This is a genomic window from Proteus sp. G2300, from assembly GCF_009915965.1.
GTDB lineage: Bacteria > Pseudomonadota > Gammaproteobacteria > Enterobacterales > Enterobacteriaceae > Proteus > Proteus vulgaris.
Genome location: NZ_JAABNK010000005.1, coordinates 230,687 through 288,357 on the forward strand (window position 1 = coordinate 230,687; position 57,671 = coordinate 288,357).

The window sequence follows — 57,671 nt, forward strand, 5'->3', positions numbered from 1 at the left end:
ATCATCATGCTGGCGGTCCACATGCAGAAGTGAATGCGTTGAAAATGGCCGGTGATAAGGCAAAAGGGGCAACAGCCTATGTTACACTTGAGCCTTGTAGTCATTTCGGTAAAACACCACCTTGCGCTGATGCTTTGATTAATGCGGGTATAAAGCGCGTTGTTGCTGCGATGCAAGATCCTAATCCTCAAGTTGCAGGACGAGGATTACACAAATTATTATCAGCCGGAATTGATGTTTCACACGGTGTTTTAATGCAAGAAGCTGAAAAACTTAACATCGGTTTTTTTAAACGAATGAGAACGGGCTTCCCTTATATCCAGCTAAAATTAGGTACATCTTTAGATGGTAAAACGGCATTAGCATCAGGTGAAAGTCAATGGATAACCTCTAAAGCATCTCGTCGAGATGTACAAAATTTCCGGGCTCAAGCTAGCGCTATTCTAACGACAAGTGCAACCGTAGTTGCTGATAATCCTTCTATGAATGTACGTTGGGATGAGCTTTCAGATGAAATCAAAGCGATTTATCCAGAAGAAACGCTACGCCAACCTATTCGTATTGTCGCCGATAGTCAAAATAGAGTGACTGAAAACCATAAAATCACTCAAATTGAAGGCGAATGTTGGTTAGCACGCACGCGATCTCATCCAAATGATTGGCAAGGCAATGTTTCAGAAATTCTATTACCAACGAATGGTAAAAATAGTGGCGTAGATTTAGTATTACTAATGATGCAATTAGGGCGCCGCAATATTAACACCGTATGGGTTGAAAGTGGGGCGCATTTTGCAGGAGCCTTATTGGAAGCTGGGCTTGTTGATGAACTTATTATTTATATCGCACCTAAAATTTTAGGGAGTGATGCGCGAGATTTATTTGTACTTTCTCCTCTTTCCTCATTATCTGAAGCGCCTGAATTTAAAGTAGATTCTCTTCAACAAATTGGCTCTGATATCAGAGTTTGTTTAAAACCTCGTTATTAATAGACGCAAATAAGTGTGTCTACGGCGCTATTTGTAGTAAAATGGCGCCGTGTGTGTTATTTCCTGTCGTTACGACATCGTTATCAGCCAACTAAATACCTTGATTTATCAAGGATTTTTGGCACCCTTGCTGTGTAATAATAAAACAGAGCGCAGTAAGGGAAAGAATATGATAAAATCCGCGCCCCGCGGATAGGAGAAAAAGGTAACCTATGAACGTAATCAAAGGTGTTGTCGCGGCGCCAAATGCACGCGTAGCAATTGCAATTGCCCGTTTTAATAACTTCATCAATGACAGCCTACTTGAAGGCGCGGTTGATGCATTAGAACGTATTGGACAAGTTTCCTCTGAAAATATTACCGTCGTTTGGGTTCCAGGTGCTTACGAGCTACCGTTAACAGTTAAAGCTTTAGCTGAAAGCGACAAATACGATGCAGTTATCGCGTTAGGTACTGTTATCCGTGGTGGAACCGCACATTTTGAATACGTTGCTGGCGAATGTAGCTCTGGTTTATCTCAAGTTGCAATGCAAAGTGAGATCCCTGTGACTTTTGGTGTTTTAACCACTGAAAATATTGAGCAGGCTATTGAACGCGCTGGAACCAAAGCGGGCAACAAAGGTGCTGAAGCTGCAATGACAGCACTTGAAATGATCAATGTACTTAAAGCCATAAAAGGCTAATCATCTGTTTTAACTAAAGGGGAATTTTGTGAAACCTGCTGCTCGTCGTCGTGCTCGTGAGTGTGCTGTTCAGGCTATCTACTCATGGCAATTATCCGGAAATGACATCGCGGATGTGGAATTGGAGTTTTTATCCGAGCAGGATACCCAAGGTGTAGATATTGCTTATTTTCGTGAGCTTTTAGTGGGTGTTGCCATTAATGCAACACGTTTAGATAAGGCAATGGCGCCTTATTTATCCCGCCAACTTGAAGAACTTGGTCAAGTTGAAAAAGCAATTTTACGTTTAGCAATGTTTGAACTAAGCTTCCGCGAAGATGTTCCTTACAAAGTTGCGATTAACGAAGCGATTGAACTGGCTAAGGTATTTGGTGCTGACGATAGCCATAAGTTTGTTAATGGCGTGCTTGATAAAGCAGCACCAACAGTACGACGTAAAAAATAACGTTTTTTCACGTTTCCTCTATGGTAAATAATTCAAGGCCGGTATTTCCGGCCTTTTGTTTAATAAAACGAGTTTAGTAGGCACAGCTAAATAGGAAATTGATAATGCCTTGTGGTGAATTCTCCCTTATCAAACAATATTTCACGTCACAGCCTGTAAAACGAAAAGACGTAAGTACAGGTATTGGTGATGATTGCGCAATATTGACAGTACCTGAAAAGCAGCAAGTGGCGATTAGCACCGACACTTTAGTCAGTGGCATTCACTTCCTTCCTTCTATCTCACCTGAAGATTTAGCGTATAAAGCATTGGCTGTAAATATTAGTGATTTAGCCGCTGTGGGGGCTGATCCTTCTTGGGCATCTCTGGCATTAACATTACCTGATACAAACAGTGAATGGCTTGAGGCTTTTAGTCGTTCTTTCTTTGCATTAGCAGATTATTATGCAATCCAGTTAATTGGCGGTGATACGACTCGTGGACCTTTAAGTTTAACAATCACAATACAAGGACTAGTTCCTCAAGGAACGGCATTATTGCGTTCTGGTGCAAAAATAGGTGATTGGATCTACGTTACGGGCTTTTTAGGGGATAGTGCCGCAGGGCTTGCCGTATTACAAAATAGATTACAGCCAACAGAAAAAGAACATAGTGATTATTTTGTTGCAAGGCATTTACGCCCTCAGCCTCGTTTATTGCAAGGCCAAGCATTGCGTCATTTAGCGACATCTGCAATTGATATTTCTGATGGGTTGATTTCGGATTTGAATCATATTCTCACAGCTAGTGGCTGTGGTGCGCGTTTAAATTTAGACTCATTACCTTATTCACCTGCGATGAAAGCCGAAGTCAGTGAAGAACAAGCGGAGATTTGGGCATTAAGTGGTGGTGAGGATTATGAATTATGTTTTACAGTACCAGAGATCAATCGAGGTGCGTTAGAGATCGCATTGGCGCATACAGGGGCTGACTTTCATTGTATAGGGCAAATTATGCCGATTGCTGAAGGGATCCGTTACTTACGTGATGGTAAAGATGTACACCCTAATCTTAAAGGGTTTGATCACTTTAGTGATGCTAATGAGTAACCTTACTTTAATCAAAAGGCGCTTTATTCGCGCCTTTAAGAATATTGGTAATATCTAACTTTATGTTTAAATAGATTATTAATAATCTTCTATCTTAGCTTTTCTTCACAAATTCAGATTTTAATTTCATTGAGCCAAAGCCATCAATTTTACAATCAATGTTATGGTCGCCTTCGACTAAACGGATACCTTTTACTTTAGTACCAATTTTTAGCATGGTTGAACTGCCCTTGACTTTCAGATCTTTGATCACGGTGACGGAGTCGCCATCTGCCAATAAGTTACCGTTGGCATCTTTAACTACTAACTCATCATTATCAACCACAGATTCAGCATCGTTCCACTCATGAGCACACTCAGGGCAAACATACATTGCACCATCTTCATAGGTGTATTCTGAATTGCACTTAGGACAAGAAGGTAATGACATAATAATACTCTCAAATTTTATCAAAATGGGAAGTGATTAATCGTCACAATGAGGATAACACTTGCCCCATAAATTAAAGGACACATTATCGTTTAAGAGTGAAAATTCTAAGCAATTCCCTTAATGGTATTGCCTCTGATAATGCGAAAGGGCGATAGTATAATAGATTTGATGTAAATTTGCATCTTTCACAGGTTGTGACATAAAGAATTAGGAAAAGTTGGTTAGATATAGCGAGTTAAATAGAAAATAATGATAAATAAAAGTAGTTTTAAATATTATCTAACTTAATGATATTAAGGTTATAAATTTATAAATATAACTAAAAATAAATGCTCTCATCTTAAAAGAGAGCATCATCAATAATAGTATTAATCTTCTTGTCGTGATTTTACAAAATTACTCACTGAGCCACGCTCTATCAGTTTAGGTGTAAGCACCAAAACATTGTCATCAGCATCGATATTTTCCATACGATGCAATAATTGGCTGACAGCGAGTTTACCCAATTCGTCTTTGGGTTGGTGAATGGTTGAAAGAGGGGGGATCATATAAGAGGCTAGATCGATATCGTCATAACCTATGATGGAAATATCATACGGTACGCGCAAGCCTTTTTGATAAATAGCTTGGTAAGCACCAACAGCCATTGCATCATTACAGGTAAAAACTGCTTGTGGTCGTACAGGAAGTGAGAGCAGTTTTTGCATTGAACTAAATCCACCTGCGAACTCAAAATCGCTTGTTAATACAAACTCTTCTCGAATGGTTAATCCTGCTTTTTGCATGGCATTGTAATAGCCTTGCAAACGATGTTTTGCCGGGAGTTTATCTTGAGGGCCTGCAATACAGGCAATTTCGGTAAAGCCTTTTTCAACCAGATAATTGGTGGCAATTTCTCCCCCGAGTAAGGAGTTGTCTTGAATAATATCTCCGCCGTATTCAAACGGAGACCAATCCATCATCACCATAGGTAAACGAGGATAACGATTTAGTACTTCATGAGAGGGTGCTCGGGCTTCTGTTGACATCAATAATAAACCGTCAACACGTTTTTGCAGTAACGTTTCAAGGCTACTATCCATGCGCTCATAATCCCCTTCCGTGTTGCATAAAATTAAGCTATAGCCTTTTTCGTAGCAACTACGTTCAACACCGCGTACAACCTCGGCATAAAAGGGATTACTACTGGCTGTTACTAACATACCAATAGTATGAGTACAGTTCATTTTTAAACTACGTGCTAACGCTGAAGGGGCGTAATTCAAGGTTTCAATAGCTTCATTCACCTTTTTACGGATGCCTTCGCTAACATAACGATTGTTATTGATAACGTGAGAAACCGTTGATGTCGAAACGCCCGCCAAACGGGCGACATCTTTCATTGTTGCCAAAGTTTTATGCTCGCTCTGCTAAAAATGATTCAATTTCATGACGCCAAGGAACGGAAGATTGTGCACCATGACGTGTAACTGCAATGGCAGCCGCTGCATGGGCAAAACGAATAGCCTCAACAGAAGGTTTGCCTTCTAATATTGCTGTGACAAATGCACCATTAAATGTATCACCTGCGGCAATGGTATCAACAGCTTCGACACGAAATCCTGGAATTATCATGCCTTTCTCTTGCTCACTAAACCATACACCACGACGACCTAAAGTGATAAGCACTTGTTTGATACCTTTGCGATGTAAAATATTGGCCGCTTTTGCGGCACCGGCTTCATCATGTACAGAAACACCTGTTAATATTTCAGCTTCTGTTTCATTTGGAGTGATAACATCAATAAAACTCAGAAATTCGTCGGATAATGGTTGTGCGGGAGCTGGATTTAAAATGACTTTAGTTTGATGTGATTTTGCCCGTTTTGCAGCCTCAAAAACAGTCTCTAATGGTGACTCCAATTGCATTAACAAAGCATCAGCGTGTTCAATAACGTGATGATATTGCTGAAAATGTACTGGCGTTAGTGCGCCATTGGCACCAGCGACTATGCTAATTACGTTTTCACCTTGATCATTTACAAGGATCATGGCTACGCCTGTCGGTGTTTGCGGAATAATACTAATTGCATCGATATGAATATTGTCTGTTTTAAGTTGTGAGATTATCTCACTACCAATCGCATCATCACCGACACAGGCAATAAAGGTAATATCGGCACCACTACGACCACAAGCAACGGCTTGATTCGCACCTTTGCCACCAAAGGCTATTTTGTATTGATGACCAATAATGGTTTCACCTGGTTTGGGGAATTGTGAAATGTTCATAATGTGGTCAACATTGATGCTGCCTAGCACAGCAAGGCGAGGTGTTGTCATAGCCTTTAATCCTTGTAAAACGTGTTGTGATCATTAAAGCCACCACGGAGCATTATCACTCCGTGGTATTTATTGTTGTTATTTTTTAATAACTAACTCAAGTTCGACAGGGATTGTTGGATCCACTTTTTCGCCTTTGAGAATTTTATCAGCTGTTTGGATGCCGATAATACCAATTTGATCTGGGCGCTGAGCAATGGTTGCACCTAACATGCCACGGTTTACTGCTTTGATACCATCATCTGTGCCATCAAAACCTACAACTAATACATCAGTACGACCTGCGGTTTGTAACGCACGTAATGCGCCTAATGCCATTTCATCATTTTGTGCAAAAACAGCTTGAACAGCAGGATAAGCTGTTAATAGGTTTTGCATCACGTTAAGGCCTTTTGTACGGTCAAAATCAGCGGGTTGGCTTGCAAGTACATTCAATTTATGAGCATCAACAGCTTGTTTAAAGCCTTCACCACGTTCACGAGATGCAGAGGTTCCTGTGATCCCTTCTAATTGGATCACTTTGGCATCATTAGCCACTTTCTCTGCAATGTAATCACCCGCCATTTTTCCTCCAAGACGGTTATCAGAAGCGACGTGGCTGACGACTTCACCTTTGTTTGCAACACGGTCTAAGGTGATCACTGGGATCTTAGCTTTATTCGCTAAAATAACCGCATTCCCCACCGCATCTGAGTCTGTCGGGTTGATTAACATTAATCGTGTGCCTTTTACGGTTAAATCTTGCACATTAGCAAGCTCTTTAGCTGGGTTATCCATGGAATCGAGCACAACTAAGTCATAACCTAAACGATTGGCTTCTTTCTGTGCACTGTCTTTCATGGTGACAAAGAAAGGATTATTAAGCGTAGAGATAACAAGCGCGATAGATTCTTTGGCCAATGCATTGGCGCTAATTGTGGCGCTTAATGCAACAACAGAAAGTAGTGTCGCCATTTTTTTGAGTTTCATAATATAAGTTCCTGTCGGGGTTCGGATTAAGAGAATAGAGAGTTATTTTTTGTTATCTACCAAAACAGCAAGTAAGATGACCACCGCTTTTACTATCATTTGATAATTTGATGATATTCCTAATAAATTCAGTGCATTATTTAAGAAACCTAAAATAAGTGCACCAATTAGCGTGCCGATAATACGACCTTTACCACCAGCAAGACTGGTGCCCCCCAGAACAACGGCAGCAATGGCATCCAATTCATAACCATTACCAGCCATCGGTTGTGCTGATGAAAGGCGAGCAACTTCAATCACGCTAGCAAGAGCGGCTAATAAACCACAAAGTGCATAAACAATGATTTTGATTTTATCGACACTAATACCGGATAAACGTGTTGCTGATTCATTTCCCCCAAGCGCATAAATATAACGACCTAAACGGGTATGATGTAATAAATACCACGCGCTCAAAAAGACAATCATCATGAGCCAGATTGGGGTTGGAATACCAAACGGACGACCAATACCAAACCAGCTAAAGAGATCAGCATTATCGCTAAAGCCAGTATTAATAGGGCTACCGTCGGTATAAACACGGGTAACACCGCGCAGTAATAGCATCATGACTAAGGTGGCGATAAAAGCTTGAACTTTACCTTTTGCCACGATAATCCCGGTGACACCACCAATGGCAGCGCCGAGTGCTAATGCACCGACAACAGCAACAAGGGCATTGACATCAGCGCCAACCATAGAGGCCGCGACAGCTCCCGTTAACGCAAGTAATGATCCTACCGATAAGTCGATACCAGAGGTTAAAATAACAAGAGTCATGCCAACCGCCATAATGGCGTTAACCGATGTTTGTTGGAGAATGTTGAAGATATTATTTAAGGTAAAAAAGTTAGGACTGAGTGTGGAAACGACAACAATCAGAAGTAACAGTGCAATCAGAGATTTCTGTTCTAATAACCATGCTTTTGAGAACCAACGTTTTGACGCTGGAATTGAATTCGTGCTCATATCAAACTCCTATTTTAGCGTCATATTGTTTACCAACAGCGGCTGCCATTAGCATTTCTTGTGTGACATTGTGAGCTGAAAACTCACCGCTAATACGACCTTCATGCATCACCAAAATACGGTCACTCATTCCCATTACCTCAGGCATTTCAGAAGAAATTAAGATAATGCTTAATCCTTCTTGTTTAAATTTATTGATTAGCTGATAAATTTCTTTTTTAGCGCCTACGTCTACACCTCGAGTGGGTTCATCAAGAATAAGCACTTTGGGGCGAGTCATTAGGCCTCTTGCGATAGCGACTTTTTGCTGATTCCCCCCGGATAAAAAGCCAATGGTTTGATCCATTGAAGGGGTTTTTATATTGAATAACTTAATAAAATCGCCGACGGTCAGTTGTTCTTCTTTATGATTGAGTACGCCCATGCCTCGGCTAAAATAGCGAAGTGCAGTTAGCGACATATTTTCTTTCACTGACATGCCTAGTACTAAACCATCACGTTTTCTGTCTTCAGAGATATAAACAATACCGTGCTCAAGCCCTTCTACCGGCTTTCTGATTTGACAAGGTTTACCATCTAGCGCTATGGTTCCACTCGTTTTAGGTAATGCACCATAGATAATTTTCATTAATTCTGTACGTCCAGCACCCATTAAGCCTGAAATACCCAGAATTTCACTTTCATGTAATGAGAAACTGACATCGTGAACATCTTCACCACTAAGATTAATAACGTTGAGTTTGGTCTTGCCTTGAGGAATATTGATACGAGGGTATTGATCTTCTAGTTTACGGCCAACCATCATTTCAATGAGCGTATCTTCTTTTAACGAAGCGACAGGTTTCTCTCCAATAAACTGGCCATCCCGAAGTACCGTCACATCATCACAAATCTCAAAGATTTCTTTTAAACGATGCGAGATATAGACAATGCCACAACCTTGCTCTCTCAATTCGCGAATAACACTAAACAGTGATTCAGTTTCTGTATCGGTTAATGCATCGGTTGGTTCGTCCATAATAATCACTTTAGAACCAAAGCTGAGTACTTTGGCGATTTCCACCATTTGCTGATCACCAATTGATAATTCAGACACTAAACGGTGGCTACTGTAAGCGAGGTTTAATCGTGCTAATAACTTATCAGCCTCAGCATACATTCTCTTCCAATCGATAGCCCCAAAAGCACGCGTAAACTCACGACCTAAGAAGATATTTTCTGCAATGGTTAATTCTGGGATAAGGTTAAGTTCTTGGTGAATAATGCCTATTCCTGCTTCTTGTGATGATTTAGGACCATTGAAGGAGCAATGTTCACCTTGATAAATGACTTCCCCCGCATCTTTTTTATAGATACCGGTGAGTACTTTCATTAATGTTGATTTGCCTGCCCCATTCTCACCGACCAAAGCCATTACTCGACCAGGGTAAATTCGTAGAGTAGCGCCTGATAGTGCTTTTACACCAGGAAATGACTTATCAATATCTTTAAGTTCGAGTAAAGGTTCCATATTGTCCTCAGAAAGTCACACCAGAAAACAACACAATATTGGCATAAGGTGTACATTCACCCGTTCTAATAACCGCTTTATTTTCAGGAAGTTGTTTTTTGAATACTTCATGAAGAACATACGTTATTTGAATAGGTTTCTTCTGCTCTTGCTCTAATAAATTGAGGTAAGAGAGTATTTCATTAAAAAGGGAGGGATTAATGGTCTTAATTTCTTCTGCCAGCATCACGGCTTCTATTTGCATTTCATGAGTGACAGTTTGTAATACTGACATAAAGTCAGGTATTCCCTGTGTTAGAGCGAGGTCAATACGTTCGACAGAAGAGGGAATAGGTAATCCGGCATCTGCAATGGTGATTTTATCAGTGTGTCCTAAACGTGAAATTACGCTAGAAATAGGACTATTTAGTAATACGCCTTTTTTCATATTTTCTCCTCAGCGAAACGTTTCGCTGTGTATATAGTAGAAAAGAAAAGAGGGAAAACAAGTTTGATTTATTCATATTGTGAGCATGATCGAAACGTTTCGTTGGTAAGTAAAAAGAAAGAAAAATCTAACTGGTTGAATAAATTAAAGCTGAATGGATTCAATAAGGAGAACTATTGTTTGCAGTGATTTTCATGAAAATGTGATTTACTACAAAGGTTATAAAAAGCAAAAACAGAGAATCAAAAATGACTATTTTTATATGAACAGGTGAGTACAAATGATGGCTCTCTCCCACTTATAAAGCAGGAGAGGTTTTTAAAGGCGAAAAGTACTCACTATTTAGTTTGATAATCCATAATGGATTTTTCGATACCAATAGCATCAAGTCCTAAATCAGCTCTGATCTCTTCTTGTCCACCTTGTGGTACAAACAGGTCAGGGATACCTAGGTTTAAGACCGGCACTAAGCAACGCTCTTGCATGAGTAACTCATTTACACCACTACCAGCGCCACCCATGATGGCATTCTCTTCTAGCGTTACCAACATATCATGTTGCTCTGCCAGCAAAAGAATAAGTGATTTATCTAATGGTTTGATAAAGCGCATATCCGCAACAGTAGCATCTAGTTTTTCTGCGACTTCTAATGCTTCTGGCAGTAATGTACCAAAGTTTAAAATAGCAATGCCTTTACCTTGACGACGAATAATTCCTTTCCCCATAGGTAGTGCATTAAGTGGTTGTAATGGTGCGCCAACACTTGAACCTCTTGGATAACGTACGGCAACAGGGCCATCTTGATAGTGGTAACCTGTATGAAGCATTTGGCGACATTCATTTTCATCACTCGGCGCCATAATGACCATATTAGGAATACAACGTAAGAACGAAAGGTCAAATGCACCTTGGTGAGTTTGTCCATCTGCTCCCACAATACCGCCACGATCAATGGCAAATAAAACAGGCAGTTTTTGAATGGCAATATCGTGGATCACTTGGTCATAAGCACGTTGTAAGAATGTTGAGTAGATAGCAACAATCGGTTTATATCCCCCAATCGCTAAACCTGCGGCAAAGGTAACGGCGTGTTGTTCAGCAATCGCAACATCAAAATATTGTGAAGGGTATTCTTTTGAGAAACGGACCATGCCAGAGCCTTCGCGCATAGCAGGGGTAATTGCCATCAGTTTTGGATCAGTTGAGGCTTCTTCACATAACCAGTCACCAAAGATCTTGGAAAATGTAGGTCGTGCATTAGGGCTTTTAGGTAATGTACCTGTTTGTGGATCAAACTTAGGTACCGCGTGCCAGCTAATAGGATCACGTTCAGCAGGTGCATATCCACGACCTTTCTTAGTCATAATATGCAGAAGTTGAGGACCTTTTAAATCACGCATATTAGCGAGTGTTTGCACTAACGCAATAACATCATGACCATCAACTGGGCCGATATAATTAAAACCCAACTCTTCAAACATGGTGCCGGGAACAACCATGCCTTTAATATGTTCTTCCGTTTTTTTCAGTAATTCTTTAATTGGTGGAATACCAGAAAAGACTTTTTTTCCACCTTCACGTAAGGTGGTATACAGTTTGCCTGATAACAATTGAGCAAGATGATTATTCAATGCACCAACATTTTCGGAGATTGACATCTCATTGTCATTAAGTACAACGAGCATATCTGGCTCAATGTCACCAGCGTGGTTCATTGCTTCAAAAGCCATACCTGCAGTAATTGCACCATCACCAATCACACAAACTGTTTTTCTGTTCAGCTTTTCTTGTTCAGCTGCAACAGCCATACCTAAACCTGCACTGATAGAGGTTGAAGAGTGGCCGACACAAAGTTTATCGTATTCACTCTCTTCTCGCCAAGGGAAGGGGTGTAACCCATTTTTTTGACGGATAGTATCAATGCGGTCACGGCGACCCGTTAAGATCTTATGGGGATAGGCTTGATGACCAACATCCCAAATAAGATTATCAAAAGGGGTTTTATAGACGTAATGAAGAGCAACCGTTAACTCAATAGCACCTAAACCTGAGGCGAAGTGACCACTTGAGCGGCTGACACTGTTAAGAAGAAATAGCCTTAGCTCATCACAGAGTTTAGGTAAACTCTCTTTTGGTAATAGGCGCAAATCTTCTGGTGTTTCAACCAACGCCAATGTGGGATATTTTTCGATATCAATGCTCATGTGATGCCTATTAATTAATCTCTTGTAATAGGGAAAGAACAGGTAAGCTGCTCTCTTTATTTTTTATTAGTTTTTCCGTTCGACGATAAAACTCGCTAATTGTTTAAGCGTGGTCGTATCGTACTCGTATTGCTCAAGAAACGCTAAGGCATCCAGTGCTTCGTTATACAATTCCTGTGCTTTCTTTTGAGCTTGCTCTAACCCAAGAAGAGCCGGATAGGTACTTTTTCCTGATTCTTGGTCGCTACCTTGTCGTTTTCCAGTTTCTTCAGTACTACCAATGACATCTAAAATGTCATCTTGCACTTGGAATGCAAGGCCAATGGAGTGAGCATATTTATCTAATGCGGGTAATACATCATGACCTTTAGAACCCGCACTATATGCTCCTAAGCGAACAGCCGCACGAATTAATGCACCTGTTTTATGTAAATGGATTTTTTCAAGGGATTCGAGATCAATCGATTTATCTTCAGCTTCCAGATCAAGTGCCTGACCACCACACATACCTGAAAGTCCACTGGCTGTGGCTAATTCAGCAATCATTGCGACGCGATCAGCCATTGATACATCGGGCATTGGGTTTTTTGCTAAGATCTCAAAAGCTAATGTTTGCAGTGCATCACCGGCTAAAATAGCATTTGCCTCACCAAATTCGATATGGCACGTTGGTTTACCTCGGCGTAGATCATCATCATCCATTGCAGGTAAATCGTCATGAATCAGGGAATAAGCGTGAATACATTCTACTGCGGCTGCCGGAGCATCAAGGTTGAGTACTGGAACTTTAAACATTTCGCCAACAGCATAAACAAGGAAAGGACGTAAGCGTTTACCACCTAAAAGAGCGCCATAGTGCATTGCCTTACCTAGAGGCATATCAGCAAAAGGGAGCGATAATAAGGCTTGGTTTAATGCATTATCAACACGCTGGTGGGTGGAATTTAATTTATGACGGAACGCATCCGTACTTGAAGTTGCGTTGCTCAATTATTCTGCCTCTTGGATAAAATCATCAGGAGTGGCATTGTCATCTTCTTTTAAAAGAATACGAACGCGTTGTTCAGCGTCTTGTAATGTTTTTTGTCCAACACGGGCTAGACGAATGCCATGTTCAAACTCATTAAGCGCGTCTTCTAAAGGGAGCTCACCGGATTCTAAGCGGTTTACGATTTGTTCAAGTTCTTGCATAGATGCTTCGAAACTTGGTGCTTGTGCGATGTCTTCGTTAATTGATGTCGTTTTCTTAGCCATAATATTTTTGATAATAAAGCATGTGAGTGCTGAATAATAGCGATCATCTTACTACAACTAAGAAGAAAATTTCTTATTCAGTCGATGATTTTTGCGGGTGAGGCCTAAATATTGGTGATATACTTTGTGACTTTTATAAACTCCAGTCAATTTACATCACTGTAGTTTATGTTTCTACTTAATAACCTATGACCATTGACTATGAAGTTTATTATTAAATTATTCCCCGAAATCACGATCAAAAGCCAATCTGTTCGTATACGTTTTATCAAAATTCTCACTAGCAATATCCGTAATGTCTTAAGTTCAATTGGTGATGAAATCACAGTTGTCCGTAATTGGGATAACATTGTGGTTGTGAGTAAAGATGAAAGTAAAAGTGAAGCAGTATGTGATGCATTAACACGTATTCCTGGTATTCATCACTTTTTACAAGTCGAAGAACATCCTTATACCGATTTACATAATATTTTTGAGCAAACTTTTGCAGCATTTAAGCATTTAGTTGAAAACAAAACATTTTGTGTTCGTGCCAAACGTCGTGGTAAACACAGTTTTACTTCAAATGAAGTTGAGCGCTATGTTGGTGGTGGTTTTAACCAACACGTTGAAAGCGCTAAAGTGAAATTAACCCGTCCAGATGTCACCATTAATTTGGAAATTGAAGATGACAAACTTATTCTGGTGAATGCGCGTTATGAAGGCATTGGTGGTTTCCCAATTGGTACACAAGAAGATGTTTTATCACTGATCTCTGGTGGTTATGACTCAGGTGTATCGAGCTATATGTTAATGCGTCGTGGTAGCCGGGTTCACTATTGTTTCTTTAACTTAGGTGGTTCTGCTCACGAAATTGGCGTTAAACAAGTTGCGTATTATTTATGGAACCGTTTTGGTCGTTCACATAAAGTGCATTTCGTTGCTGTTGATTTTGAGCCTGTTGTCGCAGAAATCTTAGAAAAAGTCGATGATGGCCAAATGGGTGTTGTATTAAAACGTATGATGGTACGTGCAGCATCAAGAGTGGCAGAGCGTTATGGTGTTCAAGCAATTGTTACAGGCGAAGCATTAGGGCAGGTTTCTAGCCAAACCTTAACTAACTTACGTTTAATTGATAATGCGACAGACACGTTAATTTTACGCCCTCTTATCACTCATGATAAAGAGAACATTATCAATATCGCACGTCAAATTGGTACAGAAGATTTCGCTCGCACTATGCCTGAATTCTGTGGTGTGATTTCAAAAAGCCCAACAGTGAAAGCGGTAAAAGCGAAGATCGAAGCAGAAGAAGAGAAGTTTGATTTTTCTATTCTTGATAGCGTTGTTGAAAATGCTAAGAATATGGATATTCGTCGTATTGCCGAAGAAACCGTACAGCAAGTTACTGAAGTTGAAATGGTCTCTGAATTTGGGGCTAACGACGTTATTCTGGATATTCGCTCACCAGAAGAGCAAGAAACGTCACCATTAAAGATAGAAGGAGTTGATGTTAAAGAGCTACCTTTCTATAAACTAAGCACTCAGTTTGGTGATTTAGATAAAGCAAAAACCTATTTACTGTATTGTGATCGTGGAATGATGAGCCGTTTACAAGCGCTTTATTTACGTGAGCAAGGTTTTGAGAACGTTAAAGTCTATCGTAAAAAATAATATATAACGTTTATATTTTTGATAAAAAGCCACTATAAAGTGGCTTTTTTTAATTATACAACTTTTATGTTGGGGAATGTCGTTGCCATTCTCCGGATGATTACTTTGCTCTTATTGCTTGACCATCATCATGGTGCTTGCGCGAGCCCACATTTTTTACAAAATGCTTCATATTTATAGAGCCAAGGGCGTATGTTGGCTCTTAAGCTAGAAATATTATCTAGAACTAAGGAATATATATTAATCTTAAAAAGAGATCAAATTCAAAGATTACTTAAAAGGCAGATTGCAGTAGAACATGTTAATCCTGATCTATTTAATTTTATAGTTGCTGTATTTAATGTTGTTCCCGAAAATAATATTATAATGATTTAATCTATTAATATCGAAATCTGGGTTTATTTTCCAAGAAGAAAATAATGCCGAATTTTTTTTGGGGACTTTTTTAATTATTTCTTTATTTAAATAGCTGTTAATCACTTCATCCACAGTATATTTAATAAATACATTATTGTAAGATATCGATCTTAAACGACGAGAGATCCGTCTTGTCAATGTGAATGGTATTGTTGTCGATAATGGCATAACGATGAATAAAATATCTTCATTTGTTATCTTAGATCTTATTTTATTTAAAATGATTAAGAAAGAAGGTTTAAATTTATATAGCTCACTTATTGTAATTTTATAGTTATAGATTCCTTTTAACGAATATATTAAAGGGTTGCCATCTTTATCGTTATTACTCGACGTTCATGCTGAGTATTTAAAGTAATTATTTTATTTTCAGAAATATCTATACCCGGAAGATTGTATCCTTATATATTAATTGAGTAACTAAATTTGTTTATAATAATATTAGCATGTTGAAAGCATTCTAAATATAAAGAATATCAGGAATGAAACTAGAACCACTTAAACAATATTTATATTTTAAACAGTTCTAGTTATTTTTCTATCTATCCCCGAACCCAGTAAATTCATCTCGGTAATTATAAATACCGGGTGGTAATACAAGTTGTTTGGCAACATCGGCAGCGACTTCTTTACCTTTTAAGCGTTCGATAATTTTTAGTGCAAAATCGATAGATGTTGCGGGCGCTTGGCTAGTAATTAAGTTTACTCTTTCATCAAAATAGACTCGGTAATCAACCCATTTTTTCGGTGATATTTTATCTTTTAATGCAGGGAAGCCTGTCATATTTCCAATAGGAAAAATATTATGAGTTTCAAGAATGATTGCAGGAGCAGCACAAATCGCAGCCACAAGTTTATTTTCACTGTGCATGCGACGTACTTTTTCGACCACTAAAGGGCTATCTCTCAATGTTTCAGTACCTTGTAATCCACCGGGGAGAATAATAACGTCATAGTGATGATCAACAACACGAACTAGAGGCGCATCAGCGACAAGTTTAATACCACGAGAACAAGTGATAACAAGATCATCAACATCATCTTCTGCACTAGCAAGTACCACATGAATGCCCGCTCTTATTAATAAGTCTGCGGTGGTCACGACTTCTGTTTCTTCGCTTCCATTAGCTAGGCAGATGATCGCTGATATGGTCATAATTACCTTCCTGTTGTTTGATAAATTGAAAAAGGTGGTTATTTTCCGGTAAAACAAGGCCTTGCGCTGACGCTCGACGTAATAAATAACCGGTAATATAGTCAATCTCTGTGTGACGTTGATACTTCACATCTTGATACATAGATGAATAATTATTTGCCGTTTGTTCTATGGTATCAATAATGTAGCCATGCAGATGTGTTTTAGACGTAGGGATAACACCTTCACGCTCCATCACTTGATAAACTTCATCACAAATTTTGTGAATATGCTCAGGGTAGCGCAATAAATCCCCATTACGACACTGATAATAAACAGTTAATGGATTAATAACACAATTTACAGCTAATTTTAGCCAACTAATGGTATGGATATCATTGTGCCAAGCAACATCGGGTAATGCATGATGAAGTATTTCTGCTAAATGACTGTATTGCTGAGCAACACTATTTAATGGGCCAATATGTGTTATACCTGTAGCTGTGTGAATAACGTTCTGGCCTTGTTGATAAGCACCATGAGTAATAATGCCTTGCAAAATGGGTCTAGTGATAAGGTGTTGTGTTGCTGTTAATTCATCAGCAGTTCCCATACCATTATGAATTAATAAGATAGGACATTGTGCGGATAAATAAGGTAGAAGTGCATTTACAGCATCTGAGACTTGCCACGATTTTAAGCAAACAATAAGTAATTCGCTTTGTTTTAACCATTCAAGTTGATTCGCGATAATGCGCTGATAAAAAGGCTCACCATTAATATTATCGACACTCACATCTAAAAAAGGTTGTGGCACTCTTAGCCAGCCTTGTACTTCATGAGTTTGAAGTGTTAATGCGGCGATCCAAAGTTTACCTATTGAACCACATCCTAAAACGGTAATTTTCATTGTGCCTCTTCTTTTAAAAATCGTAATAGAGTAAGGCGGTGACTTGCTATCACTAGAGTATCTTTCTGAAATTATAACATTGATTGTGCTTCTCTGTTTAAAGTATGTTTGCTCTTTACTATCAGTATGAATTTGAGTGATAAAGTCGTTATTGAATGTGCAATGCTTTTTTGCAACCTTAAAAGAAGCTATTATTTGGATTGTATTTATTTATTGAGGAAGAAAGAATGCCATCTTTTGATATCGTATCTGAAGTTGACTTACATGAAGTGCGTAATGCGGTGGAAAACGCACAACGTGAACTGACTACTCGTTGGGATTTTCGTAATGTCGAAGCCAGTTTTGAATTAAACGAAAAAGCAGAGTCAGTGAAAACAACCAGCGTATCTGAATTTCAAGTTCAGCAATTATTAGATATTCTGCGTGAGAAAATGGCAAAAAGAGGGATCGATGGTGCAGTATTAAATATCCCCGAAGAAATGACTCACAGTGGAAAAATGTACAGCGTAGAAGCCACTTTAAAACAAGGGATTGATACTGTATTAGCAAAGAAAATTGTTAAGTTAATTAAAGACAGTAAATTAAAAGTACAAGCTCAAATTCAAGGTGAACAAGTTCGTGTTACAGGCAAATCCCGTGATGATTTACAAGCTGTAATGAAATTAGTCCGAGAAGGTGAGCTAGGGCAGCCATTCCAATTTAATAACTTCCGTGACTAACAATTTATTTAGTCATAAAAATGCGCTGTTTATTCAGCGCATTTTTGTTTTCATTCTATAGAAGAGATTAAGGACTCTAATGTTGCTCTCGGTGTTTGTTTGGTGTCCACTTTGATATAGGCGCTTTGCTCATCAGCAATAATCACAACTTCATTAACACCTGGTTGTTGTTTAAATATTTGTTGTAGTTTTTGTTGCTGACCTAAAGACAGATTAGACGGTAATTCAATACGTAAACTGCTAACATAAGCGGGTTGACGTAAGGTTAAACTAATCAAAAACCAAATAATGCCAATCACTAAACAGCCTAGAAATACGATTTGTGCATCATAATGCTGATAAAGCCATCCACCTAAAATACCTCCCAATGCCACACCTAAAAATTGGCTGGTGGAATAAATTCCCATTGCTGTACCTTTATAGCCAGCGGGTGCTTCTTTACTAATTAATGAAGGTAGTAGTGCTTCCATAATATTAAAGCCAATAAAAAAGACCTGAATGCCAGCAATAATTAGCCATAAACTAGAGTCAGAGCTTATTAAAATAACTTGAGCGATAATCAGTAAAAAGATACAGAATAAGAAAACCTGTTTCATTTTACGTTTTTTTTCTGCGTAGATAATAAAAGGCAATACAGTAATAAAAGCGATAAGCATGGTGACAAGATAAACAATCCAGTGTTTTTCTTTTGCTAAACCGGCGCTATTCATAACCAGAGGAAGCGCAACAAATGCAGCCATTAATAAAGTATGTAGTGAAAAAATACCCGTATTCAACTTAAGAAGCTGTGGGTCAAATAAGACTTTTTTTACACTGCCACGGACAAAACCAGATTCTCGATTAAGAATATGGTGTTCACTATTGGGAACGGTAAAAAGCGTAATAAGAATTCCACCAAAGGCAAGTAGGGCGATCCCCCAAAAGAGTCCATGTAAACCAAAAATATGTGTTAAGACTGGTCCTAAAACGAGGGCTAAAGCAAAGGTTATCCCAAAGCTGATACCGATAAAAGCCATCGCTTTTGTTCTATTTTGTTCCCGAGTTAAGTCAGACAGTAAAGCCATAACTGCGGCCGATATGGCTCCCGCACCTTGTAGCGCTCGACCAATAATAATGCCATAAATATTGTCACTCAGAGCGGCAATGAGACTTCCGACAATAAAAATAATTAGGCCGAAAACAATCATAGGTTTTCGACCAAATTTATCAGAGAAGATACCAAAAGGAATTTGGAATACCGCTTGTGTTAATCCATAAATACCGATGGCTAATCCAATGAGTGATTCTGTTGCATGCTGTAGTTGAAGCCCATAAGTGGTTAAAACAGGGAGTACCATAAACATGCCAAGCATGCGAAGAGAAAAAACAGTGCCTAGTCCCCATGTCGCTTTGCGCTCTAATGGGGTCATTTTATTATCATTCATGGATTACCTCGTATTACTGATACCCCATTGTAATGACATTTTATAACGAGGTTAATCAATAAATAGAATGCAAAAAAGCCAAAATTGTACTGATATCTTCTTAAGTCGTAAAAAAGGATAAAAAAAGACCAGTCAGAAGGCTGACTGGTCTTTCGGTTATTTTAATAAATACATTATCTTAGATAAGCAAGGACAGTTTCTGTTGAGCTTGTTGGATCAACCGACATCATTACACTTAATGAAGTGATTGCTACAATAGAGAAAATAAATAATTTTCGTGCCCACACTTTATCATTGGTTGCTTTGTAACCGGATAAAGCCATGCCTAACCACCAAATACTGACGGCTGAAGCGACTATCAGATATTTATAGCCTGCATATCCAACTAATGTCAGCATTAAGGTTGCAATCATAAATGCCAGAATATAAAGAATGATATGGCGTTTAGCGACTGAGATCCCCTTAATAACGGGCAATACTGGAATATTGGCTGCTTGATAGTCTTTAAATCGGAAAATCGCAATGGCATAAGAGTGAGGCATCTGCCACAAACTAAAGATAAGTAATAGGATTGCCGCACCCGCATCAAACTCACCGCTAACGGCACAATAACCGATAACAGGTGGTGCAGAGCCAGATAAACTTCCAATCAGCGTACCGTAAACAGATTTACGCTTCATGTAGAGGCTATAAACCCCAACATAAATAATAAAACCAAATACAGCGATAAACATTGCAAGCGGGTTGGCTGCTACATAGAGCAGCACAACACCTGCAATACCTAATACTGAGGCATAAATCAGGCTAATTCGAGGGTCAATTAATCCTTTAACTAATGGGCGATTCTTCGTTCTTTCCATGATACGGTCAATATCACGGTCAATATAGTTGTTAAAAACACAACCAGAAGCAACGACCAGAGACACCCCAAGTAGAGTCGCGACAAATAGGGGGTAGTCAATTTCACCTTTGGAGGCGAGAAGAAAACCACCTATTACAGAAATTAAATTTCCGAAAATAATTCCTGGTTTGGTGACTTGTAGGTATTGCTTAATCATAGCGACAACTCTTAATCCATCATCATATTGATGTTCAGGTTGTACATAATCCACAACGAGCCTACGACAACAATGCCGATAATAAGCAGTGTGAACAGGAATGCGACGACGTTCCAGCGCTCTTCTGATGACGTATTCATATGTAAGAAGCAGACTAAATGAACAATAATCTGCACAACTGCCATACCGACAACGGTCCATAGAATGGTTGCTGGTGTCGCTGTTCCTTCCATCACCATCCAAAATGGAATAACGGTGAGGATAACAGACAGAATAAAGCCAATCAGATAAGACTTCATGCTGCCGTGGCTTGCGCCTGAAGGAGAAGTATTTGGATGACTCATTACATCGCTCCCATCAGATAAACTACGGTGAACACACAAATCCAGACAACGTCAAGGAAGTGCCAGAACAGACTTAAACAGCTTAAACGAGTACGGTTAACTTCAGTTAAACCACGGCGTGATACTTGGATCATCATAATCACAATCCAAATTAAACCTGCTGTTACGTGAAGGCCGTGCGTTGAAACTAATGCAAAGAATGCAGATAAGAATGCACTGCGATCTGGGCCATAACCTTCTGCAATCAATTCATGGAATTCGTAAACTTCCATGATGACGAAACCTAAGCCGAATAAGAAAGTGACAAATAACCACAGATTAACTTGGCTAACACTGCCTTTATTCATGCTCAGCATAGCGAAACCAAAAGTAATACTACTAAACAGCAGTAAGAAGGTTTCAACTAAAACAAAAGGTAAGCTAAAAATTTCTTTACCAGAAGGACCGTCTGCAATCCCGTTGACAAGCACCGCATAAGTGGCAAATAAGCTGGCAAACAGGATAAGGTCGCTCATTAGGTAGATCCAGAAGCCGAAAACTTTCGTCGCTCCTGCATCGTGGTGCCCATGATGCTCATGGGCGTTTGTGTTATTTACAGTTTGAGTAGACATTATTTTACACCTGCTTTTTTCAGTTCTTCATAATGCTTATTCTCGATAGCTTCAATTTCAGGTACTGGGACATAGTAATCGACATCTGTATCGAAGCTTTTCACGATCCAAGTGACAATCATGCCAGCGAAACCAACGATAGCTAACCACCAGATATGCCAGATCATGGCAAAGCCAAGGACTAAGCTGAATGCTGAAATAATCACACCTGCGCCTGTATTTTTTGGCATATGGATGGGTTCGTATTTCGTTGGGCGCTGGTAAGCAGTGCCTTTTTCTTTTTGATCCCACCACTCATCACGAGTTTGCACATTAGGTTCAACAGCGAAGTTGTAGAAAGGTGCAGGTGAAGAAATTGACCACTCGAGAGTACGTCCACCCCATGGATCGCCCGTTAAATCACGGTTTTGATCACGGTCGCGAATACTTACGTAAATTTGGATAACCTGGCAAGCAATACCGATAGCAATTAGTGCAGCTCCCCCAGCGGCAACTAGTAGCATTGGGTTAAATTCTGGATTGATATTTTGGCTTAAACGACGAGTCATACCCATAAAGCCAAGAATATACAGTGGCATAAAGGCCATAAAGAACCCGATAAACCAGAACCAGAATGCACGAATCCCCCATTTTTCATTTAGGGTGAAACCGAATGCTTTAGGGAACCAGTAAGTCATACCAGCGAAACAGCCGAACACTACACCACCGATAATCACGTTATGGAAGTGAGCAATTAAGAATAAACTGTTATGTAAAACAAAGTTTGCACCCGGAACGGCTAACAGAACGCCGGTCATTCCCCCTACAGAGAAGGTAATAAGGAAACCGATAGTCCATAACATTGGGCTTTTGTATTCGATACGACCTTGATACATCGTAAACAGCCAGTTAAAGATCTTAACCCCTGTCGGTATGGCGATGATCATGGTGGCGATACCAAAGAAGGCGTTTACGTTAGCGCCAGAGCCCATGGTAAAGAAGTGGTGTAACCAAACGATAAATGATAATACGGTAATTACAACAGTCGCACCGACTAATGAGGTATAACCAAATAACCGTTTTTTAGAGAAAGTTGCCGTGACTTCAGAGAACACGCCAAAGACAGGCAGAACAAGGATATAAACTTCTGGATGACCCCAAGCCCATACGAGGTTGATATACATCATCATGTTACCGCCCATATCATTGGTAAAGAAGTGTGTACCAAGATAGCGGTCTAACGTTAACAATGTAATCGTGACGGTTAAAATAGGGAATGCTGCGATAATCAGGACGTTAGTACATAAAGCCGCCCAAGAGAATACTGGCATTTTCATCATGCTCATACCCGGCGCACGCATACGCAAGATAGTCGCGAAGAAGTTAACCCCTGTTAGAAGTGTACCAATACCAGATATCTGTAAACTCCATATCCAATAATCGACCCCGACTCCTGGGTTATATTCCAAGCCTGAAAGTGGTGGATAAGCTAACCAACCTGTTTGCGCGAATTCACCAATACCTAAAGAGATGTTGATTAACAACACACCCACGACAAAGAACCAGAAGCTTAATGAGTTTAGGAATGGGAATGCCACATCACGAGCACCAATCTGTAAAGGTACAACGAGGTTCATCAGACCCACAACAAAAGGTGTTGCCATGAAGAAAATCATGATAACGCCGTGTGCGGTAAAAATCTGATCATAGTGATGAGGAGGTAAGAAGCCTGCTTCACCTGCAGAGGCGAGTGCTTGTTGGCTTCTCATCATAATGGCATCGGCAAAGCCACGGAACATCATGACCATTGCAACGATGATATACATAATACCAATTTTTTTATGGTCAACGCTGGTTAACCATTCGCTCCACAACCATTTCCATTTACGAAAATAAGTTAGTGCACCAACAACAGCAAGCCCACCAAGAACAATACCGAGTAAAGTGACTACGATAATTGGTTCATGTAGCGGGATTGCATCAAGAGTTAATTTTCCGAACATGCCTTTATTCCTCTGCTCCTGCATGCGCCGCATGGCCCATGTTCATATTCATTGTTGCATCAGCATGTGCTGTCTGATTGCTACTGGTGTGAGCGCCATGACCAGTGTGACCAAATTTAGAAATGGTCTCTTGGAATAGCATTGGCTTCACGCTTGAATAGTAGGTCACTGGATTTTTCTGGCTTGGTTTAGCAAGTTCATTAAATGCAGCAGTGGTATTTAACGTATCTGATGATTGTTTTACTTTCTCAACCCATGCATCAAAACCAGCACGATCAGGCGTTGCTATTGCTGTAAACTTCATATCAGAGAAACCATGCCCACTATAGCTTGCTGATATTCCTGGGTATTCTCCAGGCTCGTTAGCAATTAGGTGAAGTTTGGTCTGCATTCCAGCCATCGCATAGATTTGGCCACCTAAGCGAGGGATAAAGAATGAGTTCATGACGGAGTCAGACGTGATTTTGAAATTAACAGGCACATTAGCAGGAAACGCTAATTCATTGACTGTTGCAATACCTTGTTCTGGATAGATAAACAACCATTTCCAATCCATTGAAATAACTTCAATAGTGATTGGTTTTTCTGTGGACTCTAAAGGCTTGTAAGGATCAAGCTCATGGGTTGTTTTCCAAGTGATGCTAGCCAAAATCACGATAATGATAATTGGCACAGTCCAAACAACGAGTTCAATTTTATTTGAGTGAGCCCAGTTTGGGCGGTAGGTAGCTTTTGTATTGGATTCACGGTAGCGATAAGCGAAAACAATCACCATCAATATTACCGGTATCACAACAATCAACATTAAACCAAGTGCAATGAGGATTAATGTTTTTTGCTCAGCGCCGATAGCGCCTTTGGGATCCATTAACGCCATCTCACAGCCACTTAATAAGAGCGTGGCTACTAATAGCGAAAATGTCCCAATACTTTTTATGTATTTCATAAGTCTCATCCAACGACCTAAATGACAAAGGTTCTATTGTTGTTTCATCAGTATCAGTAAGGACATTTTACGGTAAGGTTGCGACAGTGTAAACAATTGTAATGGTAAGTAAGGTGTTGGTTAGTCTTTTGTGTTAATGTGATCACAAGTAACTGGGTTATTAAATAATTGTTAACTTAATTATTAGATCTTAACGATAATTTCATAAAGTACCATACTTATAAAATAAATACATATTTTTACAAATAAAAATGCAGTAAAAAGTGTAAGAAAACGTATTTTGAGTAAAAAAGTAGCAATAGGGAGGTCGGAGGAGAGTTTGTGAGATAAATTCTTTTTATTTTGACGTTTAATATTTAAATTTGTCTACTACATAATTTTTAATATCGATAATAGATTGTTTGTTGAATGTTTATATCCAATGAGAACATTTTACTTTAAGTGAGAAAAAAGAATTACAGCGGATAAAAACCAATCCGCTGTAATAAAAATTAACAATTTTCTATCAGAAATTATATTTCAAGCTATATACAATACCGTCTTGCAGAAAATTCTCTCCTAGCTTTTTATAAGCATAACGATATTGAATACCAGTAGTGATAGATGTTGTTGGATGCCACCAAATGGCTAAAGCGCCATTAATGCCATTTTTACCTCCATTGCCATAACGTTTATGTCTCTGAAACTCCATTTCATGCCAGTTTGTCAGGCTAAATTTTTGATTTTTTATATTAAAATCATACCCTGCAATCCAACCAGCGACATAACCGTTGTTACCTGAATATTTAGACTGGTCGACATAATGAAGGGCAATAAAAGGTTTGAACCACAAATTAGCAATTTGTGTGTTATAGCCAAAACCGTAAAGTGTATTTACTTCATGGAAGTTGCCACCGTATTTTTTACCGGGAAGTGACCATGTTCCATAAACATGTCCATATAAATTAAAGTTACTATTACCTAAATAAATACGAGCGGTGCTTTTGACGGTATAGCGCTGATTATCTCCTGGCTGAGTTTCTTTTTTATTAAAGGGGTTTTCTAAATCGAAAAAACCATAAAACTCTCCCCATGAAAAATTGGCGCCACCTTCAAGTTCTAAATAGGCAAAATCATCTTTATGGGACGTTTTGCCAGTTTTGTGTGTGGTATGTGTTGTCCAATCTAAGTAGTTAATACTGGTGCTGGCAAATCCTCCTAAATAACTTGCTTGAGAAGATAAAGAGAATGTTGTTGCGATGACAAACAAAAATGGTTTTTTGATCATAAATTTTCTCGATGGTTTATGGTCGATTATAGTTGCGGTGAATGTTTAGCTTTTCTTTTTTATTAGAATAATAAACTATAAAAATCCATTTTCTAGAAATTAGATGTTTAAATGAGATCTGTTTCTGGAATTTTTATATTAGTTTAAAAAATAGGAAGTTTTGTATTTTTTATTTGTTTTTTCGAGTTAATAGTAAAAATAAAAAAAAGAACACGTGAAAAGAAGAGGAAATTTAAGAAGATAATGATAGAAAAAGGTGCTTAGATTAAAAAGTAATATGAACAGTGAAAAAATACCTCACGACACAAGAATGAAGGGGTAGTATCATTAGTTAATATTTATTTTTATCTTACTTGGAATTTTCATTGTGACCTCATTTGCTGAACTTAACGCACTGCCTGCTGAACAACTCGCTAATCTTAATGAATTGGGTTATTTAACTATGACTTCTGTTCAAGAAGCTGCTTTACCCGCTATTCTTGCAGGAAAAGACGTCCGTGCTCAGGCAAAAACAGGTAGTGGTAAAACGGCGGCTTTTGGTTTGGGCGTATTACAACATATTGATGCAAAACAGTTTAATACCCAATCACTAATCTTATGCCCAACGAGAGAGCTTGCTGATCAGGTTGCAAATGAATTACGTCGCCTTGCTCGTTATTTACCTAATATTAAAGTATTAACTTTATGCGGGGGAGTTCCCTTTAGTATTCAACGTGATTCATTAATTCACGCAGCTCACATTATTGTGGCGACACCGGGGAGATTGCTCGATCACTTGAAAAAAGAGACGGTCACTTTAGATGATGTAAAAACATTAGTACTGGATGAAGCTGATAGAATGCTGGATATGGGTTTTTTTGATGATATCAATGATATTATTTCTCGTATACCAACGGCTCGCCAAACACTACTTTTTTCTGCAACATGGCCAAATGAAATCGCTACAATTAGCCGTAAAATACAGCAAAATCCGATTACTATTGAAATAAATTCAGTTGATGAGCTTCCTGCTGTTGAACAGCAATTTTATGAAATATCGCGTCATGGCAAAATAGGGTTATTGCAAAAATTATTAAGTCGTGAGCAACCCGCCTCTTGTGTGGTGTTCTGTAATACAAAAAGAGATTGCCAAGATGTGTATGAAACACTGACAGAAAGCAATCAGAGTGTGCTTGCATTACATGGCGATATGGAGCAACGGGAACGTGACCAAACTTTAATTCGTTTTTCTAATGGTAGCTGTCGTGTGTTAGTGGCAACAGATGTTGCAGCTCGTGGGCTTGATATTAAAGCGTTGGAAATGGTGATTAATTACGAATTATCGTGGGATCCTGAAGTGCATGTTCACCGTATTGGCCGTACAGCAAGAGCGGGTGAAAGCGGATTAGCAATTAGTTTTTGTGCTCCCGAAGAAATTCAGCGTGCTAATGCATTAGAAGAAATGCTTCATATGAAGATAAATTGGCTACCTGTCCCTAGTGGTCTGCAAATCACCCCACTTGAGGCGATGATGGCAACATTATGTATTGATGGTGGTAAAAAAGCTAAAATGCGTCCGGGTGATATTTTAGGCGCATTAACTGGGGATATGGGGTTTAGTGGTGCTGATATTGGCAAAATTATGATTAATCAGACCCATGCTTATGTTGCGGTAAAACAATCTATTGCTAAACAAGTTTGGAAGCAGTTACAACAAGGCAAAATTAAAGGTAAATCAGTTAAAGTAAGACTATTTAGATAAATAAAATAATCAGTAACTGTTTTTGTTAAGATAAAGAAAAAGGACAGCTTAGGCTGTCCTTTTCTCATTAACATACAGAAATATAACGAAACTAGTGTGTTGTTTTTCTGAGTGCTAAATAATCTAATATTGTACCAACAACGAGACTTACGGCACCAATAATGACACCATATAAAAAGAGTGATGATGCCCAATGACTTAATAATTTAATATTGATTGATTGAATAAAATCAATAGATTGAAATAGTTCTAAGCTTGGCAGTGAGTTAGTAATAACTAGTATTAAGCTACAAATAAAGAAGAGTACGGCCAGTATCAAACCATAGAGAGCAAAACGGTATTGTTTTATAAATTGTGTTCTTCTAAGAAATTCGCCCGTTTTTTGCGTATAAATAAGTGTGTTTTTTGAAATTAGCAGTAGGATAAGACCAGGAACAGAAGCAATGATAGAGAAAATATAAAAGGCTTCCCAACCGTGACTTTCAACATACCAACCTGCAACAGGGCCAACATAAACACGACCTATAGCAGAGAGTGCAGAAAGAAGAGCAAATTGTGTTGCTGAAAAGGAGAGGTGACATAGTGTCATTAATAAAGCAACAAATGCTGCAGTTCCCATACCGCCACAAATATTTTCAAAGGCAACCACAGCACCCATGCTATAAATGCTTTGTTCTGAGACGGCGAGATACCAATATCCAATATTTGAGCCACCTTGTAAAATACCAAAAACCATCAGAGCTTTAAATAAGCTCCAGCGACGCATTAATAAACCACCTAATAATGCACCCACAATAGTGGCAGCAAGTCCTAGTGTTTTATTAACTAATCCGACTTCACCAGCATCAAATCCAGCACCACGAATCAGAAAGGTTGTACTTAAACTAAGGGCAAACGCATCGCCCATTTTATAAAGTACAATAAGTAGTAAAATTAACCATGCATTATTACGAGAGAAAAATTCATATAAAGGCTCAATAACTGCTTCATAGAGTGTACGAGGTGGTTTTACGGCGGTTTCTGGCTCTTGGGCAAGTAGTGTGGCAAGAATACCTACGCCCATTAAGGCTGCCATTAACCAGTACATGTTTTGCCAGCCAATATATTTATCAGCAAGCCAAAGCGCCATTCCGCCAGAAACAAGCATTGCTATGCGATAACCTAATACAGAAACCGCAGCACCAGTACCGCGCTCATCGGCTTTTAATATATCCGTTTTATAGGCATCAAAAACAATATCTTGTGAGGCAGAGCAAAAAGCAACAATAACCGCTAAAGAGGCAAGCCACCATAAATGGTCATTAGGATTTAAAAAACCCATTCCCGCAATACCGAGTATTAACCCTATTTGGGTGAGTAACATCCATCCTCGACGTCGACCAAGAAAAGAAGGGGTATAGCGATCCATAAAAGGCGACCAAAGAAATTTAAAAACATAAGCTTGTCCCACCAATGAGAAGAAACCGATGGTTTTTAAATCAATATTTTCTACTGTCATCCACGCTTGTAATGTACCTGCTGTTAACGCCAGTGGTAACCCAGAAGTAAAGCCAAGTAACAGAAGAATAAATGATTTATACCAAGTGGTTTGTTTGAAGGCGGGCTGAACCATGCAAAATTCCTTTCAACGACCTGTTTTAGACAACAGGCCGTTTATTTTAAATAAAATTAACGAGCGTTAGATTTGATAAATTGACTGATTGAGGCGTCTTTTGCCATATCGCTAACAAGTTCACTTAAGACATTGTTAATCGCAGCCGCAATTTTCTCATTGGTTGCACCAAATGGACCCTGAACATTGTAGCTAGTACGGAATGTTTTGGTATTGGAACTGCCATTTGGTAAGGTGACGATAACGGAAATATCTGCTTTGGCACTGATATTATGACGAACACTACCTTCGCCAACATCTGCATTGAGTTTATTGATAACAATAATCACATCAGCACTAGCAGGAGAACCCACCATAAAACCACGGGCTGTCATTTGTTTTTGCAACACTTCTTGCATTAAAAATGCAATATCACGTGTTGGAACAAGTACTTCTAGTTTTCCGTTACGGTTAATTTCCGCGAGGTTTTTTGATGGACGTTTGTCTTGGCTTGAAATATTCAGTGAGATTGGGCGCATAGTGGGATCGGCCGCAGGAACTGACATCACAGGCTCAATAGAAAGTTTGTTACTAGGAGTTGCACAACCTGAAAGCAGTGTTAATGCAAAAACAGCACAGAGTAAATTTTTAATCATGAGGTCATCTCGGTTAAATATGTCTGTTGTCTTAACAAGTAGAATAGGCTTCAAACTTTAGCCTATCATACCACTGCTGATAGGTTGCTAATATCCCTTTAACGAACGAAATTATCTGATTTTATCAATTGATTTTATTTCAAATTACCCCCATTTTTGCTCATGCATTTGACAATATTTAGTCAATGGTTTTACTCAAGATGAAAAATAAGCGATTATCATCAGCAAAATTAAAAAGAATAAGCTCATCATTTTGTATTGATAAAGACTTTATCAATATAATCTGGTCAACTTATTTTTTGTTCGCCATGATATAAAGGCAGAGTATTAGGGGCAGAGATGATCCGTGATAATATTGAGAATAAGCTGATTTCGCGCTTTTCACCGCATTTTTTACAAGTAATAAACGAAAGCCATCGCCATAATGTGCCTGAAGGCTCTGAAAGCCACTTTAAAGTCATTATCGTTAGTGATGAATTTAATGACAAACGCAGTGTTTCACGCCATCGCGATGTGTATCAAACTTTAGCGCACGAAATGGAAAATGGTGTTCATGCACTTGCATTGCACACTTTTACGTTGAATGAATGGAATGAACAACAGGATAAGGCATTACGCTCTCCTGGATGTCGTGGTGGAAGCCAAGAAGATTAACGATATTGTCGTTAATCATGAGTAAATAGATCCTAAGATGCGTATTTTTTGTTCTTTGTAGAGGGAAAAAGGGGCGACTTACTCGATTTTATGAAAAAATTGAGGAATAAAACGGCTCTTTCTCGACTCAACCCCTCTAGATCGTTATAATGTCGCGTCTAATTTTCAGTAAGGTTTCGGGATGCTTCTGATATCAGGGATCCTCGTTTTTTTAAATGTGGCGGCCCCGGTTCTGAAAGGAAAATAACTCTCAATATGCCAATGTCATATTAGTTTCCTTTAAAGTAGACCGAGCACTAAAACTTATTTTGAGGTAACAAGATGCAAGTTTCTGTTGAAACGACTCAAGGCCTAGGGCGTCGTGTCACAATCACCGTACCAGCCGCTGATATCCAAACTGCTGTAGACAGTGAACTGAAAAAAGCTGCTAAAACTGTTCGCATTGATGGTTTCCGTAAAGGTCACGTTCCAATGTCTATGGTTAAACAGCGTTACGGTATGTCTGTACTGAATGATGTTCTCGGTGATTTAATGTCGCGTAATTTCATTAACGCTATCATCGAAAACAAAGTAAACCCAGTTGGCGCGCCTGACTACAAACCAGAGCAATACAAAGAAGGTGAAGACTTTGTTTACTCTGTGGAATTCGAAGTTTTCCCAGAAATCGAACTGAAAGGTCTGGAAAGCATTGAAGTTGTAAAACCTGTTGTCACTGTTAAAGACGAAGACGTTGATAACATGTTAGAAACACTGCGTAAGCAACAAGCAGAGTGGAAAGACAAAGACGGCGCAGTTGCTGCAGAAGATCGCGTAACTGTTGATTTCAACGGTTCTATTGACGGTGAAGAATTCGAAGGCGGAAAAGCTGAAGATTTCGTACTGGCAATGGGGCAAGGTCGTATGATCCCAGGTTTTGAAGAAGGTGTTATCGGTCATAAAGCTGGTGAAGAATTCACAATTGATGTGACGTTCCCGGAAGATTACCACGCTGAAAACCTGAAAGGTAAAAAAGCACAATTCGCTATCAACCTGAAAAAAGTTGAAGAGCGTGAACTGCCAGAATTAACGGAAGAGTTCATCAAGCGTTTTGGTATTGCTGATGGTTCTGTTGATGGTTTACGTGCAGAAGTACGTAAAAACATGGAACGTGAACTGAAAAATGCAATCCGTACTCGTGTTAAAACACAAGTTATTGATGGCTTAGTTAAAGCGAACGAAGTTGACGTACCTGCAGCCGCTGTAGACAGCGAAATTGAAGTACTGCAACGTCAAGCAGCTCAACGCTTTGGTGGTGACGAGAAGCAAGCTCTGCAATTACCACGTGAACTGTTCGAAGAACAAGCTAAACGTCGTGTAATCGTTGGATTACTGTTAGGTGAAGTGATCAATAGTAATGAACTGAAAGCAGAAGAAGAACGTGTTAATACATTGATCGACGAAATGGCTTCAGCTTACGAAGATCCATCAGAAGTTGTTGAGTTCTACAACAAGAACGAACAACTGATGAATAACATCCGTAATCTTGCATTAGAAGAGCAAGCGGTAGAAAAAATCTTAGCAAATGCTAAAGTAACTGAAAAAGAAACTAACTTCACTGAACTGATGAATGAAGTTCAAATGGGTTAATTCTTAACCGCGAATATCGGTTTTAAGCAAAAACCCGTGGTTTTTACCACGGGTTTTTTTCAGTTTGTATATATTTATCAAAATTTGCCTTGAAATCTGAGCGATTATCTCCAGATAATTCTATATTCTCTTTATCACTCCTCGCGAGGCGCCTTGAATGTCTTGTGAGAGATTAGATCATTAGAAATGGTCATGATCAATTATCTCAAGTAAAATTGTTGTCATTGGCACCAATAAGAATGCAATAGGAGACAGACATGTCATTTAACGACACACAGGAACAATTCGCACCTAATATGGCTCTGGTGCCGATGGTTATAGAGCAAACTTCGCGAGGAGAGCGTTCTTACGACATTTATTCACGTTTATTAAAAGAACGTATTATTTTCCTGACTGGCCAAGTTGAAGATCATATGGCGAACTTGATCGTCGCTCAAATGCTATTTTTAGAAGCAGAAAACCCAGAAAAAGACATCAATTTATATATTAACTCACCAGGTGGTGTGATTACAGCAGGTATGTCTATTTATGACACCATGCAATATATCAAAGCAGATGTCAGCACGATTTGCATGGGGCAAGCGTGCTCAATGGGCGCTTTCTTGCTATCAGCCGGTGCTAAGGGTAAACGTATTTGCTTACCTAATTCTCGTGTGATGATCCACCAACCACTGGGTGGTTACCAAGGTCAAGCAACAGATATTCAAATTCATGCGCAAGAAATTTTGAAAGTAAAATCGCGTATGAATGAGTTAATGGCTCAGCATACGGGGAAATCTATTGAAGAAATAGAAAGAGACACTGAGCGAGATCGTTTCTTATCCGCTAACGAAGCGTTAGAATACGGATTAGTGGATAAAGTCTATACACAACGTAGCTAATTATCGCGCGTTGTAATAGCAAATGAATTAATACGTTTCCTTTGTTAGTCAATAACATAAAGGAAGCGGCTATCAATATCTATGTAAAAAAGTCTTTCTTCTTCTTATAAATTGATAAGAAGAATAACTAAGTGAGGTTGACTGATGACAGATAAGCGCAAAGATAGCTCCGGGAAGCTTCTGTATTGCTCTTTCTGCGGTAAAAGCCAGCATGAAGTGAAAAAGTTAATTGCTGGTCCGTCGGTTTATATCTGTGATGAATGTGTTGACCTTTGTGTCGATATTATTCGTGAAGAAATAAAAGAACTGGCGCCTCATCATGAACGCAGTGAATTGCCGACGCCACATGAAATTCGTAAGCACCTTGATGACTATGTTATTGGTCAAGAATTGGCTAAAAAAGTTCTGGCTGTTGCCGTTTATAATCACTATAAACGCCTGCGTAATGGCGATAAAGCCAATGGTGTTGAGCTAGGGAAAAGTAATATTCTGCTGATTGGACCGACTGGTAGTGGTAAAACGCTATTAGCGGAAACATTAGCACGCTACCTTGATGTCCCTTTTACTATGGCAGATGCCACAACGCTGACAGAAGCGGGTTATGTGGGTGAAGATGTTGAAAACATTATTCAAAAACTGCTACAAAAATGTGATTACGACGTGCAAAAAGCACAACGTGGTATTGTTTATATTGATGAAATTGACAAGATCACACGTAAATCTGAAAATCCATCAATCACACGCGATGTGTCTGGTGAAGGTGTACAACAAGCATTATTGAAATTAGTTGAAGGGACAGTGGCTTCGGTTCCTCCGCAAGGAGGGCGTAAGCATCCACAACAAGAGTTTTTACAGGTTGATACTTCTAAAATCCTCTTCATTTGTGGTGGTGCATTTGCTGGTCTTGATAAAGTTGTTGCACAACGTTTAAATACACACTCAGGCATTGGCTTTGGCGCAGAAGTGAAAAGCCAAAAAGAGAAAGCCAGCGAAGGTGAACTATTAGCTCAAGTAGAGCCAGAAGATCTAATTAAATTTGGACTTATTCCTGAATTTATTGGACGTTTGCCTGTTGTTGCGACATTAGGTGAATTAAACGAAGATGCGTTGATCCAAATCTTACAAGAGCCTAAAAATGCGCTGACAAAACAATATCAGGCATTATTTAAGTTAGAAGGTGTGGATTTAGAATTTCGTAAAGAAGCACTGACCGCAATCGCGAAAAAAGCCATGGTACGTAAAACGGGTGCTCGTGGTTTACGTTCGATTGTTGAAGCTGCATTACTTGATACGATGTATGACCTTCCTTCATTTGAAAATGCAGAGAAAGTTGTTATTGATGAAGGTGTCATCAATGGAAAATCTGAGCCGTTGATTATTTATAGTCAACCAGAAAACCAGGCATCAGGTGAATAATGCATCGTAATTTGGCAATGTCTCTTATCTGACATTATCTGTAATTCTTTCCTAATTAGGCGAGAAATTTAAGATAAAGCGCGCCAACGCAATAAAAATGAGGGAATTTTCCCTCATTTTGTTTTTTTAATGGGTAAGGCTATTGAATGTCAGAAAAGTGCCCTTATATATTTTGACAATCCGTGGAATTAATTTTATTTGGTACATACGAATAAAATTACCTGTAAAAGCGTTAAGCTAAAAACGAAGAGAGAGCTCTATGAATCCTGAGCGTCCAGAATGTATTGAAATACCTGTATTGCCACTGCGTGATGTCGTTGTATATCCGCATATGGTGATCCCGTTGTTCGTTGGTCGTGAAAAATCAATTCATTGCTTAGAAGCGGCGATGAACGACAACAAACAAATTATGCTGGTTGCGCAGAAAGATGCATCTACTGACGAACCAGGTGTTAATGATCTTTTTTCTGTTGGTACAGTAGCGTCTGTTTTACAGATGCTAAAATTGCCTGATGGAACTGTGAAAGTCCTTGTTGAAGGTATTCGTCGTGCGAAAATTACGATGTTATCTGATAATGGCGAGTATTTTCAGGCGAAAGCAGAATACCTTGAAACGCCAGCTGTTGATGAGCGTGAACAAGAAGTTTTAAATCGTACGACGATTAATCAGTTTGAAGGTTATATCAAACTGAATAAAAAAATTCCGCCAGAGGTATTGGCCTCATTACACGCTATCGAAGAATCAGCAAAATTAGCAGATACCATTGCGTCTCATATGCCGCTGAAACTGAAAGATAAGCAAGCTGTACTTGAAATGTCTGATGTAACTGAACGCCTAGAGTATTTAATGGCGATGATGGAATCAGAAATCGATCTGCTACAAGTCGAAAAACGCATTCGTAATCGCGTTAAAAAGCAGATGGAAAAAAGTCAGCGAGAGTATTATCTCAATGAACAAATGAAAGCGATTCAAAAAGAGCTAGGTGAGATGGATGATGCGCCTGATGAAATGGAATCGCTGAAACGTAAAATCGATGCTGCAAAAATGCCCAAAGAGGCGAAAGAAAAGACAGAAGCGGAACTTCAGAAGTTAAAAATGATGTCGCCAATGTCAGCAGAAGCTACGGTTGTACGTAGTTATATCGACTGGATGGTTCAAGTTCCTTGGAATAGCCGTAGCAAAGTTAAAAAAGACTTAGTGAAAGCGCAAGAAGTGCTTGATACTGACCATTATGGTTTAGAACGAGTAAAAGAGCGTATCCTTGAATACCTCGCGGTACAGTCTCGTGTTAGCAAAATTAAAGGGCCAATTTTGTGTTTGGTAGGGCCTCCTGGTGTAGGTAAAACCTCACTAGGCCAATCCATTGCTAAAGCAACAGGCCGTAAATATGTTCGCATGGCGTTAGGTGGTGTGCGTGATGAAGCTGAAATACGTGGTCACCGCCGTACTTATATTGGTTCTATGCCGGGTAAATTAATTCAGAAAATGGCAAAAGTTGGCGTGAAAAACCCACTTTTCCTATTAGATGAAATTGACAAGATGTCATCAGATATGCGAGGCGATCCTGCATCTGCGCTGTTAGAGGTGTTAGATCCCGAACAAAATATCGCATTTAATGACCATTATCTGGAAGTTGATTACGATCTGTCTGATGTTATGTTTGTGGCGACATCTAATTCCATGAATATACCGGCACCGCTGTTAGATCGTATGGAAGTGATTCGTTTATCGGGTTATACCGAAGATGAAAAGCTGAACATTGCTAAACAGCACTTGTTACCAAAACAGATTGAACGTAATGCATTAAAACCAAATGAGCTGACAATTCATGACAGCGCCATTATGGGCATTATTCGTTATTACACTCGTGAAGCGGGTGTACGTAGTTTAGAACGTGAAATTTCTAAATTATGCCGTAAAGCCGTGAAACAACTGCTCATGGATAGCACCATCAAACATATTGAGATCAATGAAGATAATCTCAAAGACTACTTAGGTGTTCGTAAAGTCGACTATGGTCGTGCTGATACAGAAAACCGAGTAGGTATGGTAACAGGACTTGCATGGACTGAAGTTGGTGGCGATCTCCTGACAATTGAAACAGCGAGTGTACCGGGTAAAGGCAAGCTAACATTCACAGGTTCTTTAGGTGAAGTAATGCAAGAGTCTATCCAAGCGGCAATGACGGTTGTTCGTGCTCGCGCGGATAAGCTGGGTATCAATAGCGATTTCTATGAAAAACGCGATATACACGTTCACGTTCCTGAAGGGGCGACACCAAAAGATGGTCCAAGTGCGGGTATCGCAATGTGTACCGCATTGGTATCAAGCTTAACGGGTAACCCTGTTCGTTCTGATGTTGCTATGACGGGTGAAATTACGTTACGTGGACAAGTATTGCCAATTGGTGGACTGAAAGAAAAGTTACTTGCTGCACATCGTGGTGGAATTAAGACAGTTCTTATCCCAGATGAAAATAAACGTGATTTAGAAGAAATTCCTGAAAATATTGTTGCTGACCTGGATATTCATCCGGTGAAAACAATTGAGGAAGTTTTATCGTTAGCCCTACAAAACTCGCCATTTGGCGTGGAAATTGTGACGGATAAATCGCACTAAAGAGTGATACTAGTCATAAATTATAGCTAAAAAAAAAGGCTGGATAAGTAATAAAAGCTTGCCAGCCTTTTTTTGTGTCGCTAATTTAATGGGGATTTTAATTAAAAATGCTGTTTTATCGGTCTTGCTATATCTAAAAAGGCTTGATATAACGACGTTTGCAAAATTTGCCATTAATGGTGAAAAATAACGCATAAAATTATGGGGATGAAAGCGTGAATAAAACTCAACTGATCGACAAAATTGCTGCAAATGCAGATATCTCAAAAGCGGCAGCGGGTCGTGTTGTAGATGCTCTGGTTGCTTCTATCACTGAATCTTTACAAAAAGGTGATGATGTAGCGTTAGTAGGTTTCGGTACTTTTACTGTCCGTGATCGTGCAGCTCGTACTGGCCGTAACCCACAAACAGGTAAAGAAATTCAAATTGAAGCTGCAAAAGTTCCTGCATTCCGTGCGGGTAAAGGCTTAAAAGACGCAGTTAATCAATAATAGTTGAACGAACTTTCTGCCAAAGAGTTATTAATTTAACGTTATGGATAAACAGAAAACGACTCAATTAAAAAATGAAGCGCATCTTTTTGAGATGCGCTTTTCTTTTTTTAGACGTTAAATCACGATTAAACCTTGAATTCTCTAGCGATAAGACGTGAAACTAAAGTAGTCATTTGATAGAATATCGCGTTGTTCTATAACTAAAATAGACAACAATGAATGATTCAGTGGTTAATCAAATCAATGAATCAAATATTGCTGTTTAGTTTTATTAGCGATAGAAGTGCGTGTTAAGACTGTATATTGAATACGGGACTGGCTGTTTTTAATGATTGTCGCGTGTCGCGATATTTTGATATTAAGCCAGCATGGGCATATTATCTTTTCGCTGTGCTCAAAATAGTCGTGTAACACTCATAAAAATAATTTTTATTTCACCAAACGGAGCCTCGTCTCGTTATGATGGACAACATTCGTTCAACTGCTAATAATCCCTTTATCAAGATTTTATTAGCTGTGATCATCCTCTCTTTCGTCCTAACTGGTGTGGGCGGATATCTTTTTAGTTCTGGCGTTAATGATGCTGCGGAAGTTAACGGATATAAAATTAGCCGTTCTCAATTAGAACAAGCTTACCAGCAACGTCGTGCTCAGTTGCAACAAGATATGGGTGAAAACTTTGCTGCTCTTGCTTCATCAGAAGAAGGGCAGAAACTGATCCGCCAACAATCACTTGATTTATTGATTAATCAAGCATTACTTGATCAATTTGCACAAAACCTCGGTATTTCAGCGGGTGATCAACAAATTAGAGATGCAATTTTTGCACTTCCTTACTTTCAAACTGATGGTAAATTTGACAATAAGAAATACGTCGATTTATTGAAAGGCAATAATATTGATGCAGATGCATTTGCGGAAGGTATTCGCCAAAATCTGATTAATCAGCAAGTGAGATTCTCTATTCAAGGTACTGATTTTGCCTTAGATAGCGAAGTTAAAGAATTTGCGGGACTGATGCTACAAAGCCGTAATGTACGTTTAGCGTCATTAGATATTCAGCCATTCCTTGAAAAAGAAACGGCATCTGATGATGAAGTGAAGGCGTTCTATGAACAAAATAACCAAATGTTTATCGCGCCAGAGCAATTTAAAGTGAGTTATATCCAATTAAATGCTCAAAAAGATCTTAATGGTATTAACATTACTGATGATGAAGCGAAAGCGTATTACGACAGCAATATTGATGAATTTACTGCCGCAGGACAGAAACAATACAGCATTTTAGTATTAGCTGATGAAGCAGCAGCTAAAGCCGCAGCAGAAGAACTGAAAAAAGGTGCTGATTTCGTTACGTTAGTCAAAGAAAAATCAATTGATACGTTCTCTGCAAAACAAAATGGTTCTTTAGGTTGGATAACTATTGGACAAGAGTTGCCAGAACTGGCTAAGGCAAGTTTGACTGAAAAAGGTCAAATTTCTGCACCTGTTAAAATTAGCAATGGTTACGCAATTTTCCGCCTTGATGACATTAAACAATCTGTTGTAAAACCGTTTGATGAAGTCAAAACAGATTTATTGGCAAAAATGCGTGAAAACAAAGCCATTGATGATTTCTTTGCATTACAACAGAAAGTGAGCCAAGCGGCTTCTAATGATAACGATACATTAGCACCTGCAGCTAAAGCAGGTAATGTGACTGTTGTTGATACAGATTGGTTTGACGAAAATACCGTACCAGCACCATTAAATAATGAAAAGCTGACCCAATTAATATTTGGTGGTTCATTAGTTGATGAAAATGGCCCTACGGGCATGAATTCAGATATGGTAACGTTAGGTAATGATAGTGCATTTGTCGTGCGTGTAGAAGGTTATAAGCCTTCAGCGAGTCTACCGTTAGATAAAGTACGTGATCAAGTTGTTATGCTGGTTAAACAGCAAAAAGCATCACAAGCAATGAATGCACAAGCTCAAAAACTGTTAGCTGCATTGAAAGAAGGCAAAGGTGAAGAAGCACTGAAAGCTGCAAATATTTCGTTTGGTAATGAAGAAAGCATGGTGCACTCATCTGCAACAGATGTGGTACAAACCGCTATTTTTGCTATGCCAAAACCAGCTGAAGGTAAAAAAGAGTATAGTATGACTAATGTACCTGGTACTAAAGTCGTCCTTATTCAATTAGATAGCGTAACAGATGGCAAGCCAACATCAGAGCAATTAGAGTTTATGACTAACCTCTATCGTGCACAGATGGGAGAAGAAGCCTTACAATTGATTTTACGTGACTTAAAAGACAACGCTAAAATTGAGATCTTCGACAAAGACTATCAATAAGTTATCTTTAAACTTAAACAAAAGACCCAGCTTAGGCTGGGTTTTTTTATGGATATTAAATATTGATATAGTGTGTTTATATCTATTTTTTCTTAAAACAGGATATTTGGGAGCAGCCCCGATAATTTTTTTGTAACTCTATCTTTATTCATTTTATTTTTCCTGTTTCCTCGATATTTTATTTTTATGTAATTGTATATTTATCAATATGTTGTCATCATTTCTTGGCATTCAGGAAATACTGTTTGCTATTGAATTTAAAATTATTTTATAAAAGGAAATTATGATTATGACGATGGATAAAAAAACATTATCAGGATTTATGGCTTCAATCTGTCTTGCTTTAGGATTAGGACTTTCCCCCCTTTCTTATGCAGAAGAGACGCCTGTTTCAATACCAACCATTTCTATTGAAACGAGTACATCCGTTGATAAAGAAGCTAAAGAAGTAAAAGCCAATGTAGAAGGTAAGGTTGATTTAAATACAGCGACGGTTGATGAGTTAATGACACTTAAAGGCATTGGTAAAGCGAAAGCTCAAGCTATTATTGATTACCGTGAACAACTAGGTCGATTTACTTCTATTGAACAACTCGAAAAAGTATTTGGTATAGGAATGAAATTAGTCGAACAAAATCGTGATTCTATCGTCATAAATTAATAGGCTAGATTACACTTTATATTGAATGTAGTGCATTTACTGAAAATATAAATATCGATTTAATAACCTGTGTTTCTCTTTGTAATAAGGGAAACACATTTACATCAATTTGATTCGTTAAAAGAGGTGAAAGATAAAAGAGTGAGTTTAAAACATTACTAAATTTATTTTTTTGACTATATTAACTGTATCGCAAAGAAACGTTATCAAAAAAACTTACTATAATAATCAAGAGGTAATGGATTTATATGAGTACATTAATTAAAGTTTATGGTTTTCATTTAGATGTTTTTGAACATGTAAATAATGCACGTTACCTTGAGTTTTTAGAACAGGCTCGATGGGATTGGATTGAACAACATTTAGACTTTGCTTGGTTTAAGCGTAATGGCTTAGCGTTAGTGGTTGCTAATATCAATATTAATTATCGCTTACCTGCAAGCCTTGGAGATGAATTACTTATTGATTGTGAAGTTGCTGAAGTTGGGATTAAAAGTGGTGTGCTATCTCAAAAGATAGTGAGAAAAAAAGATGGTGCACTTATCTCTGACGCATTAATCACATTTGTTCTTGTTGATATTAATACTAAAAAAGCACTGACATTAACGGATCAATTAAGGGAAAAACTAGAATATGTACGTCAGTCATCATAATACAGCGTAATTTTTCATTATAAATAAAAGTAATGCGCTCAATATGAATTAATTTAACATAATTTAAGGCAGTGATAATGCCTATTTAGTTATCACTGTCTTAGCGAGTAAGTTGCAGTGATAACGATAAGCGGGCGATATTATAGTATTTATTTCAATCCTATCTTCTGTTTCATTGCCTGCATAATTAGCGTTTTATCGGCTAAATAGGTGCTTAATCCGCGTTGTCTTAAATGGCAAGCTGCGCATTCACCACAACCATCACCTTGAATACCGTTATAGCATGTTAAGGTTTCATGACGAACGAAATCTAATTTTTGATAATAATCCGCTAATGCCCAAGTTTCTGCTTTATCTAGCCACATTAGGGGGGTGATAAATTTAATATCACGTGCAATACCTAAATTGACCGCATGATTTAGCGCTTTGACAAACTCATCACGACAATCAGGATAGCCAGAAAAATCAGTTTCACAAACGCCAGTAATGACACTTTTAGCCCCAATCTGGTAAGCGTAAATGGCGGCTAAAGTGAGGAAAACAATATTTCTACCTGGGACAAAAGTACTTGGAATATCACTTTTTTCACTTTCTTTGAAATCAGGAACAGGTATATTGTCGCGAGTTAAGCTACTGATAGCGAGTTCATTGAGTAAATTTACATCCAAAACTTTATGCGCAGTTGCCCCCAGCAATTGACTTACTTTTTGTGCTACCTCAATTTCTTCTTTATGACGTTGTCCATAATTAAATGTAATGCAATGTACTTCATCGTACTTTTCTTTTGCTTGAATAAGGCATGTTGTCGAATCTTGTCCACCACTAAAGACAACGACCGTTTTTTTCATCGGAATACTCCTGAAAATTGAATTTACATAAGGATTAGTACGCATAAAAGTACATATATTATGACAATTTATTACCGATTTATCATTAGATGATTACTCTTATAGTCAGGGGCAGGTTATCATTATTTTTGTAGGGGCATATTTTGAAGGAGTATCTATGTTAGATAAGATTGACCGTAAATTATTAGCGCTGTTACAGGAAGATTCAAGCCTCTCACTGAATACTTTGGCTGAGGCTGTTAACCTAACCTCAACACCTTGCTGGAAACGATTGAAACGACTTGAGGATGAAGGGTATATTCGTAAGCGAGTTGCTCTACTTGATAGCGAAAAAATTGGGCTAGGTCTAACAGTTATTGTTATGATTAGAACACAGCAACATAATAGCGAATGGTACGAACAGTTTGTTTCATTTGTTAAGCAAATGCCAGAAGTACTGACATTCTATCGAATGGCGGGTGAGTGTGATTATCTAATGCATGTTGAAGTGGTAGACATGAAAAGTTACGATCTGTTTTATAAGCGTATGGTTAATGGTGTACCAGGCCTTATTGACGTGACTTCTAACTTCGCAATGGAAAAAATTAAATACACAACGGCAATGCCGATACCTGAATAAGGTTCATCTTTACCAACTGGCACTTTTATTTTTTGTATAACCTTAGGATTTAAGGCGTGGCTCTATTTTCACAGCTCAGTTGGTATTTCCTCAGTGAATGGCGTCGTTATGTCGGTGCTATTTTCTTATTGATGGTTATCGCAGTATTACAGGTGATCCCGCCTAAAATTGTTGGGATCATTGTGGATGGTGTCGATAACCATAATCTGTCGTTTAGCCAAGTAATGAATTGGGTTGGCGTGATGGTGTTAATTGCTATTGCGGTTTATCTTTTGCGTTATTTTTGGCGTCTTTGGTTATTTGGGGCCTCTTATCAATTAGCTGTAAAGCTACGAATGCAGATTTATCAACAGCTTAATCAGCAATCTTCCTCTTTTTATCACCGCTATCGCACTGGTGATTTAATTGCACGTACCACGAATGACGTCGATAAAGTCGTTTTTGCTGCTGGCGAAGGTGTTTTAACTTTAGTCGATTCAATGGTGATGGGACTTGCTGTACTTGTGATGATGAGCATCCAGTTAAGCTGGGAACTCACTTTAATTTCACTGTTACCTATGCCATTAATGGCAATGTTGATTAAACGTTATGGTGATAAATTACATAGCCGTTTTAAAACCGCACAGGCACTTTTTTCTTCATTGAATAATCAAGCTCAAGAAAGCCTGAGCAGTATTCGCATGATCAAATCATTCGGGCTTGAACAACAGCATGCCACTCGTTTTGAGGATGTTGCAAAAGAAACGGGGCGACAAAATATGCGTGTCGCAAGAATTGATGCTTTGTTTGACCCCACCATTTTTATGGCGATCGGTTTTGCTAATTTATTCGCCGTTGCTGGCGGGAGCTATCTTGTACTCAATGACAAGATGACACTAGGTGAATTAACCAGTTTTGTTATGTATTTAGGGCAAATGATTTGGCCTATGTTGGCGCTGGCATGGATGTTTAATATTGTTGAACGTGGTAGTGCAGCTTATAGCAGAATTAATAGCTTATTGAATGAGAAACTCGATATGATTGATGGTGATTTATCACCAAAACAAGGCCGAGGTGTATTATCGGTTGATATCGAGCGCTTTCAGTATCCTGAACAAACGACTGAGGTGCTGAAAAATATTCATTTCATCTTATCCCCTGGTGATATGTTGGGAATTTGTGGAATGACAGGAAGTGGTAAAAGCACACTGCTTACTGTTATTCAACGACTTTATGATGTGACAGAAGGGGAGATTTGTTTTCAATCCATACCTATTTATCAATTAAAACTCGATGAATGGCGAGCACGTTTAGCCGTGGTTAATCAAACACCTTTTTTATTTTCAGATACCATTGCAGGAAATATTGCACTAGGACGTCCTAATGCAACCAAAGATGAAATTGAAGCAGTGGCAAAACTGGCGAATATTCATGACGATATTTTACGTTTACCTGAAGGGTATCAAACACAGGTAGGTGAAAAAGGCGTGATGCTATCCGGTGGGCAGAAGCAACGTATTTCTATTGCGCGAGCACTACTTTTAGATGCGGAAATCTTGTTATTAGATGATGCATTATCTGCCGTTGATGGGCAAACTGAATATCAAATTTTACAAAATTTGTCGCAATGGCGAAAAGATAGAACGTTGATTATCAGTGCACATCGTTTATCTGCTTTGGTCGGCGCCACTCATATCCTAGTGTTAAAACAAGGTGAAATAGTAGAACAAGGTACGCATCAACAACTAATATCAATACCTGGTTGGTATCAAGATATGTACCATTATCAGCAATTAGAGGCTGCGCTGGATGACGATGAATAAAAATAAATCCGTTAAAGCGCTATTCCCTGCATTAAAGCGCCTGTTAACTTATGGTAAAACTTATCGCAAACCTATGACATGGGGTGTCATTATGTTGTGGCTCGCGGCTGTTGCAGAAGTGGGTGGGCCATTAATTGTGGGTTATTTCATTGATGCGAAAGTGGCTACGAATAATGTTGAATTAGTCTCTTCATTAAGTTTGGCATTGGCATTTATTCTCTTACAAATAATTGCTGCTGCTCTTCACTATTATCAGGCGATTGTATTTAATTATGCCGCGGTCGGTGTTGTGCAACAATTACGCACTGACGTAATGAGTGCGGCGCTAAAACAACCTTTAAGTGCTTTTGATAATCAGCCAGTAGGTCAATTAATTTCTCGTGTAACAAATGATACTGAAACAATTAAAGATTTATTTGTTAACGTATTACCGACATTATTCCGCGCCATTGCGTTAGTGGTTGTTATGTTAATTGCTATGTTCTTATTAGAGTGGCAAATGGCATTAGTGGCGATGACTATCTTTCCTGCCGTTATTGGTGTGATGATGCTTTATCAGCGACTCAGTACACCGATAGTCCGTAATGTGCGCCATTTTCTTGCCAATATTAATGATGGTTTCCATGAAGTCATCAATGGGATGTCAGTGATCCAGCAATTTAGGCAACAAGCTCGATTTGGTAAAAGAATGTCTGATGATAGCTGGCAACATTACCAAGCTCGTATGAAGGCATTAAAACTCGATGGTCTGTTATTACGTCCTTTGTTAAGTATGCTCTCTGCATTGGTTTTATGTGGCTTATTGATGCTATTTGGTTATCAAGGCAGTGCTGTTATTGGTGTTGGGGTCATTTATGCGTTTATTAGTTATTTAGGACGTTTAAATGAACCCTTAATCACACTGACATCTCAACAGTCTATTTTGCAACAAGCAGTTGTTTCAGGTGAGCGAGTGTTTGAATTAATGGATGCACCTTTGCAACATTACGGTTCATCATCACATATCATTACTCAAGGTCATATCGATGTTAATTCCCTATGGTTTGCCTATCGCGATGAACAATGGGTATTAAAAGATATCAATTTAGCCATTCCTGCGCGCCATTTTGTGGCATTCGTTGGGCATACTGGAAGTGGTAAGAGTACGTTAGCAAGCCTGTTAATGGGAAATTACCCTTGGCAAAAAGGGAATATCTATTTAGATGGCCAACCTTTAGAGGACTACTCTCATTATGCGTTGCGTAGTGGTATTGCCATGGTGCAACAAGATCCGGTCTTATTGTCCGGTTCGTTACATGACAACATTACATTAGGGCGAGAATATGACGAGTCACGTCTATGGCAGGTGTTAGAAACAGTACAACTCGATCAATGGGTGAACGCATTACCTCAAGGATTACAAACAGAACTCGGTGAACAAGGTAGTCGATTATCAGCGGGGCAAAAACAATTACTTGCATTAGCTCGTGTATTATTACTACCACCTCGCATTCTTATACTTGATGAAGCAACAGCCAATATTGATTCAGGAACAGAACAAGCCATACAGAAGGCATTAAAAGTCGTAAGAGAGAAAACAACCCTAATTGTTATTGCCCATCGGCTTTCTACGATTATTGAAGCTAATGAAATCGTGGTGCTTCATCGTGGTGCAATTGTAGAGCAGGGTGATCACGCGAAATTGCTCTCACAAAAAGGGCGATACTATAATATGTATCAATTACAGCAAGTCAGAGAGTCTTTACAAGAACAAGCTCCTGTTGAAGTAGAATAATTGACTTAAAATTAACATCTGATTTTTTAGAGGGCACATAAAAATTATGTGCCCTTTTTTATTTTCCCGACTATTTTGCTTTTATCAAAATAGTCGGCTTATTGTTGCACCAATACGGTGAATTTATTTATTTTATTTTTTGATGATTTAATTTTCTTTTTAAATATCAATGTATTAATAGTTGGCATATCTTTTGCTCTATAAACGTTGTTCTTTCTCACATCGACGAGGTTTATATGAAATATATCATTGCCATTATTAAGCCATTTAAATTAGAAGAGGTCAGAGAATTACTTTCTGAGTTAGGTATAAAAGGGATGACAATTAGTGAAGTAAAAGGATATGGACGGCAAAAAGGGCATGCTGAGCTTTATCGAGGAGCTGAATACGAAGTTAATTTTCTCCCTAAAGTAAAAATAGAACTCGCTGTCTGCGATGAACAACTAGAGCCTGTTATGCAAACGATCATGCAAGCGACAGACACCGGCAAAGTGGGAGATGGCAAAATTTTTGTTTTGGAATTATTGCAAGCTGTTCGTATTCGTACGGGTGAGTTTGGTGATGAAGCACTTTAAAGGAGAATTTTGATGAAAAGCTTATTTTCTTTATTATTAATGTTAGTGCTTACAAACTTTCCTTCATCAGCACTTGCCACTGAAGTCACTGTAATTGATAACGCGGACAATGGTTTTATGTTGATATGTACTGCGTTGGTCTTTTTTATGACTATTCCTGGCATTGCCTTGTTTTATGGCGGATTGCTGAGAAGTAAAAATGTACTTTCGTTGATAACACAAGTGATGATGATCTTTAGTGTTGTGGTCATTCTTTGGATAACGTTCGGTTATAGTTTGGCTTTTACTGCAGGTAATAAAATTTGGGGTGGGTGGTCACTTACTTTCTTGAATAATGTTTCTCTAGGATCTGTTTCTGGTTCAATTAATCAATATGTTCATATTGCCTTTCAAGGCTCTTTTGCTGTGATAACGATTGCATTGATTGTTGGAGCACTGGGTGAACGTGTCCGTTTTTCAGCATTGGTAATTTTTACGGTTATTTGGTTCACGTTTTCTTATATCCCGATTGCTCACATGGTATGGGGAGAAGGCGGCTGGTTAATTGATGATGGAGCACTCGATTTTGCCGGAGGAACAGTGGTTCATATCAATGCCGCTATTGCAGCCCTTGTTGGTGCTTACTTACTTGGAAAGCGTCGTGACTATCAACATACAGCACTTAAACCGCATAATTTACCGATGGTATTTACAGGAACGGCTGTACTTTACATTGGTTGGTTTGGCTTTAATGCCGGCTCTGCTGGTAGTGCAAATGCGATTGCGGCATTAGCATTTTTAAATACGGTAATCGCAACGGCAGGAGCTGTACTTTCTTGGACTTTATCTGAATGGTTAGTCAGAGGAAAACCATCGATGCTAGGCAGTTGCTCTGGTTGTATTGCTGGGCTGGTGGCGATTACGCCAGCAGCTGGTACTGTTGGTGTTATGGGGGCGTTATTTATTGGTGTAACAGGTGGAATTATCGGACTTTGGGGCGTTGTTATTTTAAAACGGTGGTTAAAAGTTGATGATGTTTGTGATGTCTTCGGTATTCATGGTACTTGTGGTATTGCGGGATGTTTGTTAACGGGGGTATTTACGGCTTCATTTTTAGGGGGAGTGGGCTATAGCGATGGCATGACATTAAGCAAGCAAGTTTTAATACAGTTAATGAGTGTCGTTATTACGGTGATTTGGTCAGGTGTTGTGGCTTATATTGGTTTTAAAATCGCAGATAAGCTGGTGGGATTACGTGTTTCTGAAGAAGAAGAGCATGATGGGTTAGATTTAACGTCTCATGGTGAAAGAGCTTATCAGCAGTAATTGTCTATTCCCCCTCTTTTGAGGGGGGAATATGCTGATTTATTATTTTGTATGCTTAGGGCGTTTTTGGCGAATAACCCCTTCTTGAACAGATGAAGCAACTAACTGACCATTTGTATTAAAGAATTTCCCTCTAACAAATCCTCTTCCTCCTGATGCTGATGGGCTTTCAATCACATACAGTAACCAATCATCAATACGAAATGGACGATGAAACCACATGGAATGGTCAATTGTGGCCACTTGAAGGCTTGGATCCATAAATCCTAAACCATAAGGTTGAAGTGCCGTAGGTAAGAAGTCAAAATCAGAAACATAACCTAACATATATTGATGTAGAAATGGATCTGATGGCATGTCGCCACGACTACGATACCAAACATAGCGTTCTGCGGGGGCTTTAGAGTAGCCAAAAGGGTTAAAGTATTGCACTGGGCGTGCTTCAAAAGGCGTTTCTCGTAATGCTAAAGATTTAATGGGTTCTGGTAATTTAGGAGCCATTTTTTTCAAAATATCATCTTGAGAGATAAGCTCATTGGGAAACGGAACATCAGGCATTGTATCTTGATGTTCAAAGCCCTCTTCAAACTCTTGAAAAGAAACTGTCATATAAAAAATGGGCTTACCATGCTGAATCGCACTGACTCTACGAGTACTGAATGAACCACCATCACGAATAAACTCTACGTCATAAACAATGGGTTTATGGCTATCACCAGGACGTAAAAAATAGCTGTGAAAGGAATTGATATAGCGGTTATCTGCTATTGTTTGTTTTGCTGCGTACAGCGCTTGTCCTACAACTTGTCCACCAAAAACTTGAGGTAGCCCTAAATCTTCGCTTTGCCCTCTAAATAGGCCTTCTTCTATTTTTTCAAGTGCCATCAAGTTGATGAGATCTTTTAATGCCTGACTCATAGTGTACCTGTACCATTAGATCGGGTTATTTTTTATAAAGTGATTATATACAATCCTAAGAATATAAAAAAATAATCTCCTTTTTATCTTAGATCTCAACCTAATGTTTTATGAACATAGTTGATGAGATTATTATTTATTAGCTTATTGAATACGGTCTGATGGATTTATGAGAGGCAAAAAGAGTGTTAAAGGCTATTAAATAAGAGATAATCCTTGATTTGGGTAATTAATCATCACTTAGGCTTACTGTCCTTGCTATTTTGGCGAGATTAAAACATAATGCGTGTCGTCTTAGCAATAAGGCAATCTATGGGGTCTTGTTGGTTCTCCCGCAACGCTAACTTGTTAACTCGGTCAGGTCCGGAAGGAAGCAGCCATGGCAGGTGTCGCGTGTGCCGGGATGTCGCTGGCAAGGCCCCACCCAATTTTAACCCTCTTAAATTCGTACCCTCCTATTTTTTATCTCCAATAATAGCATTTTTTGCATGTTATATTTTCTTGCGAATATCAATATCGTCTATATGGGAAATAATAAATTTAATGTATTGATGCGTCATTTGAAAATGAATGATGATATTTGTAAATGGGGTATTTTGGGTAAAATAGTGCTGTCATGCCGTAATAAGTTAACGGCATGATGGTGTGTAATCATTCTACTGATAAGAAAACGTGAATAAAAAAACGATATCTAAATTAAGAAATAATAACCCTACTATAATAAAAAATAAAAATAGCAAAAATAAAATTAAGCTAATTAAATAGTGCTAGATTATCTTACGAACTTCCAAACAGAAGCTGGAATTTTGTCATAGAGCTTATTCATAGTCAGTTCAGCCAAACGATGATCAGCTGCTGAATAAAACAGCTCTAGTTCATCATCAGAGAGCTCATATTTGTTTTTTTCAATTACTCGCTCTAATGTTTCGATTGAGGTACATTTTCTTAAACGCATTAGATAGTCTGTCTTAGTCATGTTGTCTTTTCTCTATTATTTCAAATAAAACTAAAGATAATTAAATTTACTTAATATAACTTTTGGGATTTTTAGCAATAAGAGTTAAAAGCGAATGGTTTAACTCTTTCCAATTATTGATATCTGTGTAAGAAATTGAAGTATTACCAAATAAACGATATGTCTCTTCAAGGTACTCTTCCATAAGAGTATTAATTACTTGTTTATCTGGATGTTTTATCTTAAATTTCCAACTAAAGTCCATAATGTGTTCAATTAAGACATTGAGGTCAACACTTTTTGTGCTACTCAGATCATTGTGCCAAACAGTGTTATTTTTATCTAAAGAGTCTAAAGCTTGCTGTAATAGCTCCTCACATAAAAACGACAATTCAGCTAAATCTACTTTTTCTGGTGAATATTCGTCCATAACTTATCGTGGGTGAATTAATAGGAAATATTCATTAATAATGGTAAATACGTAGAATGAACAATTATTAATGAGACATATCACATAATTCATTAATGGATTAATAAAAAAAACATAAACTTAAAATCAGGTATTTATATTTACCTGTATGCTAAAAGCGTTTAATAATTATATTTATTATTTCTAACAAAGTAATAGCATATCGAAAGGCGATATCAAACACTCGATTGCATACATGAGAGTTTAAAAATGACACAATAAAATGTTTCTTTGCTTAATATAGCACTATTATCGCATAAGTCACTATCTGAACAACAGAAATTTGTCTATTTTCGTAAAAATTAAGAAATCCCAATCAAGATGATCATTTTTTAACATCATGATTATCTTTATTTTTATTGGTGTTTACATGTTTAAGCGTGTAAATGAGGTATATTTACTGTTGTTATTTATAAATAACAGTATTGTTTGATTTTGACAAAAAGTCATATATAAGAAAAAAAATAAAATGCGTTTATTGATTAAAGGGATATTTTTTTTAAATAATATACTGAGAGAAGTTTTCATTTTAAACGATATATCAATAGATAAAGAAAAAGGCCACTTACGTGGCCTTTTTGTATTCACAACAAATTAGTGTGAATTACTTGGATGCTCTAAATCTTCATTTTTCTTCGTAAATCGTCTACGGATCACGACGAAGAAAATAGGAACGAAATAGATAGCGAGGGAGGTTGCGGCAATCATACCACCGAATACACCTGTACCTACAGAGTTCTGTGCACCAGAACCCGCACCATTACTTAATACAAGGGGAATAACCCCTAACATAAAGGCCAGAGAGGTCATTAGAATTGGACGTAGACGCATTCTAACAGAGTCTAACGTTGCTTCTATGAGTCCTTTTCCTTCTTTTTCCATCAAGTCTTTGGCGAATTCAACAATCAAGATTGCGTTTTTCGCCGATAACCCAATGGTTGTTAAGAGCCCAACCTTAAAGTAAACGTCGTTCTCAAGACCCCTTAATGAGGTTAATGCAAGCGCACCAATGACACCCAGAGGGACGACTAACATAACGGAGAAGGGGACTGACCAGCTTTCATAAAGAGCAGCAAGGCAGAGGAATACGACTATCAAGGAAATGGTATACAGCGCAGGCGCTTGGTTACCAGATAAACGCTCTTGATATGACATTCCTGTCCATTCGTAACCGATACCACTTGGTAATTTACTTGCGAGATCTTCCATCATCAGCATTGCATCACCACTACTTTGACCCGGTGTTGCACTACCTTGAATTTGGACAGCAGGTAAACCGTTATAACGCTCTAAACGTGGAGAGCCATATAACCAAGGATCTTTACTTGTATCAATGAACGATGAGAATGGAACCATCTGACCGACATTGTTACGAACATAAAGATTACCGATATCTTGTGGCAACATACGGAATTGTGATTCAGCTTGAACATAAACTTTTTTAACACGACCACGGTCGATAAAGTCGTTGACGTAGCTGCCACCAAACATGGTACCTAATGTTGAATAGATATCGCTAATTGCAACACCTTGAGCTTGCGCTTTTTCTAGATCGATATATAGACGATACTGTGATGTATCTTCCTGACCATTAGGACGTACACCCATTAACATTTGAGGTTGTTGTGCCGCCATTCCGAGTAATTGATTTCGCGCTTCCATGAGTTTTTCATGGCCGAGGTTAGCTTTATCGACTAACTCGAATTCGAACCCCCCCGCAGAGCCTAACTCAACAATCGCTGGAATATTAAATGAGTAAACAAAGGCTTCTTTAATTTGAGATAATGCCATATTGGCACGACCTACAATTGCCGGAACCTTGTCTTCATCTGCTTTACGTTCATCCCAATCATTCAATACCACGAAGACTAGACCCATATTTTGCCCTTGACCACCGAAGCCGAAGCCACTTACGGTAAAGACGGACTTAACGAGTTCTTTTTCATCAGTATTGAAGTAGTCATTTACTCTTTCTAATACGTCTTGAGTTTGTTCCTGTGTAGAGCCAGCAGGTAACTGAACCATTGTCAGTAATACCCCTTGGTCTTCTTCAGGTAAGAACGATGCGGGTAAGCGGATAAACATTAACGCCATGCCCACGACTAATAAAACGTAAATTAATAAGTAACGACCAGTTCCACGAAGAGTACGGGATACACTGTCAGTATAGTGATGGCTACTTTTTTCAAAGGTACGGTTAAACCAACCAAAGAAGCCAGTTTGCACACCATGACTGCCTTTGGGTACAGGCTTTAACATTGTTGCACAAAGTGCAGGTGTTAAAATCAATGCAACGAAAACAGACAGGATCATGGCTGATACGATGGTGATCGAGAACTGACGATAGATAGCCCCCGTTGAACCACCAAAGAATGCCATTGGAATAAATACCGCAGAAAGCACAAGGGCGATACCGACCAGCGCACTTTGGATTTGCCCCATAGATTTACGAGTTGCTTCTTTAGGTGACAACCCTTCTTCTTGCATAACACGTTCGACGTTTTCTACTACAACGATGGCATCATCCACCAGAAGCCCGATGGCAAGAACCATTGCGAACATCGTCAAAGTATTTATCGAATAACCAAACGCCGAGAGTATGGCAAAAGTACCTAATAAAACAACCGGTACTGCGATTGTTGGGATTAACGTAGCTCGGAAATTCTGTAAGAACAGATACATAACTACGAATACCAGCATGATGGCTTCAATAAGCGTTTTTACCACTTCGAAAATAGAGATCTTAACGAATGGCGTTGTATCATAAGGATAAACGACCTCTAATCCCGCAGGGAAAAATGGTTCCATTTCAGCTAATGCAGCACGTACAGCCGTTGCGGTATCTAATGCGTTGGCCCCCGTTGCTAACTTAATACCAATACCAGAAGCAGGTAGGCCATTAAAGCGAGCAATAGTACTGTAGTTTTCAGCACCCATTTCAACAATACCGAGATCTTTTAGCTTAACCTGCGAACCGTCAGTGTTGACTTTCATTAGGATGTCGCCAAATTGCTCTGCGGTATTAAGTCGAGTTTGAGCAATAATAGATACGTTTAAACGCTGACCAGGAACAGGAGGGGTGCCCCCTAATTGACCCGCTGCCACTTGGTTATTCTGTGCTTTTATTGCACCAATAACGTCAAGCGTTGTCATGTTATATTTTACTAGTTTATCGGGATCTAACCAGATACGCATTGCGTATTGGGTACCAAATAACTGAGTTTCACCCACACCAGTAACACGGCTTAACGGGTCTTTAATTGTTGCACCTACATAGTCTGCGATATCATCTTGTGACATTGAGCCGTCAGCAGAGATGAACCCCGCAACCATCAAGAATGAACTTGAGGATTTATCAACACTGATCCCTTGTTGTTGCACTTCCTGAGGTAATAACGGCATAGCAAGTTGCAGTTTATTTTGCACCTGTACTTGCGCGATATCAGGATCAGTACCTGCTTCAAAGGTCAGAGTGATATTCATCATACCGGCTGAATCACTGGTTGCAGACATATACACCATATTATCGATACCATTCATATTTTGTTCGATAACTTGGGTAACAGTGTTCTGCACAGTGGTGGCGTCAGCACCAGGATAAACCGCAGAGATAGAAATCGCTGGCGGTGCAATCGTTGGATACTGGGCAACAGGCAGTTTGATGAGTGCCAGAAGACCTGCGAGCATGGTAATTATCGCAATTACCCACGCAAATATCGGTCTATCTATAAAAAACTTAGGCATGGATCACCGACTCCTTATTGAGGATTCTTAGCTGGCTCAGTTTGTTCAGGTGATGGCTTTGCATCTAAATTTTCCTCTTGAGGCGTTACTGTCATTTTGGGTTTTGCTTTTTGCAATCCAGAAACGATAACGCGCTCACCCGCCTGAACACCACTATTCACTAGCCATTTATTACCAACAGCTTGTGACACATCAATGGTACGAACTTCAACAACATTGTCTTTATTAACAACCATTGCTGTTGCATCCCCACGAGCTGTACGAATAACGGCCTGCTGTGGGATCAAAATTGCATTTTGACGAATACCATTTTCTAATTTAGTACGGACAAACATACCTGGTAATAATTCACCATTGGGGTTAGGTATGATAGCACGCATCGTAATTGAGCCTGTGGTTTCATCAACAGTCACATCAGAAAATTCTAAATGACCTTTCTGTGCGTAAGCTTGCCCATTGGTCAATGTTAAATGAACAACAGGTTTACCTTGTTCTTGACGGATAACACCACTTTCAATTTCATTTTTAAGTTTCAGGTAATCTTCACTCGATTGTGTCACGTTGACATAAATCGGATCGATTTGCTGAACAGTGGTGAGTGCCACTTGTTGACCTGGCGCGACAAGTGCGCCTTCAGTCACAGTAGACTTACCTGAGCGACCTGAAATGGGCGCAGTCACTTTTGTATATTCAAGATTAATCTTTGCTGTCGTTACAGCAGCTTCACCTGCTCTAACGGCCGCAACAGCTTGCGCATATTGAGACGTTGCAGTATCAAAATCTTGTTTGCTGACATAGTTTGTACCCAGTAGAGGCTTATAACGCTCCACAGTGAGACGAGCTATTTCAGCATTAGCTTTAGCTTTCGCTAATTCAGCTTGCGCACTATTTAACGTTGCTTCAAAAATAGCTGGGTCGATTTGGTACAAAGATGTACCTGCTTCTACATAGCTACCTTCTTTGTAATTGCGGTTTAAAATAATGCCGCCAACTTGAGGGCGAACTTCAGCAATACGGAAGGCTGATGTACGACCTGGTAGATCAGTGGTGATTGTCAGAGATTGCGCTCCTAAAGTCACAACACCGACAGCCGGTGCAGGAGGTGGACCCCCAGCAGACTGTTTAGCTTTGTCGTCACATCCAGCAAGAACCAAGCTGCCTGATAGCACTAACAGAGCCAGAGGCAAAACCCCTCTGTTTTTTCGCATAAGAAAACCTCTATTCAAACGTTGTTTCCCGGGATAAAAATAATTAAGTTGATGATTGATTGCGATGTATAGTACAAACATACATGAATGTATGTAAATTAACTTCAGTCAAAATCGAGGAATAATGGCACGAAAAACTAAACGACAGGCACAAGAGACAAGACAGCAGATAATTGATGCTGCACTTAGGCTGTTTACTGTGCAAGGCGTTTCTGCCACATCACTTTCAGATATTGCCACCGCTGCCGGTGTTACTCGTGGTGCAATATATTGGCACTTTAAAAATAAAGTGGATTTATTTACTGAAGCGTGCGAACTCACCGACTTAAAAATAGAATCTTTAGAAATAGAGTATCAAACAAAATACCCAGATGATCCACTATTTGTATTAAGAGAATTGCTTATTTACATATTGACATCGATTGTCGAAGATCCTAAACATAATGCACTTTTGGAAATATATTTCCATAAATGCGAATTTGTCGGAGAAATGACACCAATTGTTGAAATTCGTAGAGAATTGTGTGCAGCTGATTACTCTAGAATAGAGCAATCTTTATCTCGTTGTGTTGAAAAAAAACAACTCCCATCCAACCTTAATTTAAGAAGGGCCGCCATCATGTTAAGAGCCATGATGACTGGTCTTGCCGAAAACTGGTTATTTTCACCAGAAAGTTTTTCTATCAAAGATGAAAGTCAATATTTGGTTGATAGCTTTATTGATATGATAAAGCACAGTGCAAATATGAGAATATCTGCACCCTCTTAATCTATTATTAAACAAAAGGGAGACATTCATGAGTAAGGTATTAGTTATTGCTAATGGTGCGGCTTATGGTAATGAGTCATTATTTAACGCGTTGCGTTTATCTATTACATTAAAAGAACAGCACCCAGAAACTCAATTAAATATCTTTTTAATGTCGGATGCTGTTACGGGAGCTTTAGCTCGCCAACAGCCTAAAGAAGGTTATAACTTACAACAAATGCTGGAAATTTTAACAGCACAAAATGTTCCTGTTAAATTATGCAAAACATGTACAGATACCCGCGGTATCAGTGACTTACCATTAGTTGATGGTGCAGAGTTAGGCACATTAGTTGATTTAGCACAGTGGACGCTAGATGCAGATAAAATACTAACCTTCTGATCATTATTTCGGTTTCTCAGGCGAGAAACATCCAAGCAACTTGTTCTGTTTACACTGCCAATTTAACGTAATTGGATTATACTAATAAACAGTTTTTCAATATTAATTGAACAAGTTGCTTAATCATGCGGATACATACTTTTTTTTCTTCCTTTAATAATCGAATGACGACGATTGTCGCTATCACGGTTATTATTTTTATTCTTTGGTGCCTCTCCATCACCTCCGTTTTAGCTGCGGTTCCCACCAATTTACCTACTCAAGAAAATATTCAAAATCAGCTCAATTTATTAAACAAACGTAGCGAGTTAAGTGCAGAAGATAAATTAACTATTGCGGATTTAGAACAATCACTTTTATTACTTGATAATATTCAACAGCTAGAAAAAAAATCAGTAAATTATAATAAAACCGTAGAGCAACTACCTGAGAAACTGCGTAGTACGCAATATCAACTCAATCAATTAAAACAAAAAGTTGCCAATAAAGAAGTGGATGACTACCAAAAATCATTGGAAACATTACCATTAGCAACATTGGAATCACAATTAGAAAGTGTCTTGCAATCTTTACAAAAATCTCAAGATGATTTGGCTAATTACAGTAATGAACTTATCGTATTACAAACTCAGCCTGAAAGGGCGCAATCTATTTTATTTAATAATTCAGAAAGACTGCAACAAATAAGAACATTGCTGAATAAAAGTAGTGCAGATAAAGCGCAGATGCGACCTTCTGCTGTGCAGTTATTGCAATTAGAGCAATATTACCTTCAACAACAAAACAATTTTCAAAAGCGCACGCTACAGTCAAATGTGCAATTACAAAGCTTATTACAACTTCAACGTGACTATAGTTCTGCGTATATCGACCTTTCACAAGAACGTGCACAGTGGCTTCAAGAAGCCATCAGTGATAAACGCCTAGATAGCTCAGAAGAAACAGCGAAAGAAGCGCAAAGTACGGAGCTTGATAATCAAGCCATTAATAATGATCCCTTTTATTTAGCGCAAACAGAAATTAATAAGCGCCTTAGTGATAAGCTAATTGTTACAACACAAAATAATAATGAGTTAAATCGCCATAGTTTAATGGTGAAAAACCGCCTAGACAGAGCTATTCAATCTGAACGAAACCTAAAAGAACAAATTGATGTATTAAAAGGAAGTTTGTTACTT

At 38.7% G+C, this 57,671-nt stretch carries 51 protein-coding genes and 1 other RNA gene (2 of these 52 running past the window's edge); 25 read left to right on the forward strand and 27 right to left on the reverse strand.

Going from position 1 to position 57,671, the window contains the following annotated elements; all coding sequences use genetic code 11:
• The 4 genes from ribD to thiL form a co-directional block, all read left to right on the forward strand.
• On the forward strand, window positions 1-986 hold the 3' portion of the coding sequence (gene ribD / locus GWI97_RS03310; RefSeq protein ID WP_052038406.1) for a bifunctional diaminohydroxyphosphoribosylaminopyrimidine deaminase/5-amino-6-(5-phosphoribosylamino)uracil reductase RibD. It extends 169 nt beyond the left edge of the window; 986 of the gene's 1,155 nt are visible here — the last part of the coding sequence; its start codon lies beyond the left edge, outside the window; it ends in the stop codon at window positions 984-986.
• A 212-nt stretch (window positions 987-1,198) separates the two neighbouring features.
• The gene (ribH, locus tag GWI97_RS03315; RefSeq protein WP_036932916.1) at window positions 1,199-1,669 is read left to right on the forward strand and encodes a 6,7-dimethyl-8-ribityllumazine synthase; all 471 of its coding nucleotides are present in this window, start codon (window positions 1,199-1,201) and stop codon (window positions 1,667-1,669) included.
• Window positions 1,670-1,697: 28 nt separating this feature from the next.
• Window positions 1,698-2,114 (forward strand): transcription antitermination factor NusB, encoded by a 417-nt coding sequence (gene nusB / locus GWI97_RS03320; RefSeq protein WP_036932915.1) that lies wholly within the window; start codon window positions 1,698-1,700, stop codon window positions 2,112-2,114.
• 104 nt (window positions 2,115-2,218) lie between these two features.
• Window positions 2,219-3,202, forward strand: coding sequence for a thiamine-phosphate kinase (gene thiL / locus GWI97_RS03325; RefSeq protein ID WP_036932914.1), 984 nt, complete (start codon window positions 2,219-2,221; stop codon window positions 3,200-3,202).
• Window positions 3,203-3,296: 94 nt separating this feature from the next.
• Here the strand turns inward: thiL and GWI97_RS03330 are convergent, their stop codons facing one another.
• The 10 genes from GWI97_RS03330 to xseB form a co-directional block, all read right to left on the reverse strand.
• Window positions 3,297-3,632, reverse strand: a complete 336-nt coding sequence (locus GWI97_RS03330) for a zinc ribbon domain-containing protein YjdM (RefSeq protein WP_036932912.1) — start codon at window positions 3,630-3,632, stop codon at window positions 3,297-3,299.
• A 371-nt stretch (window positions 3,633-4,003) separates the two neighbouring features.
• The gene (gene rbsR / locus GWI97_RS03335) at window positions 4,004-5,026 is read right to left on the reverse strand and encodes a ribose operon transcriptional repressor RbsR (RefSeq protein WP_180978776.1); all 1,023 of its coding nucleotides are present in this window, start codon (window positions 5,024-5,026) and stop codon (window positions 4,004-4,006) included.
• Window positions 5,027-5,030: 4 nt separating this feature from the next.
• Entirely contained in the window at window positions 5,031-5,957 is a 927-nt protein-coding gene (gene rbsK, locus GWI97_RS03340; RefSeq protein WP_036932910.1) for a ribokinase, read from the reverse strand.
• A gap of 78 nt (window positions 5,958-6,035) precedes the next feature.
• Window positions 6,036-6,926 (reverse strand): ribose ABC transporter substrate-binding protein RbsB, encoded by an 891-nt coding sequence (rbsB, locus tag GWI97_RS03345; RefSeq protein ID WP_036932909.1) that lies wholly within the window; start codon window positions 6,924-6,926, stop codon window positions 6,036-6,038.
• Between the two features lie 42 nt (window positions 6,927-6,968).
• Entirely contained in the window at window positions 6,969-7,934 is a 966-nt protein-coding gene (gene rbsC, locus GWI97_RS03350) for a ribose ABC transporter permease (protein WP_036932908.1), read from the reverse strand.
• Window position 7,935: 1 nt separating this feature from the next.
• A complete protein-coding gene (gene rbsA / locus GWI97_RS03355) occupies window positions 7,936-9,444 on the reverse strand; it encodes a ribose ABC transporter ATP-binding protein RbsA (protein ID WP_036932907.1) in 1,509 nt (502 codons plus the stop codon).
• Window positions 9,445-9,451: 7 nt separating this feature from the next.
• Window positions 9,452-9,871: a D-ribose pyranase gene (rbsD, locus tag GWI97_RS03360; protein ID WP_036932906.1), complete on the reverse strand. Its 420-nt coding sequence runs from the start codon at window positions 9,869-9,871 to the stop codon at window positions 9,452-9,454.
• Between the two features lie 338 nt (window positions 9,872-10,209).
• Complete coding sequence (dxs, locus tag GWI97_RS03365) at window positions 10,210-12,075, reverse strand: 1-deoxy-D-xylulose-5-phosphate synthase (RefSeq protein ID WP_036932904.1); 1,866 nt, start codon at window positions 12,073-12,075, stop codon at window positions 10,210-10,212.
• Window positions 12,076-12,141: 66 nt separating this feature from the next.
• Window positions 12,142-13,065: a (2E,6E)-farnesyl diphosphate synthase gene (gene ispA / locus GWI97_RS03370; protein ID WP_036932902.1), complete on the reverse strand. Its 924-nt coding sequence runs from the start codon at window positions 13,063-13,065 to the stop codon at window positions 12,142-12,144.
• Window positions 13,066-13,329: an exodeoxyribonuclease VII small subunit gene (gene xseB, locus GWI97_RS03375; RefSeq protein WP_052038405.1), complete on the reverse strand. Its 264-nt coding sequence runs from the start codon at window positions 13,327-13,329 to the stop codon at window positions 13,066-13,068.
• 201 nt (window positions 13,330-13,530) lie between these two features.
• Between xseB and thiI the strand changes: the two genes are divergently transcribed.
• Window positions 13,531-14,982, forward strand: a complete 1,452-nt coding sequence (gene thiI / locus GWI97_RS03380) for a tRNA uracil 4-sulfurtransferase ThiI (protein ID WP_036932900.1) — start codon at window positions 13,531-13,533, stop codon at window positions 14,980-14,982.
• Window positions 14,983-15,937: 955 nt separating this feature from the next.
• Here the strand turns inward: thiI and yajL are convergent.
• Both yajL and panE read right to left on the reverse strand, forming a co-directional pair.
• A complete protein-coding gene (gene yajL / locus GWI97_RS03385) occupies window positions 15,938-16,555 on the reverse strand; it encodes a protein deglycase YajL (protein ID WP_036932896.1) in 618 nt (205 codons plus the stop codon).
• Window positions 16,524-17,444 (reverse strand): 2-dehydropantoate 2-reductase, encoded by a 921-nt coding sequence (panE, locus tag GWI97_RS03390; RefSeq protein WP_036932895.1) that lies wholly within the window; start codon window positions 17,442-17,444, stop codon window positions 16,524-16,526. Before panE ends, yajL begins: the two co-directional genes overlap by 32 nt.
• Window positions 17,445-17,671: 227 nt before the next feature.
• Here panE and GWI97_RS03395 point away from each other — a divergent pair, with 227 nt between their 5' ends.
• Complete coding sequence (locus GWI97_RS03395) at window positions 17,672-18,163, forward strand: YajQ family cyclic di-GMP-binding protein (protein ID WP_036932894.1); 492 nt, start codon at window positions 17,672-17,674, stop codon at window positions 18,161-18,163.
• A 50-nt stretch (window positions 18,164-18,213) separates the two neighbouring features.
• On the opposite strand, the gene GWI97_RS03400 is transcribed toward GWI97_RS03395, so the two are convergent.
• The 7 genes from GWI97_RS03400 to GWI97_RS03430 form a co-directional block, all read right to left on the reverse strand.
• The gene (locus GWI97_RS03400) at window positions 18,214-19,587 is read right to left on the reverse strand and encodes an MFS transporter (protein WP_036932893.1); all 1,374 of its coding nucleotides are present in this window, start codon (window positions 19,585-19,587) and stop codon (window positions 18,214-18,216) included.
• 173 nt (window positions 19,588-19,760) lie between these two features.
• Window positions 19,761-20,645 (reverse strand): heme o synthase, encoded by an 885-nt coding sequence (gene cyoE / locus GWI97_RS03405; protein ID WP_087803036.1) that lies wholly within the window; start codon window positions 20,643-20,645, stop codon window positions 19,761-19,763.
• Window positions 20,646-20,656: 11 nt separating this feature from the next.
• Entirely contained in the window at window positions 20,657-20,989 is a 333-nt protein-coding gene (locus GWI97_RS03410; protein WP_036932891.1) for a cytochrome o ubiquinol oxidase subunit IV, read from the reverse strand.
• Window positions 20,989-21,600 (reverse strand): cytochrome o ubiquinol oxidase subunit III, encoded by a 612-nt coding sequence (locus GWI97_RS03415; RefSeq protein ID WP_036932890.1) that lies wholly within the window; start codon window positions 21,598-21,600, stop codon window positions 20,989-20,991. Before GWI97_RS03415 ends, GWI97_RS03410 begins: the two co-directional genes overlap by 1 nt.
• On the reverse strand, window positions 21,600-23,582 hold the full coding sequence (gene cyoB, locus GWI97_RS03420; protein WP_036932889.1) for a cytochrome o ubiquinol oxidase subunit I: 1,983 nt from the start codon (window positions 23,580-23,582) through the stop codon (window positions 21,600-21,602). Before cyoB ends, GWI97_RS03415 begins: the two co-directional genes overlap by 1 nt.
• A gap of 4 nt (window positions 23,583-23,586) precedes the next feature.
• Window positions 23,587-24,537 (reverse strand): cytochrome o ubiquinol oxidase subunit II, encoded by a 951-nt coding sequence (gene cyoA / locus GWI97_RS03425; protein WP_036932888.1) that lies wholly within the window; start codon window positions 24,535-24,537, stop codon window positions 23,587-23,589.
• Between the two features lie 496 nt (window positions 24,538-25,033).
• Window positions 25,034-25,795, reverse strand: a complete 762-nt coding sequence (locus GWI97_RS03430; protein ID WP_036932887.1) for a nucleoside-specific channel-forming Tsx family protein — start codon at window positions 25,793-25,795, stop codon at window positions 25,034-25,036.
• A gap of 367 nt (window positions 25,796-26,162) precedes the next feature.
• Here GWI97_RS03430 and dbpA point away from each other — a divergent pair, with 367 nt between their 5' ends.
• Window positions 26,163-27,536, forward strand: coding sequence for an ATP-dependent RNA helicase DbpA (gene dbpA / locus GWI97_RS03435; RefSeq protein ID WP_036932886.1), 1,374 nt, complete (start codon window positions 26,163-26,165; stop codon window positions 27,534-27,536).
• A gap of 91 nt (window positions 27,537-27,627) precedes the next feature.
• Here dbpA and ampG read toward each other — a convergent pair whose 3' ends face one another.
• A complete protein-coding gene (gene ampG, locus GWI97_RS03440) occupies window positions 27,628-29,148 on the reverse strand; it encodes a muropeptide MFS transporter AmpG (RefSeq protein ID WP_036932885.1) in 1,521 nt (506 codons plus the stop codon).
• Between the two features lie 56 nt (window positions 29,149-29,204).
• Window positions 29,205-29,783 carry a YajG family lipoprotein gene (locus GWI97_RS03445; RefSeq protein WP_036932884.1) on the reverse strand — a complete coding sequence of 193 codons (579 nt, stop codon included), beginning with the start codon at window positions 29,781-29,783 and terminating at the stop codon, window positions 29,205-29,207.
• A gap of 339 nt (window positions 29,784-30,122) precedes the next feature.
• On the opposite strand from GWI97_RS03445, the gene bolA reads away from it, so the two are divergent.
• The 9 genes from bolA to GWI97_RS03490 all read left to right on the forward strand — a co-directional run bounded on the left by bolA (window position 30,123) and on the right by GWI97_RS03490 (window position 41,125).
• Entirely contained in the window at window positions 30,123-30,437 is a 315-nt protein-coding gene (gene bolA / locus GWI97_RS03450) for a transcriptional regulator BolA (RefSeq protein ID WP_036932883.1), read from the forward strand.
• 321 nt (window positions 30,438-30,758) lie between these two features.
• Window positions 30,759-32,063 carry a trigger factor gene (gene tig, locus GWI97_RS03455; RefSeq protein WP_036932882.1) on the forward strand — a complete coding sequence of 435 codons (1,305 nt, stop codon included), beginning with the start codon at window positions 30,759-30,761 and terminating at the stop codon, window positions 32,061-32,063.
• Between the two features lie 257 nt (window positions 32,064-32,320).
• Window positions 32,321-32,944 carry an ATP-dependent Clp endopeptidase proteolytic subunit ClpP gene (clpP, locus tag GWI97_RS03460; RefSeq protein ID WP_004245088.1) on the forward strand — a complete coding sequence of 208 codons (624 nt, stop codon included), beginning with the start codon at window positions 32,321-32,323 and terminating at the stop codon, window positions 32,942-32,944.
• 144 nt (window positions 32,945-33,088) lie between these two features.
• Window positions 33,089-34,360, forward strand: coding sequence for an ATP-dependent protease ATP-binding subunit ClpX (gene clpX, locus GWI97_RS03465; protein ID WP_036932880.1), 1,272 nt, complete (start codon window positions 33,089-33,091; stop codon window positions 34,358-34,360).
• Between the two features lie 259 nt (window positions 34,361-34,619).
• Window positions 34,620-36,980: an endopeptidase La gene (gene lon / locus GWI97_RS03470; RefSeq protein ID WP_036932879.1), complete on the forward strand. Its 2,361-nt coding sequence runs from the start codon at window positions 34,620-34,622 to the stop codon at window positions 36,978-36,980.
• A 215-nt stretch (window positions 36,981-37,195) separates the two neighbouring features.
• Complete coding sequence (gene hupB, locus GWI97_RS03475; protein WP_036911695.1) at window positions 37,196-37,471, forward strand: nucleoid-associated protein HU-beta; 276 nt, start codon at window positions 37,196-37,198, stop codon at window positions 37,469-37,471.
• Window positions 37,472-37,933: 462 nt separating this feature from the next.
• Window positions 37,934-39,811: a peptidylprolyl isomerase gene (gene ppiD / locus GWI97_RS03480; protein ID WP_087802974.1), complete on the forward strand. Its 1,878-nt coding sequence runs from the start codon at window positions 37,934-37,936 to the stop codon at window positions 39,809-39,811.
• 286 nt (window positions 39,812-40,097) lie between these two features.
• A complete protein-coding gene (locus tag GWI97_RS03485; protein WP_373369203.1) occupies window positions 40,098-40,472 on the forward strand; it encodes a ComEA family DNA-binding protein in 375 nt (124 codons plus the stop codon).
• Between the two features lie 248 nt (window positions 40,473-40,720).
• A complete protein-coding gene (locus tag GWI97_RS03490) occupies window positions 40,721-41,125 on the forward strand; it encodes an acyl-CoA thioesterase (RefSeq protein ID WP_036932875.1) in 405 nt (134 codons plus the stop codon).
• A 149-nt stretch (window positions 41,126-41,274) separates the two neighbouring features.
• Here the strand turns inward: GWI97_RS03490 and queC are convergent, their stop codons facing one another.
• Window positions 41,275-41,973: a 7-cyano-7-deazaguanine synthase QueC gene (gene queC, locus GWI97_RS03495; protein WP_161751840.1), complete on the reverse strand. Its 699-nt coding sequence runs from the start codon at window positions 41,971-41,973 to the stop codon at window positions 41,275-41,277.
• A gap of 157 nt (window positions 41,974-42,130) precedes the next feature.
• Between queC and GWI97_RS03500 the strand changes: the two genes are divergently transcribed.
• The 5 genes from GWI97_RS03500 (at window position 42,131) to amtB (ending at window position 48,048) form a co-directional block, all read left to right on the forward strand.
• Entirely contained in the window at window positions 42,131-42,592 is a 462-nt protein-coding gene (locus GWI97_RS03500; RefSeq protein WP_036911686.1) for an Lrp/AsnC family transcriptional regulator, read from the forward strand.
• 56 nt (window positions 42,593-42,648) lie between these two features.
• Complete coding sequence (locus tag GWI97_RS03505; protein ID WP_036932873.1) at window positions 42,649-44,394, forward strand: SmdA family multidrug ABC transporter permease/ATP-binding protein; 1,746 nt, start codon at window positions 42,649-42,651, stop codon at window positions 44,392-44,394.
• Window positions 44,381-46,168 carry a SmdB family multidrug efflux ABC transporter permease/ATP-binding protein gene (locus GWI97_RS03510; protein WP_036932871.1) on the forward strand — a complete coding sequence of 596 codons (1,788 nt, stop codon included), beginning with the start codon at window positions 44,381-44,383 and terminating at the stop codon, window positions 46,166-46,168. The genes GWI97_RS03505 and GWI97_RS03510 overlap by 14 nt, the downstream gene beginning before the upstream one ends.
• A gap of 236 nt (window positions 46,169-46,404) precedes the next feature.
• The gene (locus tag GWI97_RS03515; protein WP_036932870.1) at window positions 46,405-46,743 is read left to right on the forward strand and encodes a P-II family nitrogen regulator; all 339 of its coding nucleotides are present in this window, start codon (window positions 46,405-46,407) and stop codon (window positions 46,741-46,743) included.
• 12 nt (window positions 46,744-46,755) lie between these two features.
• Entirely contained in the window at window positions 46,756-48,048 is a 1,293-nt protein-coding gene (amtB, locus tag GWI97_RS03520) for an ammonium transporter AmtB (protein ID WP_036932869.1), read from the forward strand.
• Between the two features lie 42 nt (window positions 48,049-48,090).
• Here amtB and tesB read toward each other — a convergent pair whose 3' ends face one another.
• Window positions 48,091-48,966 carry an acyl-CoA thioesterase II gene (tesB, locus tag GWI97_RS03525; RefSeq protein WP_036932867.1) on the reverse strand — a complete coding sequence of 292 codons (876 nt, stop codon included), beginning with the start codon at window positions 48,964-48,966 and terminating at the stop codon, window positions 48,091-48,093.
• 321 nt (window positions 48,967-49,287) lie between these two features.
• Between tesB and ffs the strand changes: the two genes are divergently transcribed.
• Window positions 49,288-49,384, forward strand: an RNA gene (gene ffs, locus GWI97_RS03530) — signal recognition particle sRNA small type.
• A 354-nt stretch (window positions 49,385-49,738) separates the two neighbouring features.
• Here ffs and GWI97_RS03535 read toward each other — a convergent pair.
• From GWI97_RS03535 to GWI97_RS03550, 4 genes are all read right to left on the reverse strand, one after another.
• A complete protein-coding gene (locus tag GWI97_RS03535; RefSeq protein ID WP_006535062.1) occupies window positions 49,739-49,942 on the reverse strand; it encodes an HHA domain-containing protein in 204 nt (67 codons plus the stop codon).
• 46 nt (window positions 49,943-49,988) lie between these two features.
• Window positions 49,989-50,351 (reverse strand): Hha toxicity modulator TomB, encoded by a 363-nt coding sequence (gene tomB / locus GWI97_RS03540; protein ID WP_036932865.1) that lies wholly within the window; start codon window positions 50,349-50,351, stop codon window positions 49,989-49,991.
• Between the two features lie 633 nt (window positions 50,352-50,984).
• Window positions 50,985-54,134, reverse strand: coding sequence for an efflux RND transporter permease subunit (locus tag GWI97_RS03545; protein ID WP_036932863.1), 3,150 nt, complete (start codon window positions 54,132-54,134; stop codon window positions 50,985-50,987).
• A 14-nt stretch (window positions 54,135-54,148) separates the two neighbouring features.
• Window positions 54,149-55,342 carry an efflux RND transporter periplasmic adaptor subunit gene (locus GWI97_RS03550; RefSeq protein ID WP_036932862.1) on the reverse strand — a complete coding sequence of 398 codons (1,194 nt, stop codon included), beginning with the start codon at window positions 55,340-55,342 and terminating at the stop codon, window positions 54,149-54,151.
• A 124-nt stretch (window positions 55,343-55,466) separates the two neighbouring features.
• On the opposite strand from GWI97_RS03550, the gene acrR reads away from it, so the two are divergent.
• The 3 genes from acrR to mscK form a co-directional block, all read left to right on the forward strand.
• A complete protein-coding gene (gene acrR, locus GWI97_RS03555) occupies window positions 55,467-56,111 on the forward strand; it encodes a multidrug efflux transporter transcriptional repressor AcrR (RefSeq protein ID WP_036932861.1) in 645 nt (214 codons plus the stop codon).
• A gap of 28 nt (window positions 56,112-56,139) precedes the next feature.
• On the forward strand, window positions 56,140-56,493 hold the full coding sequence (locus tag GWI97_RS03560; RefSeq protein WP_072069368.1) for a DsrE/DsrF/TusD sulfur relay family protein: 354 nt from the start codon (window positions 56,140-56,142) through the stop codon (window positions 56,491-56,493).
• A 125-nt stretch (window positions 56,494-56,618) separates the two neighbouring features.
• Window positions 56,619-57,671: the 5' end (the start) of a mechanosensitive channel MscK gene (mscK, locus tag GWI97_RS03565; protein ID WP_087802978.1), read on the forward strand. It continues 2,370 nt past the right edge of the window; only the first 1,053 of its 3,423 coding nucleotides appear in the window; the start codon lies at window positions 56,619-56,621; its stop codon lies beyond the right edge, outside the window.

Bases quoted from the DNA above. Each gene is read 5' to 3' on its own strand.
- ribH (WP_036932916.1), top strand. From the start codon at position 1,199: ATGAACGTAATCAAAGGTGTTGTCGCGGCGCCAAATGCACGCGTAGCA.
- thiL (WP_036932914.1), top strand. From the start codon at position 2,219: ATGCCTTGTGGTGAATTCTCCCTTATCAAACAATATTTCACGTCACAG.
- GWI97_RS03330 (WP_036932912.1), bottom strand. From the start codon at position 3,632: ATGTCATTACCTTCTTGTCCTAAGTGCAATTCAGAATACACCTATGAA.
- rbsK (WP_036932910.1), bottom strand. From the start codon at position 5,957: ATGACAACACCTCGCCTTGCTGTGCTAGGCAGCATCAATGTTGACCAC.
- rbsB (WP_036932909.1), bottom strand. From the start codon at position 6,926: ATGAAACTCAAAAAAATGGCGACACTACTTTCTGTTGTTGCATTAAGC.
- rbsC (WP_036932908.1), bottom strand. From the start codon at position 7,934: ATGAGCACGAATTCAATTCCAGCGTCAAAACGTTGGTTCTCAAAAGCA.
- rbsA (WP_036932907.1), bottom strand. From the start codon at position 9,444: ATGGAACCTTTACTCGAACTTAAAGATATTGATAAGTCATTTCCTGGT.
- rbsD (WP_036932906.1), bottom strand. From the start codon at position 9,871: ATGAAAAAAGGCGTATTACTAAATAGTCCTATTTCTAGCGTAATTTCA.
- dxs (WP_036932904.1), bottom strand. From the start codon at position 12,075: ATGAGCATTGATATCGAAAAATATCCCACATTGGCGTTGGTTGAAACA.
- xseB (WP_052038405.1), bottom strand. From the start codon at position 13,329: ATGGCTAAGAAAACGACATCAATTAACGAAGACATCGCACAAGCACCA.
- thiI (WP_036932900.1), top strand. From the start codon at position 13,531: ATGAAGTTTATTATTAAATTATTCCCCGAAATCACGATCAAAAGCCAA.
- yajL (WP_036932896.1), bottom strand. From the start codon at position 16,555: ATGACCATATCAGCGATCATCTGCCTAGCTAATGGAAGCGAAGAAACA.
- panE (WP_036932895.1), bottom strand. From the start codon at position 17,444: ATGAAAATTACCGTTTTAGGATGTGGTTCAATAGGTAAACTTTGGATC.
- GWI97_RS03395 (WP_036932894.1), top strand. From the start codon at position 17,672: ATGCCATCTTTTGATATCGTATCTGAAGTTGACTTACATGAAGTGCGT.
- GWI97_RS03400 (WP_036932893.1), bottom strand. From the start codon at position 19,587: ATGAATGATAATAAAATGACCCCATTAGAGCGCAAAGCGACATGGGGA.
- cyoE (WP_087803036.1), bottom strand. From the start codon at position 20,645: ATGATTAAGCAATACCTACAAGTCACCAAACCAGGAATTATTTTCGGA.
- GWI97_RS03410 (WP_036932891.1), bottom strand. From the start codon at position 20,989: ATGAGTCATCCAAATACTTCTCCTTCAGGCGCAAGCCACGGCAGCATG.
- GWI97_RS03415 (WP_036932890.1), bottom strand. From the start codon at position 21,600: ATGTCTACTCAAACTGTAAATAACACAAACGCCCATGAGCATCATGGG.
- cyoB (WP_036932889.1), bottom strand. From the start codon at position 23,582: ATGTTCGGAAAATTAACTCTTGATGCAATCCCGCTACATGAACCAATT.
- cyoA (WP_036932888.1), bottom strand. From the start codon at position 24,537: ATGAGACTTATGAAATACATAAAAAGTATTGGGACATTTTCGCTATTA.
- GWI97_RS03430 (WP_036932887.1), bottom strand. From the start codon at position 25,795: ATGATCAAAAAACCATTTTTGTTTGTCATCGCAACAACATTCTCTTTA.
- ampG (WP_036932885.1), bottom strand. From the start codon at position 29,148: ATGGTTCAGCCCGCCTTCAAACAAACCACTTGGTATAAATCATTTATT.
- GWI97_RS03445 (WP_036932884.1), bottom strand. From the start codon at position 29,783: ATGATTAAAAATTTACTCTGTGCTGTTTTTGCATTAACACTGCTTTCA.
- bolA (WP_036932883.1), top strand. From the start codon at position 30,123: ATGATCCGTGATAATATTGAGAATAAGCTGATTTCGCGCTTTTCACCG.
- tig (WP_036932882.1), top strand. From the start codon at position 30,759: ATGCAAGTTTCTGTTGAAACGACTCAAGGCCTAGGGCGTCGTGTCACA.
- clpP (WP_004245088.1), top strand. From the start codon at position 32,321: ATGTCATTTAACGACACACAGGAACAATTCGCACCTAATATGGCTCTG.
- clpX (WP_036932880.1), top strand. From the start codon at position 33,089: ATGACAGATAAGCGCAAAGATAGCTCCGGGAAGCTTCTGTATTGCTCT.
- lon (WP_036932879.1), top strand. From the start codon at position 34,620: ATGAATCCTGAGCGTCCAGAATGTATTGAAATACCTGTATTGCCACTG.
- ppiD (WP_087802974.1), top strand. From the start codon at position 37,934: ATGATGGACAACATTCGTTCAACTGCTAATAATCCCTTTATCAAGATT.
- GWI97_RS03490 (WP_036932875.1), top strand. From the start codon at position 40,721: ATGAGTACATTAATTAAAGTTTATGGTTTTCATTTAGATGTTTTTGAA.
- queC (WP_161751840.1), bottom strand. From the start codon at position 41,973: ATGAAAAAAACGGTCGTTGTCTTTAGTGGTGGACAAGATTCGACAACA.
- GWI97_RS03500 (WP_036911686.1), top strand. From the start codon at position 42,131: ATGTTAGATAAGATTGACCGTAAATTATTAGCGCTGTTACAGGAAGAT.
- GWI97_RS03510 (WP_036932871.1), top strand. From the start codon at position 44,381: ATGACGATGAATAAAAATAAATCCGTTAAAGCGCTATTCCCTGCATTA.
- GWI97_RS03515 (WP_036932870.1), top strand. From the start codon at position 46,405: ATGAAATATATCATTGCCATTATTAAGCCATTTAAATTAGAAGAGGTC.
- amtB (WP_036932869.1), top strand. From the start codon at position 46,756: ATGAAAAGCTTATTTTCTTTATTATTAATGTTAGTGCTTACAAACTTT.
- tesB (WP_036932867.1), bottom strand. From the start codon at position 48,966: ATGAGTCAGGCATTAAAAGATCTCATCAACTTGATGGCACTTGAAAAA.
- GWI97_RS03535 (WP_006535062.1), bottom strand. From the start codon at position 49,942: ATGACTAAGACAGACTATCTAATGCGTTTAAGAAAATGTACCTCAATC.
- tomB (WP_036932865.1), bottom strand. From the start codon at position 50,351: ATGGACGAATATTCACCAGAAAAAGTAGATTTAGCTGAATTGTCGTTT.
- GWI97_RS03545 (WP_036932863.1), bottom strand. From the start codon at position 54,134: ATGCCTAAGTTTTTTATAGATAGACCGATATTTGCGTGGGTAATTGCG.
- GWI97_RS03550 (WP_036932862.1), bottom strand. From the start codon at position 55,342: ATGCGAAAAAACAGAGGGGTTTTGCCTCTGGCTCTGTTAGTGCTATCA.
- acrR (WP_036932861.1), top strand. From the start codon at position 55,467: ATGGCACGAAAAACTAAACGACAGGCACAAGAGACAAGACAGCAGATA.
- GWI97_RS03560 (WP_072069368.1), top strand. From the start codon at position 56,140: ATGAGTAAGGTATTAGTTATTGCTAATGGTGCGGCTTATGGTAATGAG.